At 69.0% G+C, this 56,137-nt stretch carries 52 protein-coding genes and 2 pseudogenes; 29 read left to right on the top strand and 25 right to left on the bottom strand.

Features of this window, described 5'->3' with window-relative positions; genetic code table 11:
- Positions 1 to 292 precede the first annotated feature (292 nt).
- The 8 genes from ACGFY9_RS36725 to ACGFY9_RS36690 all read left to right on the top strand — a co-directional run bounded on the left by ACGFY9_RS36725 (position 293) and on the right by ACGFY9_RS36690 (position 8,865).
- Positions 293 to 775, top strand: coding sequence for a hypothetical protein (locus ACGFY9_RS36725; RefSeq protein ID WP_393761561.1), 483 nt, complete (start codon positions 293 to 295; stop codon positions 773 to 775).
- A 128-nt stretch (positions 776 to 903) separates the two neighbouring features.
- Positions 904 to 3,114 carry a glycoside hydrolase domain-containing protein gene (locus ACGFY9_RS36720; protein ID WP_393761559.1) on the top strand — a complete coding sequence of 737 codons (2,211 nt, stop codon included), beginning with the start codon at positions 904 to 906 and terminating at the stop codon, positions 3,112 to 3,114.
- Entirely contained in the window at positions 3,111 to 3,485 is a 375-nt protein-coding gene (locus ACGFY9_RS36715) for a hypothetical protein (RefSeq protein WP_393761557.1), read from the top strand. The genes ACGFY9_RS36720 and ACGFY9_RS36715 overlap by 4 nt, the downstream gene beginning before the upstream one ends.
- A gap of 22 nt (positions 3,486 to 3,507) precedes the next feature.
- A complete protein-coding gene (locus ACGFY9_RS36710) occupies positions 3,508 to 4,212 on the top strand; it encodes a hypothetical protein (protein ID WP_393761555.1) in 705 nt (234 codons plus the stop codon).
- Positions 4,213 to 4,490: 278 nt separating this feature from the next.
- Positions 4,491 to 6,731: a Tox-REase-5 domain-containing protein gene (locus ACGFY9_RS36705; protein ID WP_393761553.1), complete on the top strand. Its 2,241-nt coding sequence runs from the start codon at positions 4,491 to 4,493 to the stop codon at positions 6,729 to 6,731.
- Between the two features lie 98 nt (positions 6,732 to 6,829).
- Positions 6,830 to 7,528 (top strand): hypothetical protein, encoded by a 699-nt coding sequence (locus ACGFY9_RS36700; RefSeq protein WP_393761551.1) that lies wholly within the window; start codon positions 6,830 to 6,832, stop codon positions 7,526 to 7,528.
- A complete protein-coding gene (locus ACGFY9_RS36695; RefSeq protein ID WP_393761549.1) occupies positions 7,525 to 8,040 on the top strand; it encodes a hypothetical protein in 516 nt (171 codons plus the stop codon). Before ACGFY9_RS36700 ends, ACGFY9_RS36695 begins: the two co-directional genes overlap by 4 nt.
- A 300-nt stretch (positions 8,041 to 8,340) precedes the next feature.
- A complete protein-coding gene (locus ACGFY9_RS36690) occupies positions 8,341 to 8,865 on the top strand; it encodes a hypothetical protein (RefSeq protein ID WP_393761547.1) in 525 nt (174 codons plus the stop codon).
- Here ACGFY9_RS36690 and ACGFY9_RS36685 read toward each other — a convergent pair.
- Positions 8,804 to 9,175 carry a DUF192 domain-containing protein gene (locus ACGFY9_RS36685; RefSeq protein WP_393761545.1) on the bottom strand — a complete coding sequence of 124 codons (372 nt, stop codon included), beginning with the start codon at positions 9,173 to 9,175 and terminating at the stop codon, positions 8,804 to 8,806. The two genes, ACGFY9_RS36690 and ACGFY9_RS36685, sit on opposite strands and share 62 nt — an antisense overlap.
- A 132-nt stretch (positions 9,176 to 9,307) precedes the next feature.
- Between ACGFY9_RS36685 and ACGFY9_RS36680 the strand changes: the two genes are divergently transcribed.
- Genes ACGFY9_RS36680 through ACGFY9_RS36670 form a run of 3 tightly spaced genes read left to right on the top strand, consistent with a single transcriptional unit; the run spans position 9,308 to position 11,631 of the window.
- The gene (locus tag ACGFY9_RS36680; RefSeq protein WP_393761543.1) at positions 9,308 to 10,075 is read left to right on the top strand and encodes a prepilin peptidase; all 768 of its coding nucleotides are present in this window, start codon (positions 9,308 to 9,310) and stop codon (positions 10,073 to 10,075) included.
- Between the two features lie 55 nt (positions 10,076 to 10,130).
- A complete protein-coding gene (locus tag ACGFY9_RS36675) occupies positions 10,131 to 10,718 on the top strand; it encodes a dihydrofolate reductase family protein (protein ID WP_393761541.1) in 588 nt (195 codons plus the stop codon).
- Between the two features lie 40 nt (positions 10,719 to 10,758).
- Positions 10,759 to 11,631: an LLM class flavin-dependent oxidoreductase gene (locus ACGFY9_RS36670; RefSeq protein ID WP_393761539.1), complete on the top strand. Its 873-nt coding sequence runs from the start codon at positions 10,759 to 10,761 to the stop codon at positions 11,629 to 11,631.
- A 45-nt stretch (positions 11,632 to 11,676) separates the two neighbouring features.
- Here the strand turns inward: ACGFY9_RS36670 and ACGFY9_RS36665 are convergent, their stop codons facing one another.
- Entirely contained in the window at positions 11,677 to 12,216 is a 540-nt protein-coding gene (locus ACGFY9_RS36665; protein ID WP_393761537.1) for a DinB family protein, read from the bottom strand.
- A gap of 50 nt (positions 12,217 to 12,266) precedes the next feature.
- On the opposite strand from ACGFY9_RS36665, the gene ACGFY9_RS36660 reads away from it, so the two are divergent.
- From ACGFY9_RS36660 to ACGFY9_RS36640, 5 genes are all read left to right on the top strand, one after another.
- The gene (locus ACGFY9_RS36660; RefSeq protein ID WP_393761535.1) at positions 12,267 to 13,073 is read left to right on the top strand and encodes a class I SAM-dependent methyltransferase; all 807 of its coding nucleotides are present in this window, start codon (positions 12,267 to 12,269) and stop codon (positions 13,071 to 13,073) included.
- Positions 13,074 to 13,826: 753 nt separating this feature from the next.
- Positions 13,827 to 14,600, top strand: coding sequence for an isoprenyl transferase (locus tag ACGFY9_RS36655; protein ID WP_393761533.1), 774 nt, complete (start codon positions 13,827 to 13,829; stop codon positions 14,598 to 14,600).
- Positions 14,601 to 14,972: 372 nt separating this feature from the next.
- Positions 14,973 to 16,298, top strand: a complete 1,326-nt coding sequence (locus ACGFY9_RS36650; protein WP_393761532.1) for a PhoH family protein — start codon at positions 14,973 to 14,975, stop codon at positions 16,296 to 16,298.
- Between the two features lie 381 nt (positions 16,299 to 16,679).
- Positions 16,680 to 17,396: a lytic transglycosylase domain-containing protein gene (locus ACGFY9_RS36645; RefSeq protein WP_393761530.1), complete on the top strand. Its 717-nt coding sequence runs from the start codon at positions 16,680 to 16,682 to the stop codon at positions 17,394 to 17,396.
- A 138-nt stretch (positions 17,397 to 17,534) separates the two neighbouring features.
- Positions 17,535 to 18,833: an AI-2E family transporter gene (locus tag ACGFY9_RS36640; protein WP_393761528.1), complete on the top strand. Its 1,299-nt coding sequence runs from the start codon at positions 17,535 to 17,537 to the stop codon at positions 18,831 to 18,833.
- A 160-nt stretch (positions 18,834 to 18,993) separates the two neighbouring features.
- Here the strand turns inward: ACGFY9_RS36640 and ACGFY9_RS36635 are convergent, their stop codons facing one another.
- A complete protein-coding gene (locus tag ACGFY9_RS36635; protein WP_393761526.1) occupies positions 18,994 to 19,530 on the bottom strand; it encodes an alkyl hydroperoxide reductase in 537 nt (178 codons plus the stop codon).
- Between the two features lie 6 nt (positions 19,531 to 19,536).
- A complete protein-coding gene (locus ACGFY9_RS36630; protein ID WP_393761524.1) occupies positions 19,537 to 20,091 on the bottom strand; it encodes a peroxiredoxin in 555 nt (184 codons plus the stop codon).
- A gap of 134 nt (positions 20,092 to 20,225) precedes the next feature.
- Here ACGFY9_RS36630 and ACGFY9_RS36625 point away from each other — a divergent pair, with 134 nt between their 5' ends.
- The 4 genes from ACGFY9_RS36625 (at position 20,226) to ACGFY9_RS36610 (ending at position 23,160) form a co-directional block, all read left to right on the top strand.
- A complete protein-coding gene (locus ACGFY9_RS36625) occupies positions 20,226 to 21,203 on the top strand; it encodes a LysR substrate-binding domain-containing protein (RefSeq protein ID WP_393761522.1) in 978 nt (325 codons plus the stop codon).
- A gap of 177 nt (positions 21,204 to 21,380) precedes the next feature.
- A complete protein-coding gene (locus tag ACGFY9_RS36620; RefSeq protein WP_393761520.1) occupies positions 21,381 to 22,298 on the top strand; it encodes a MarR family transcriptional regulator in 918 nt (305 codons plus the stop codon).
- 69 nt (positions 22,299 to 22,367) lie between these two features.
- Positions 22,368 to 22,727, top strand: coding sequence for a roadblock/LC7 domain-containing protein (locus tag ACGFY9_RS36615; protein ID WP_393761897.1), 360 nt, complete (start codon positions 22,368 to 22,370; stop codon positions 22,725 to 22,727).
- 4 nt (positions 22,728 to 22,731) lie between these two features.
- Positions 22,732 to 23,160 carry a hypothetical protein gene (locus tag ACGFY9_RS36610; protein WP_026150674.1) on the top strand — a complete coding sequence of 143 codons (429 nt, stop codon included), beginning with the start codon at positions 22,732 to 22,734 and terminating at the stop codon, positions 23,158 to 23,160.
- A 30-nt stretch (positions 23,161 to 23,190) separates the two neighbouring features.
- Here ACGFY9_RS36610 and ACGFY9_RS36605 read toward each other — a convergent pair whose 3' ends face one another.
- The 5 genes from ACGFY9_RS36605 to ACGFY9_RS36585 all read right to left on the bottom strand — a co-directional run bounded on the left by ACGFY9_RS36605 (position 23,191) and on the right by ACGFY9_RS36585 (position 28,093).
- Positions 23,191 to 25,530, bottom strand: coding sequence for an ABC transporter permease (locus tag ACGFY9_RS36605; protein WP_393761518.1), 2,340 nt, complete (start codon positions 25,528 to 25,530; stop codon positions 23,191 to 23,193).
- The gene (locus tag ACGFY9_RS36600; protein WP_393761517.1) at positions 25,527 to 26,219 is read right to left on the bottom strand and encodes an ABC transporter ATP-binding protein; all 693 of its coding nucleotides are present in this window, start codon (positions 26,217 to 26,219) and stop codon (positions 25,527 to 25,529) included. The genes ACGFY9_RS36605 and ACGFY9_RS36600 overlap by 4 nt, the downstream gene beginning before the upstream one ends.
- Complete coding sequence (locus ACGFY9_RS36595) at positions 26,216 to 26,740, bottom strand: PadR family transcriptional regulator (RefSeq protein WP_393761516.1); 525 nt, start codon at positions 26,738 to 26,740, stop codon at positions 26,216 to 26,218. Before ACGFY9_RS36595 ends, ACGFY9_RS36600 begins: the two co-directional genes overlap by 4 nt.
- 172 nt (positions 26,741 to 26,912) lie before the next feature.
- A complete protein-coding gene (locus ACGFY9_RS36590) occupies positions 26,913 to 27,221 on the bottom strand; it encodes a hypothetical protein (RefSeq protein ID WP_393761896.1) in 309 nt (102 codons plus the stop codon).
- A complete protein-coding gene (locus tag ACGFY9_RS36585) occupies positions 27,167 to 28,093 on the bottom strand; it encodes an SPFH domain-containing protein (protein ID WP_393761515.1) in 927 nt (308 codons plus the stop codon). Before ACGFY9_RS36585 ends, ACGFY9_RS36590 begins: the two co-directional genes overlap by 55 nt.
- A gap of 235 nt (positions 28,094 to 28,328) precedes the next feature.
- Between ACGFY9_RS36585 and ACGFY9_RS36580 the strand changes: the two genes are divergently transcribed.
- Positions 28,329 to 30,635, top strand: coding sequence for a transglycosylase domain-containing protein (locus ACGFY9_RS36580; protein ID WP_393761513.1), 2,307 nt, complete (start codon positions 28,329 to 28,331; stop codon positions 30,633 to 30,635).
- Between the two features lie 77 nt (positions 30,636 to 30,712).
- Here ACGFY9_RS36580 and ACGFY9_RS36575 read toward each other — a convergent pair whose 3' ends face one another.
- The 7 genes from ACGFY9_RS36575 to ACGFY9_RS36545 form a co-directional block, all read right to left on the bottom strand.
- The gene (locus tag ACGFY9_RS36575; protein ID WP_393761511.1) at positions 30,713 to 32,170 is read right to left on the bottom strand and encodes a catalase; all 1,458 of its coding nucleotides are present in this window, start codon (positions 32,168 to 32,170) and stop codon (positions 30,713 to 30,715) included.
- 97 nt (positions 32,171 to 32,267) lie between these two features.
- A complete protein-coding gene (locus ACGFY9_RS36570) occupies positions 32,268 to 34,370 on the bottom strand; it encodes a SpoIIE family protein phosphatase (protein ID WP_393761509.1) in 2,103 nt (700 codons plus the stop codon).
- Positions 34,371 to 34,659: 289 nt separating this feature from the next.
- Entirely contained in the window at positions 34,660 to 35,352 is a 693-nt protein-coding gene (locus ACGFY9_RS36565) for a DUF402 domain-containing protein (RefSeq protein ID WP_393761507.1), read from the bottom strand.
- 72 nt (positions 35,353 to 35,424) lie between these two features.
- Positions 35,425 to 36,828: a class II fumarate hydratase gene (locus ACGFY9_RS36560; protein ID WP_393761505.1), complete on the bottom strand. Its 1,404-nt coding sequence runs from the start codon at positions 36,826 to 36,828 to the stop codon at positions 35,425 to 35,427.
- 89 nt (positions 36,829 to 36,917) lie between these two features.
- Positions 36,918 to 37,700, bottom strand: a complete 783-nt coding sequence (locus ACGFY9_RS36555; RefSeq protein WP_393761503.1) for a DUF2690 domain-containing protein — start codon at positions 37,698 to 37,700, stop codon at positions 36,918 to 36,920.
- Positions 37,701 to 37,859: 159 nt separating this feature from the next.
- A complete protein-coding gene (locus tag ACGFY9_RS36550; protein ID WP_393761501.1) occupies positions 37,860 to 38,231 on the bottom strand; it encodes an SH3 domain-containing protein in 372 nt (123 codons plus the stop codon).
- Positions 38,232 to 38,486: 255 nt separating this feature from the next.
- On the bottom strand, positions 38,487 to 40,157 hold the full coding sequence (locus ACGFY9_RS36545; protein WP_393761499.1) for a fumarate hydratase: 1,671 nt from the start codon (positions 40,155 to 40,157) through the stop codon (positions 38,487 to 38,489).
- Between the two features lie 179 nt (positions 40,158 to 40,336).
- Between ACGFY9_RS36545 and ACGFY9_RS36540 the strand changes: the two genes are divergently transcribed.
- Both ACGFY9_RS36540 and ACGFY9_RS36535 read left to right on the top strand, forming a co-directional pair.
- Positions 40,337 to 41,053: a DUF1707 domain-containing protein gene (locus ACGFY9_RS36540; RefSeq protein ID WP_393761497.1), complete on the top strand. Its 717-nt coding sequence runs from the start codon at positions 40,337 to 40,339 to the stop codon at positions 41,051 to 41,053.
- 173 nt (positions 41,054 to 41,226) lie between these two features.
- A complete protein-coding gene (locus ACGFY9_RS36535; protein ID WP_026150672.1) occupies positions 41,227 to 41,601 on the top strand; it encodes a WhiB family transcriptional regulator in 375 nt (124 codons plus the stop codon).
- 169 nt (positions 41,602 to 41,770) lie between these two features.
- Here ACGFY9_RS36535 and glpX read toward each other — a convergent pair whose 3' ends face one another.
- Positions 41,771 to 42,805: a class II fructose-bisphosphatase gene (gene glpX, locus ACGFY9_RS36530; RefSeq protein WP_033286599.1), complete on the bottom strand. Its 1,035-nt coding sequence runs from the start codon at positions 42,803 to 42,805 to the stop codon at positions 41,771 to 41,773.
- A 126-nt stretch (positions 42,806 to 42,931) separates the two neighbouring features.
- Between glpX and ACGFY9_RS36525 the strand changes: the two genes are divergently transcribed.
- Positions 42,932 to 43,453 carry a DUF4245 domain-containing protein gene (locus ACGFY9_RS36525; protein WP_393761494.1) on the top strand — a complete coding sequence of 174 codons (522 nt, stop codon included), beginning with the start codon at positions 42,932 to 42,934 and terminating at the stop codon, positions 43,451 to 43,453.
- A gap of 82 nt (positions 43,454 to 43,535) precedes the next feature.
- Here ACGFY9_RS36525 and ACGFY9_RS36520 read toward each other — a convergent pair whose 3' ends face one another.
- The 4 genes from ACGFY9_RS36520 to ACGFY9_RS36505 form a co-directional block, all read right to left on the bottom strand.
- Entirely contained in the window at positions 43,536 to 44,126 is a 591-nt protein-coding gene (locus ACGFY9_RS36520; protein WP_393761492.1) for a malonic semialdehyde reductase, read from the bottom strand.
- A 1,059-nt stretch (positions 44,127 to 45,185) separates the two neighbouring features.
- The gene (locus ACGFY9_RS36515; RefSeq protein ID WP_393761490.1) at positions 45,186 to 45,434 is read right to left on the bottom strand and encodes an exodeoxyribonuclease VII small subunit; all 249 of its coding nucleotides are present in this window, start codon (positions 45,432 to 45,434) and stop codon (positions 45,186 to 45,188) included.
- Positions 45,435 to 45,478: 44 nt separating this feature from the next.
- Positions 45,479 to 46,687: an exodeoxyribonuclease VII large subunit gene (gene xseA, locus ACGFY9_RS36510; protein ID WP_393761488.1), complete on the bottom strand. Its 1,209-nt coding sequence runs from the start codon at positions 46,685 to 46,687 to the stop codon at positions 45,479 to 45,481.
- A gap of 74 nt (positions 46,688 to 46,761) precedes the next feature.
- Positions 46,762 to 48,144 carry an APC family permease gene (locus tag ACGFY9_RS36505; RefSeq protein ID WP_393761486.1) on the bottom strand — a complete coding sequence of 461 codons (1,383 nt, stop codon included), beginning with the start codon at positions 48,142 to 48,144 and terminating at the stop codon, positions 46,762 to 46,764.
- Positions 48,145 to 48,243: 99 nt separating this feature from the next.
- Between ACGFY9_RS36505 and ACGFY9_RS36500 the strand changes: the two genes are divergently transcribed.
- Positions 48,244 to 49,269, top strand: coding sequence for a 4-hydroxy-3-methylbut-2-enyl diphosphate reductase (locus ACGFY9_RS36500; RefSeq protein WP_393761484.1), 1,026 nt, complete (start codon positions 48,244 to 48,246; stop codon positions 49,267 to 49,269).
- Positions 49,270 to 49,298: 29 nt separating this feature from the next.
- Positions 49,299 to 50,045 (top strand): polyphosphate--glucose phosphotransferase, encoded by a 747-nt coding sequence (gene ppgK, locus ACGFY9_RS36495; RefSeq protein WP_366489570.1) that lies wholly within the window; start codon positions 49,299 to 49,301, stop codon positions 50,043 to 50,045.
- 782 nt (positions 50,046 to 50,827) lie between these two features.
- Here ppgK and ACGFY9_RS36490 read toward each other — a convergent pair.
- Positions 50,828 to 51,403 carry a DUF6542 domain-containing protein gene (locus ACGFY9_RS36490; protein WP_393761482.1) on the bottom strand — a complete coding sequence of 192 codons (576 nt, stop codon included), beginning with the start codon at positions 51,401 to 51,403 and terminating at the stop codon, positions 50,828 to 50,830.
- A 199-nt stretch (positions 51,404 to 51,602) separates the two neighbouring features.
- Between ACGFY9_RS36490 and ychF the strand changes: the two genes are divergently transcribed.
- Together ychF and ACGFY9_RS36480 are read left to right on the top strand one after the other, a co-directional pair.
- Positions 51,603 to 52,691: a redox-regulated ATPase YchF gene (gene ychF, locus ACGFY9_RS36485; protein ID WP_352180828.1), complete on the top strand. Its 1,089-nt coding sequence runs from the start codon at positions 51,603 to 51,605 to the stop codon at positions 52,689 to 52,691.
- A 47-nt stretch (positions 52,692 to 52,738) separates the two neighbouring features.
- The gene (locus ACGFY9_RS36480; RefSeq protein ID WP_393761480.1) at positions 52,739 to 53,755 is read left to right on the top strand and encodes a hypothetical protein; all 1,017 of its coding nucleotides are present in this window, start codon (positions 52,739 to 52,741) and stop codon (positions 53,753 to 53,755) included.
- A 765-nt stretch (positions 53,756 to 54,520) separates the two neighbouring features.
- Here the strand turns inward: ACGFY9_RS36480 and ACGFY9_RS36475 are convergent.
- Both ACGFY9_RS36475 and ACGFY9_RS36470 read right to left on the bottom strand, forming a co-directional pair.
- Positions 54,521 to 54,913 carry a twitching motility protein PilT gene (locus tag ACGFY9_RS36475; RefSeq protein ID WP_393761478.1) on the bottom strand — a complete coding sequence of 131 codons (393 nt, stop codon included), beginning with the start codon at positions 54,911 to 54,913 and terminating at the stop codon, positions 54,521 to 54,523.
- Positions 54,910 to 55,176, bottom strand: coding sequence for a hypothetical protein (locus ACGFY9_RS36470; RefSeq protein WP_393761476.1), 267 nt, complete (start codon positions 55,174 to 55,176; stop codon positions 54,910 to 54,912). The genes ACGFY9_RS36475 and ACGFY9_RS36470 overlap by 4 nt, the downstream gene beginning before the upstream one ends.
- Positions 55,177 to 55,563: 387 nt before the next feature.
- On the opposite strand from ACGFY9_RS36470, the pseudogene ACGFY9_RS36465 reads away from it, so the two are divergent.
- A pseudogene (locus ACGFY9_RS36465) lies at positions 55,564 to 55,752 on the top strand (site-specific integrase); the annotation flags it as partial.
- A 299-nt stretch (positions 55,753 to 56,051) separates the two neighbouring features.
- On the opposite strand, the pseudogene ACGFY9_RS36460 reads toward ACGFY9_RS36465, so the two are convergent.
- A pseudogene (locus tag ACGFY9_RS36460) lies at positions 56,052 to 56,137 on the bottom strand (IS5/IS1182 family transposase); the annotation flags it as partial.

Below are 56,137 nucleotides of genomic sequence, written 5' to 3'. Positions count from 1 at the left end.
CCGCCGACAACGAACCAATCGGGCTGTTTCGTCGTGCACCGGACTTGGTCAATTCCAGGATGGCCATGAGAAGCTCATTCGCTGGTACTTCCACAGGTGACGCGAACATCCCTGAATGCGATATCACCTCAACTGCGGGCATCCCGGCCCAGGTTACCCACCACATAGCCGGGATGCCGCGCAGTGGAACACGACAGGAGTGGAATCTGTGCGTTCCCTGTACGTGATACGGCGATTAGCGGCCGTGTCCTTCGCGGTGCTTGTTCTCCTGGGCCTGACCACTCAGGCTTCGGTGGCCGACAGCCCCGGACCGACGGGTTCCGTCGTCGCGACCCGCAGTGACGGTGTCGCGGTCCGGCTGGCGGCGGGCGCCGACAGCGCCACCGCCGAGGCCGCCGCGTCGAACCCGCAGGCCGTCGCCGCCGCTTCGACGGTGTGCGGCGGGAGTTACAACACCCTGGCCTACATCGACGCCTCCCTGCCCGGCGACACGGGAGCGGTCAGCGGCAGCATGGCCGCCTACGTCGGCGGCGGGTACCTCTGCGTCGTCTTCTACAACCAGACGCCTGGCGGCGCCAACTGGATGTATCTGCAGGCCTGTCCGGGGACCACGTCCAGCTCTGCCTGCGGCTACGACTCCGGCACCTTCAGCTCGTATGCCGGCCCTGTGTACATAACGACCGGCTCCGGTGGCTGCTTCACCGTGGCGTATCTGCTGGAGACCGAGGCCGAAACCGGCTATCTCGTCAACGGCAAGGAAAGCTACAGCTGCTAGCACCAGCCGCACTGACATGAGGCGTAAGGCGATCTCGTTTCAAGCGGTCGAACGGCCACAGTGAACGTGCGGCTCACGCCTCTTCTTTTGTCGCCCACCGCAGAAGCGACCACAGGAGAAGTGGACTCATGGCTGACGAATTAGTGGAGCGCGCGCAGAGATTCGTGAACGAAACGTACGGCAGTGTTATCGGCATGACGGTCGACGAGGACGGCAAGACCGGCTGGAACACGATGTACGCCCTCACCCGGGCGCTCCAGTACGAGCTGGGAATCACCGCACTGTCCGACACCTTCGGTCCCACCACCCTGAGCACGCTCACGTCGAAGTACCCGAAACTGAACGCCTCGACGGTCCCTTCCGCCAACTTCTGCCGGATCATCCAGTCAGGCCTCTACTGCAAGGGCTACGACGGCGGTGAGATCGACGGCACCTACAACTCGCGCGTCGAGGCCGCCGTGACGAACCTGAAATCCGACATGGGTGTGGCCGGCGTCTACACCGGAAGCGACGTGACGCCGAAGGTGTTCAAGGCGTTGCTCAACATGGACCCCTATGTGCTGGTGGACTACGGGGACAGCGCGGGCAGCGCCGGTATCCGTTCGATCCAGCAGTGGCTGAACGGGCGCTACGTCAACCGCGCGGACTTCTTCATCATCCCCTGCGACGGCCACCACTCCCGAGATGTCGCGAAGTCCATGCTGTACGCGATCCAGTACGAGACCGGCCTGGCGGACGGAGTGGCCAACGGGGTCTTCGGCCCGGCGACCCAGGCGGGCATCAAGGCCCACACCCTCACGGTGGGAAGCTCCGGTGCCTGGGTGTCCCTCTATTCGGCCGCCCTGATCCTCAACCAGCGCACCGGCACCGTGTTCTCCAGCTCGTACACCTCCGCGCTGGCGGCGGAGACGACGAGTTTTCAGGCCTACGTCGGACTTCCCCAGACCGCGAACGCCGACTTCCCCACCTGGGCGTCCCTGCTGGTCTCCTACGGTGACCAGTCCCGTCCCGGCACCGCCTGCGACTGCGTCACCACCGTCACCGCGGAGAGGGCGGCGGCCCTCAAAGCGGCCGGCTACAAGTACGTCGGGCGCTATCTGTCCAACGTTCCCAACACCACCCTGGACAAGGTGATCAAGCCCGGCGAACTGGCGACCATCGCCGACGCCGGACTGAGCTGCTTCCCGATCTACCAGACGTGGGGCGGCAGCAACGCGTACTTCAACTACCCCCAGGGGACGTACGACGCCTATGACGCGATCGAGTGGGCCAAGTACCACGGCTTCAAGGACGGAACCCGCATCTACTTCGCCGTCGACTACGACGCGCTCGACGCCGACGTGACCGACTACGTCCTTCCGCACTTCCGTGGGATCTACCGGGTGATCCAGGAGAACTCCCGGTACCTGGTCGGCATCTACGGTCCGCGGAACGTGTGTTCACGGGCCATGGTGGCGGGTTACGCCGACGCCAGCTTCGTCTCGGACATGTCGAGCGGTTTCTCGGGGAACCTGGGATATCCCCTGTCCAACAACTGGGCCTTCGACCAGATCGCCACCGTCGCCGTCGGGTCGGGAACCGGCTCCATCGAGATCGACAAGAACGTCGCGTCCGGCCGGGACGTGGGCCAGAACACCTTCGACCCCGGCTCGTACACCGACGGGCTGGACACCGAGTTCGACGACACCTACCGCGACGCCATGCTGCAGGAAGTGCGCGGTTACCTGGAATCCATCGGGGTCCCCGAAACCGGCGGAGACGGTTGGACCGACAGCGACTGGGCGACCCTGGGCGGAATATCCAACAGCGAGGCGTTCGATCTGGTCGTCGGCGCGGACTGGCTCTTCACCTCGCTCGCCCGCCAGCTCAAACTGCGCAAGGCGCTGATCCAGGCCCCGGTGCTCTGGGAGCTGCGCAAGTTCAACCCGTTGGACCCCGTCGCGGATCTCGCCGTACAGAACGGCCTGAAGGACGACTGCAGCACCGGGTGGGGACAGATCTTCGGCTGGGTCGCCATCGAGGCTCGGAACTACTGCGTTCAGCAGGGAATCATCAACGGCACGCTGCTGGTGCCGGGGACGGCGGGCAACCTGACCGACGTGTGGACCCAACTACACGATGATCCGGTGTACAACGTGAAGACGGCCGCCTACCTGACGATCTACAACGCGTACCAGATCGGCCTCTCCCGGCCCGGCCTGGACACGAGCGACGCCGATTCCCAGGCGATCCTGGCGCGCTACAACGGAACCAACGACGCCGCCCAGGAGTACGGCAGACAGGTCGGCGGCCTTTACCAGGTACTGGAGAAGTACTACAAGATCGTGCGAAATCCATGAACTCCCGCACTGCTCCCGAGACTTCCGCCCGAGCACCTTCGGCCCGCCGGACGTGGACGGCCCCCGTCGTCGTCAATCTCGTACTGGGGATCGTCGCCGTGATCCCCGTCTGGGCCCTCGTGCTGTTCGCGGTGAACTACCCCCTCGCGGGCCTGGGAATCACGCACAGGGAACCCACGGAGAACGACGGCATGCTGCCCTGGCTGCTGGTGCTGGTACCGATGTGGGCGGCGTTCCTGGGGCTGTGGATTCCGGTCAACCTCGCGATGCGCCGAAAGCGGGACGCCCTCAAACGGCGTTACTGGACCGTCAGTTCACTGCTGGTCCTCCTTCCGACGGTGGCGTTGATGTTCTTCATCGAGAACAAGTGAAACGAAAGGGAGATGCAGCGGGATGGCTCACATCACGAGACGCACGGCGGTAAAGAGCACGACAGTTCTGGGCCTGGCCGGTTTCACCGGCGGGCTCCTGACGGCGGCTCCCGCCGCCGCCGAGGAAACCGCCCCTGACGCCGAGGACACCGAGCGACCCACCTCCCTCAACGGATGGGAGCTGATGGAGAAGACCAACGACGTCTCAACGGTGTGGACGCGCCCGGTCCCCGGCACGGGATGTTCCATCGACGTCTGCGTCGGTGACGTGGAAGCGGTCCTGGTCCACGTGATCCGCCGCTTCCACTACGAGGTCGACGAGTTGCGCAAGGGCGACGTCATCGGCTGGCGAGCCCCGAGCGAGGTCAACAAGGAGCTCACCGAGTCCAACCAGGCCTCGGGCACGGCCGTACAGATCCGCCCGGGCTCCTATCCGGCCGGGTCGAGGGGCGGGTTCTTCTCCCCCCAGCTCCTGGTGATCCGCGACATCCTGGCCGAACTCGACGGCGTGGTCCGATGGGGTGGCGACGACAGCCGGCCGGACGAGTCGCTGTTCTCCATCGACGTGAAGCCCGCGGACACAAGGCTCACCGCGGTCGTCGAGAAGATCCGTGTCTGGAAGGACACCCCGGGCAAGGGCGCCGGCACCCCGGTCGACGTCCTGGCTTCCGGGAGGCGGAAGGCCGCGAAGGCACTTGAGAGCCGCCAGCGGGGGACGGCGGCCTGAGCCCGAGCCGACAGGGCCCTCACGAGGCGTCGCTCTCGCCGAGGTGACGAAAGGAAGGGCTCGAAGCCGCACCGCACTCGCTCGTGCGGCTTCGAGCGCCTTCGGCTGCCGACGACATCGTTTCGGTCCGAGCCCACCAGGAGTCTGGGTACCGATCTCGGTACCGATTACTGATCTGGGTACCGATTTGGGTCCACGGGCCCATCTCGGGCGTCGATCCCCTCCCTAACCTCTGGAAGCTCAGGTGGTGTTGAGCGATATCGGGGGACGGAGGAAACATGGCCTCGATCGGGGGAGTCGGTGGGCAAGGTGCGTTGAGCGGGCGTCAGGAGATGCCCGTGCCGCTCGCCACCGCGCTGGTGTTGGTGCACGCCCTCTTTGCCATCACCCTCCTCGGCGGGCTCGGCTTCCTGATGACCGCCGGGGCGTACGACGCGCTCGACGGACAGGTGATCGCCCTCGTCGCGTACGCCGCCGCACCCGGTGTCCTCGGCTGGTGGCTCGCGCGGCGGAGCTGGGAGGGCGGGACCCGCGTCCGGCGTGGACTCGTCGCCGTACAGGGCTGGTTGATCCTCGGCGGGGTAGTCAACCTCGTCTCCGGGTCCGCCCGCGGGGGGCTGCAACTGCTCCTCCCGATCCTCATCCTGTTCTTCCTGTCCCGCCCCGAAAGCCGTCAGTGGTACGGGCTCGCCGAACTGGACCGCGTGGAGCGCCGGCCGTTCTCCCTGTCCCGGCTGATCCGTTGGCGCCGGGACGAGGGGCAGACGGCGGTCGAGTACGCCGGGTTCATCGCCATCGTCGCCGCCATCATCACCGCTCTGCTCGTCAGCGGCCTCGGTACCCAGATCTTCACCGGCATCCAGTCGGAGGTCTGCAAGGTCACCGGCATGGCCTGCCCCGCTTCGACGGGCGGCGACGCGGACACAGCCGGCGGTGACAACAACGGCAACAACAACGGCAATGGCAACGGCGGGACTTCAGGCGGCACCGACATCACAGGAGGCACCGGCACTGGCACCGGCACAACCACCACCACCGCCCCGGACCAGACCGACGACAAGAAGCCCGCCCCCGCCGACGACAAGGACGACAAGAAAGACGACGAGGGCTGCTTCTCAGGCGTCGGCGCCTTCTTCGGCTGCGCCGGCAACCAGGTCAAACAAGTCGGCCAGGGCCTCTTCGTCGACGGCGTCTGGGGCGACCTCACCGGCATCTACGACATGGTCCGCCACCCGATGGACACCCTGAAGGGCATCGGCGACTACGGCAAACAGCTCGGCGACGACTGGTCGAAGAACTCCAAGGACGCCGGCAAGAAGTGGTCCGACGGCGACTACGGCGGCGCCCTGTGGGACTGGGCCGGTGCTTCCGTCAAGACCGGTGGCACGGTTCTCTACGACGTGTTCATCGGCGACGACGTCGCCAAGGACTGGAACAACGGCGACAAGACCCGCGCCGTCACCCATGTCCTCTGGAACGTCGGTTCCCTCTTCATCCCGGGCTACGACGGCGCGAAGATCGTCGAGAAGGTCGGCGACCTCGGCAAGATCGGCAAGCTGGGCAAACTCGGCGAACTCGCGGAGAAGGCGGCCAAGGCCGCGGAGGACGCGAAGAAGGCGGCCAAGGCCGGTGACGTCGAGGGTGCCGAGAAGGCGGCGAAAGAGGCCGACGACGCGGCGGACGAGGCCGAGAAGAAGGCCCGCGACTCCGGCTGCACGATCGGCGCCCCGGCGCGCCGGATCCCGTACGACGGCAGCGGTGGTCCCGCGCTCGGCGGCACCGGTACCGGCACCACGGTCCTTGCCGCGGGCGCGTCCTCCCCGTACGTCTTCCTGGCCGAGGACGGCTGCGACGAGGACGCCAAGAAGGAGGCCGAGGAGGCCCGCAAGCAGGAGCGGGAGGCCTACCTGGCCGAGAAGCGAGCGGAGGAGCCGGGACGCGCGGCGAAGGCCGCGGCGGCCAAGAAGGAGTACCCCGACCCCAAGCACGGCGACACCTCGGATCCGCGCAACTACAACCCGCCGGACTGGGCCGCGGACCTGAAGAACCACCCGCTCGGCTCCGCCGACAACAGCGACGGCTTCTGGGCGAGCCGTGACCGCAACCCCGTGCCCAACTGGAAGAACGAGTCGTGGCTCCGCTACCAGGAGCAGGTCACCGGCACGGTCCGCGGCGAGGAGTACGTGGTCCCGTACCCCAAGAAGGGCGTGCCCGACGTCGAGTTCGACGGCTGGGACGCGGGCAGGCAGACGTATCTGGAGGCCAAGAACGGTTACGAGGGCTACCTCTCCAAGTCCAGCAAGGGGGAGCTGACCCCGTCCGCGAAGGCCGAGTTCGCCACCGAGGCGCGGCGGCAGGTGGCGGCCGCGGGCGGCAAGGCCGTCGAATGGCACTTCTCCAACCCGGACGTGGCCAAGGCGGCCAGGCGGGCGTTCCGGGACGAGGGCCTCGACATCAAGGTCGTCTACGAGAAGCAGAAGCCGGTCGGCGGAACACGGAAGCCGGGGGCGTTCGGCTAGCTCGACTAGGGTGACGGCGGACAGCAGCCGGACCTGCTACGACACCCGCACACGCACGCGCGACCAGGGACTACGTACGACAGAGACGGAGACGGAGAATGCGACGTCTGGTGAGGGGTTTCTGGGGCCCCAGGGAGGAATCGGTCGAGGAACTGGCCGGCCGCTGGAAGGCGACACTCGATCAGGTCACCCGGCTCCTTCCGCACGCCGCTCTCCCCGCGGAGTGGATGGTGGTCTCCACGCCGGCCTCGTCGGTTCCGTCGGACGAGGGCAGCCTGCGCGCCGCCCTCCAGGAGGCCCGGGCCGCGGACGACTGGGCGAAGGGGACCGGCACCGCTCTCAGGCTCACCGCCACGGGCGCGCCTGGCTGGACGGTCGAGGTGAGCGGACTGGCAGGCGGCGACTCCGGGTTCCTGCTCCAGTCACTGGTGATCGGCATCCACTCACCCGAGGACACCGAGCTGCCCGGCACCCAACTCCTCGCCGCCGTCGCCGAGTTCTGGCAGCCCGACTTCGGCGACGTGACCGACGACGACGTACTGGACGCGCTGGAGGACGAGGCGGAGTACGGCGTCGGCGAACCGTGCGTGGGCCGGGCCGGCTATCTCTCCCCGGCCCGTGCCGAGTTGGTGCCGGACGACCTGACCGCGCCCCGAACCGCCGTCCCCGGCGCGGGCGTTGTGCTCGACATCGCGGCGGACGGCGAGGTTGACACCGTGGTGCGCGCCTTCGAACGGCTGCGGGAGACCGGAGCGCTACGGCCCCTGCCGCGCCCCATGGACCGGGCCACGCTGTGACCGCACCCGGCCGGGAACTCCCGGACCTCGACGCGCTGCTCACCGGGCCCGTCCCGGCGACCGGGCCGACCGTGAGCGAGGGCGATCCGGCCACGGGGGAGTGGACCGCGACCCGGGGCGCGGGCTTCGTGATCGCCCCGCTGTGGAAGGGCAGACCGCTCACCGGTGCGTACGCACCCGAGTGGAACGAGGCGGAGGAAGTGGCCGAGACCCGACTGGCCGCCCTCGTCCGCCAGTTGGACGACCGATACGGACCGCACCGCCAAGTCGCCATGCACGTGCCGCTCTTCCGCAAGATCGCGGGAGAGCCGATGCCCGCACTCTTCCAGGCGCTGTGCGACGAGGACCTGCTGGGCGACCTGACGGTCTGGGGACCACTGCCGACCGGCCGCCCGGAAACCCCTGCCCGCCAACTGGCCGTCTCCCTCAGCCAGTCCGACGGCGACGCCCCCATGATCCTGTGCGCCGTCGTCTCCGACCACCCGATCACCGAGCTCGGGGAAGACGGGTGAACCGTCGTGCCGCACAGCGATCCGTGGCACGACCCGACCCCGGACGGGCGCCGGACACGGGAGGCACTGGCCCACACCGAGGCGAACGATGGAGCCGCCCTGGACGCGCCGGCGCGAGCCTCGGCCGACTCGACGCTCGCGGACTCGGCCGCCGGAGCCGCGAGGCCCTCGCCCGGCTGGCGGCGGGCGGGACACTGCCAACATGACCCCCTGGAACCGCGCGGCGGACATCTTGCAGCTGTGCCACGGCGTGCGCCGCCGGAAGCGGGACCACGGACGCCGCCGGAAAGCGGGTGACAGATGAGCATCCTCCTCGCGAACCTCTTCGTCGTGACGGAGCCGCGACCCGCCGAACTCCGCCACGCCTTGGCGGACTTGCTGTGGCTGCCCGACGAGGGCGTCGACGTGGCGCACCAGGACGAGGACCAGGAAGGCCGTGACTGGGAGGCCCCGGTGCTCTGCACCTACTGCCCGCTGCCGCCGGGCAACCTGGCGCTCTCCCTCGACATCAGCGTCACCGAATCCGCCGCCGGCGACCTCACGGAGGCGGACCTCGCTCGCGGTATCGCGGCCAGGACGGGGAGTTCGGTCCTCCATCCCGCGGAGTCCTTCCCACCGAGCGCGTACTGGGCGGCGGTCCCCGACGGACGCGTGGTCAGGTGCAGCATCGAGCCGATCGAGACGGGGTACGGCGCGGACGCGGCCCTCTACCCGTATCGGGTGTACGGGGTGGCGGAACAGGTACCGGACCTGCCCCTTCCCCCTACCCCGTCTCCACCGACACCTCCACCCGAACCCCCGCCTCCACCCCCCACCCCGCCATGACCCCCGCCCCCGCCTCCAGCACATGCCGGGACCGAAGCCGTGGCAGCCCCAGTCGCCCCGGCTTCATCGTGTGGACGGCGACGACCTTCAAGTCCCGGTCCAGGTAAGCCACATCGATCGGGAAGCGCATCCGGAACGTGTGGACGCTGCTCGCCGGTGAGAGCAGCATCGCGCCGTCGATCGTGTCCCGGCCGAGCAGCCCCTTCGTGCGCGCCCGGTACGAGGTCGCCAGCTCCAGCGGGACGGTGACCGTCCCCGCCGCCCCCGGCACGATCAGCTTCCCCCGACCGTCACTCCAGCGTCGTCCCATGCCAGGTCACCTTCCTGCGCCACTTCGGAACCGGTGTCAACCGAGTCAACCGACCGTATCCACCCGGGAGTAGGCCCCACATGGGCCCACGGACCCATGCCCCGACCGCCGCCCACTCGATATCGTCCCCGCGTGCGCCTGATTCTGATCGTCGTGGGTGCCCTGTGGGGCGCGTGGTCGGGCCTCCTGCTGCCCCGCGCCGCCCACCGCCTCTCCGTGGACCCCGAGGAACCCTGGAAGGGGCAGTGCCCCGACGGCCACCCGATCACGGGCCCGTTCGACGGCTGGCTCGGCCGGGCCCACTGCACGCCTGACACCAGCGGCGCGCAGCCCGTCACCACCGCCTGCGGCCCCTACGGCCCCCGCACCCCCGCCGTATCCACCGCGACCGCCCTCATCTGCGCGGCCCTCGCCGCGGCCACCGGCCCCCGCCCCGAACTCGTCGTCTGGCTGCTCGCCGCCCCCGTCGCCGTCCTCCTCGCGCTGGTCGATCTCCGGGTCCACCGCCTCCCCGACATCCTCACCCTCCCGCTCGCCGCGGCCACCCTCGCCCTCCTCGGCATCGCGGCCGCGCTCCCCGCCGACGCCGGTTCCTGGCCCACCGCCCTCTACGGCGGTCTCGCCCTCGGGGCCACCTACGAGGTCCTGTACCTCATCAACCCCTCCGGCATGGGTTTCGGCGACGTGAAACTCGCCCTCGGCCTCGGCACGGCCCTCGGCTGGTACGGCTGGCCGGTGCTCGTCACGGGCGCCTTCGCGGGGGTGCTGTACGGCGCGGTCTACGGCCTCGGCATGGTCGCCCTGCGCCGGGCGGGCCGTAAGACGGCGATCCCGTTGGGGCCGTTCATGCTCGGGGGAGCGTTCACCGGTGTGGTGCTGGGAGCGTTCGCGGTCGCGTGAGACGGTGGTGGACCCGGCGCCGGGCGGGGCCGACCACGAACGAGGCGGTGCACCCATGCGGAAGATCAGCCTGATGATGTCCGTGTCCCTCGACGGCTACATGGAGGGCCCCGACCACGACATCGACTGGCACATGGTCGACGAGGAACTCCACCAGCACATGAACGACACCCTCAAACACATGGGTGCCTTCGTCGACGGCCGTGTCACCCACGAACTGATGGCGGACTACTGGCCCACCGCCGACGCGGACCCCGAAGCCCCCGCCGTCATCGCCGAGTTCGCCCGCATCTGGCGGGACATGCCGAAGATCGTGTACTCGCGGACCCTGCCCAGCGGCCCCGCCGACTGGAACACCACCATCGTGCCCGAGGTCGTCCCCGAGGAGGTGCTGGCCCTCAAGGAACAGCCCGGCGGCGACCTGGGCCTCGGCGGCGCCGACCTCGCCGCGACCTTCCTCCGCCTCGGCCTCGTCGACGAGATCAAGGTGTACGTCAACCCGATCGTCCTCGGCCGCGGCAAGCCGATGTTCCCCGTCTCCGACACCCGCACCCCGCTCCGCCTCACCGAGACCCACGCCTTCGGCAACGGGGTCGTGCTCCTGCGCTACGAGCGCGCCGACCTCAACTCCAGCCACTCGTAAAGCTGTTGCCCGCGGCACTCTCCCCAGGTAGGAAGAACCCATGACCGGACTCGGCGCTGTGTTCCGTCCCCAGCTTCCCCCCGAGCGACTGCGGGCGGTGGTCCAACTGGCCGACGCCTCCGGGCTCGAAGAGCTCTGGCTGTGGGAGGACTGCTTCCGGGAGGGCGGGATTTCGGCCGCCGCCGCCGCGCTCGCGTGGAGCGAGCAAGTGCGCGTCGGCGTCGGCCTGTTGCCGGTGCCGTTGCGGAACGTCGCCATCACCGCGATGGAAGTCGCCACGCTGGACCGGCTGTTCCCGGGGCGCGCGATCCTCGGCGTCGGGCACGGCGTACAGGACTGGATGGGACAGGTCGGCGCCCGCGTCGAGTCCCCGGTGACCCTGCTGCGCGAGCATCTCGACGCGCTGCGCGCCCTGTTGCGCGGGGAGCGCCTCACGACCGACGGGCGGTACGTCAAGCTCGACGACGTCGCCCTCGACTGGCCGCCGGCCGGTCCCGTCGAGATCCTCGCCGGAGCCACCGGACCGCGTACCCTCCGCCTCTCCGGTGCGGCCGCCGACGGCACGATCCTCACCGCGAGCACCCCACCGGACGGTGTACGCCGGGCCCGTCGACTCATCGACGAGGGACGGGAGTCGGCCGGCCGCACCGAGCCGCACAAGGTCGTCGTCTATCTCCTCACCGCCACCGGTCCCGACGCCGCAGCCCGCCTGCGCGCCGAACTCGCCGACGACGGCGTGGAGTCGGTCCCCGACCTCGGTGTCGCCGGGGACGCGGGCACCGTCGCGAAGGCAGTCCAGCGCCTCGCGGAGGCCGGCGCCGACACGGTGATCCTCCAGCCCACCGGCGACGAACCCGACCCGGAGGGCTTCGTACGCTTCGCGGCGGAGGAGGTCAGGGCGCTGGTCCCCTGAACACCGGCCCTCGGCCCCGGAACTACGCCTCCCCGGTCCCCGGAACTACGCCTCCGTCGGCCGATGATCCCCGGCCGCCCCGTCGATCAACTCCCGCACGATGTCCATGTGCCCCGCGTGTCTCGCCGTCTCCTCGATCAGATCGACCAGCACCCAGCGCAGGGACACGGAATGCTTGCGCCACGGCGGCCGGCCGACCGCGTCCAGCGGCAGCTCGGCGATGGTGCGGTCGGCGGCGGCGCGGGCACGGCCGTAGAAGGCGACGATCTGCTCGGTCGTCTCGTCCGGGCCCGCGGCCATGTCGTCGCCCTTGTACGCGTCGAACCACAGCGGCTCCACCTCGCGGCCGTAACTCTCCACGAAATAGCCGTACTCCACCGACGCCAGATGCTTCACCAGCCCGAGCAGACTCGTGCCCGAGGGCGTCATCGGCCGTCTGGCCTGCTCCTCGTCCAGGCCGTCCAGCTTCCACAGCACCGCGTCCCGGACCCGGTCCAGGCTCGCGTGCAGCGTCGCCTTCTCGTCGCCGTGGTACGGCAGTCCCGTATCCCCGTGGTCCGTACCCGCGTCTCCGTCGTTGGCCATGCTTCGAAAATTAGCAGCGCCCACTGACAACGCCCTGCGACCATCGCCCCATGGACAACAGCGGGAGCAGCACGAGCGGTACGGGCAGCTTCGAGGACCTCGTCGCGGAAGGGCTCGCCGTCCCCACCGAGGGCTGGGACTTCTCCTGGTTCGAGGGCCGGGCCACCGAGGCGCGTCCTTCGTGGGAGTACGCGCGTTCCGCCGGTGACCGGCTCTCCCGCGCGACCACCGCCCTGGACGTCCAGACCGGAGGAGGGGAGGTCTTCGACTTCGCGCTGAGCCGGGCCGCCGCCCAGCCCCCGATGCTCGTCGCCGCCACCGAGGGCTGGCCGCCGAACGTGGCCAAGGCCACCGAACTGCTCCGCTCGCGCGGTGTCGTGGTGGTCGCCGCGCCCGAGGACGCCCCGCTGCCCTTCGCCGACGGCGCCTTCGACCTCGTCCTGAGCCGCCACCCGGTCCGCGCCCACTGGCCGGAGATCGCCCGCGTCCTGCGCCCCGGCGGCACGTACTTCGCCCAACACGTCGGCCCCCGCAGTGCCTTCGAACTCGTCGAGCACTTCGTCGGCCCCCAGCCGGAGTCCGTGAGCGGCGCCCGTGACCCCGAACGCGAACGGGCCGGCGCCGAGGCGGCGGGGCTGGAGATCGTCGGTCTGCGCGCCGAGCGGCTGCGCATGGAGTTCTACGACATCGCGGCCGTCGTCCACTTCCTCCGCAAGGTGATCTGGATGGTCCCCGACTTCACGGTCGAGGCCTACGAGCCCCAACTCCGCGCCCTGCACGAGCGGATCGAGGCCGAGGGCCCGTTCGTGGCGCACAGCACCCGCCACCTCTTCGACATCCGCAAGCCGCACGCGTGACCGCCCGGTCTCCCGGCGCCGCGCGCCATTTGGCGAAATCCCGCGTGCCCGTGTGGCCGTAGTCCCGCGGTAGTGGCCGTACGAGTGTCAGCCCCGTCCCGCCCCTCCTCACCATGTGCCGGTCTCGCTCAGCGTGTCCGGGAAGCGGACACCGCCACGCCCGGCCGGGGACCACGTCACCTCACGTTCCCCATACGTACACGGGTTTTCCACATCGTTATCGAGATCGACTCGCATCCCGCCCGCCCCCTCACGTAAGTTCAGACCAAGGTAATTCGCGTGAGCAAAGCCGCGCGGTCGGCACCGTGCGGTGGAGGGGGCCGCGCGGTGCCCTGCCCCGTCAAGTGGGCGTTCGCTGACGGCGTCACCCCTGAGGGCGACATGCCGGGGGGTGGCGGAAAACCTCCACGTTCTCCTTGGAATCCGCTGTGAATCGGCCATGATCAGGGCCGGAATCCGGGGTTCCACACCCCTTGGCGCGTCGTCGGCCGGTTTCGGAGAGTAGTTGTGGCACGCCGATGCACGCAGCATCACTTACGAAGGGTTATGGTGGAAACCCCCCCTCGGGCCGGTCCGTATCCCCCCCACGGACCGGCCCGATTTTTTGTGCCGTGCGGCGACCGTCCTCACATCGGTCGGGTCCGACCTTCGTGCCGAACCGGGATGAGCCCAGACACCCCTTGGGGGAACAGGGCTCCGGCGGGGGTAGGCTTCGACGCCGGGGACTGCCATCCACGGAGGGGCTGACAACACGTGAACGTGCGCGACACCCTGCGCCGCCTGCTGGTCAGGTTCTACGCACGCAGGGTGGGAGGCCATCTCGACCACGCTCAGGTGCCCAAGCATGTCGGCGTCATCATGGACGGCAACCGGCGCTGGGCGAAGGCCGCGGGTTCCACCACCGTCCAGGGCCACCAGGCCGGCGGCGACAAGATCGAGGAGTTCCTCGGCTGGTGCAGCGAGACGGACGTCGAGGTCGTGACGCTCTGGCTGCTGTCGACGGACAACTTCGACCGCCCTCAAGAGGAACTCGGCCCGCTGCTCGGCATCATCGAGAACGTCGTCAGTTCGCTTGCCGCGGACGGCCGTTGGCGTGTGCACCACGTCGGCACCCTCGACCTGCTGCCGCCCGGGATGCAGTCCGTCCTCAAGGAGGCGGAGGAGTCCACCGCGCACGTCGACGGGATACTCGTCAACTGCGCCATCGGCTACGGCGGCCGCCAGGAGATCGCCGACGCGGTCCGCTCGATGATCCTGGACGCCGCCGACAAGGGCACCTCCATGGAGGAACTCGCCGAGCACGTGGACGTCGACCTCATCGGCAAGCACCTCTATACGGGTGCCCAGCCCGACCCCGATCTGGTGATCCGGACGAGCGGCGAACAGCGGCTGTCCGGATTCATGCTCTGGCAGACGGCCCACTCCGAGTACTACTTCTGTGAGGTCTTCTGGCCGGCCTTCCGCAAGGTCGACTTCCTGCGCGCGATGCGTGACTACGCGGCGCGACACCGGCGCTACGGCGGATGAAGACGCCGCTACGGCGCGTGATGGACCGTAGCGGAGAACGATCGGGCCGCTACGGCGAATGACGGACAGAACCCCGGTACCACCCTCCTTGGGACGTAAGTAACAAGGAGTTCACTTGGGCGCCGTCATATGCCGTGGCATGGCGGCGCATGTTCGAGGGCATAAGCCAAGCAGGTCGACGCCCGAACCACGGGTGTCGTATCTCAGCGGACGGCACGGGGCCGTCCGCCCGGGAGGCCCTTTGCACCAGTTCGACCGTGCGGTCAGTACGGGCGAGACGGAGGGCCGGTTCTCGGCCCGCGCATCGCGGCCTGGACCGGTCCAGCTCCTCTCCGTCGCTCCCCGACCTCTTCCGAGGGGGTACGTCCTTCCGTGGTGACCAGCACAAAGCGCCGTTTGCCTGACCGGCGCACTTATGTCATCGACACCAGCGTTCTGCTGGCCGACCCGAACGCGCTGAACCGCTTCGACGAGCACGAAGTCGTGCTGCCGATCGTCGTGGTCACAGAGCTGGAGGCCAAGCGGCACCATCCCGAACTCGGGTACTTCGCCCGGCAGGCCCTGCGCCTGCTGGACGAGTTCCGCGTCCGGCACGGTCGCCTCGACGCCCCCATCCCGATCGGGGAACTCGGCGGCACCGTCAGGGTCGAGCTCAACCACTCGGACCCCAGCGTGCTGCCCAGCGGCTACCGCCTGGGGGACAACGACTCCCGCATCCTCGCGGTCGCCCGCAACCTGCAGGCCGAGGGGTACGACGTCACCGTCGTGTCGAAGGACCTTCCGCTCAGGATCAAGGCATCCTCCGTCGGACTCCTCGCCGAGGAGTACCGCGCGGAACTCGCCATCACGGGCTCCTCCGGCTGGACCGGAATGTCCGAACTGACCCTGCCGGGCGAACAGGTGGACATCCTCTTCGAGGAGGGCCACGTCTACGTCCCGGAAGCGGCCGACTTCCCCGTCCACACCGGTCTCACGATCCAGTCCGAGCGCGGCAAGGCGCTCGGCCGGGTCACGGCCGACGGCAACGTCCGCCTCGTGCGCGGCGACCGGGAGGCGTTCGGCATCAAGGGCCGCAGCGCGGAACAGCGCATCGCGCTGGATCTGCTGCTCGACCCGGACATCGGGATCCTGTCCATGGGAGGCCGGGCCGGCACCGGCAAGTCCGCGCTCGCGCTCTGCGCGGGCCTGGAGGCGGTCCTGGAGCGCCGCCAGCACAAGAAGGTGATGGTCTTCCGGCCGCTGTACGCGGTGGGCGGACAGGAGTTGGGCTATCTGCCCGGCTCCGAGGCCGACAAGATGGGCCCCTGGGCCCAGGCGGTCTTCGACACGCTGTCCGCGGTCACCAGCCGCGAGGTCATCGAGGAGGTCACCGCCCGCGGGATGCTCGAAGTCCTGCCGCTCACCCACATCCGCGGCCGCTCGCTGCACGACGCGTTCGTGATCGTGGACGAGGCGCAGTCCCTGGAGCGGAACGTCCTGCTGACGGTCCTGTCCCGGATCGGCGCCAACTCGCGGGTGGTCCTCACCCACGACGTGGCCCAGCGGGACAACCTCAGGGTCGGCCGCTACGACGGTGTCGTCGCCGTGGTGGAGAAGCTGAAGGGCCACCCGCTCTTCGCGCATGTGACCCTCACGAGGTCCGAGAGGTCCCAGATCGCGGCGCTTGTGACCGAAATGCTGGAGGACGGCCAAATCTGAGGTAATACAGGCCAGTTGGCGCCGTCCCGCCAAGCCGATGAGCTTAGCGGGGCGGCGCTTCGGCGTCTCGCTGTTTCTCCAAATCCCGTGGGGCAAACGGGATGTGAGCTTTCACACGCAACTCAGAATTGCCACCCGGCGTCCGGTTACGGCAGAGTCTCATTCCTGTCAGGCCCCGCATACGACACACGTGTACCCCCAGCGGTACGCACCACAGAGGCATCACAGCTAACTCCACAGCGACGTCGTATGCCGCCCGCTCTTCACGCGGCGCTCCCCGAGCGGGAGTTGCCCATCGGGCCCGTGCCTCCCGTGACCCCGTAGGTGGGAGGCCAGCGTTCAGGGGCACGATTGCGTCCGCCAGGGTCACCGAAGCGGACGATGCTGGAAGGACACCGTGTGAGCCGGATTTCGGTCCGGGGATTCGCAGTGGCTTCGGCCACCGCGGTCACCGCCGTCGGAAGCGTCGTAGGCGTTGCCTCGGGCAGCGTCGCACAGGCGCAGAACAATGACGCCGAGACGACGGCAGCCGACACCACGCTCCTGGCGGACATCCCCACGGGCCAGCAGGCCCAGGTACAGACCGCCTCCTTGACGCAGCAGGCCGACGCCCAGGCGATCCAGGCCGACGCGAGCGCCAAGAAGGACGCCGAGGAGTCGGCCCGCCTGGCCGCCGCCAAGACCGCCGTCGCCAAGAAGGCGGCCGCGGAGAAGGCGGAGAAGCTGGCCAAGGAGAAGGCTGCGGCGAAGGCCGCGGCCGCCAAGGCAAGCAGTTCCTCGTCGAGCTTCCCCGTGCAGAGCTCCTACACGGTCGCGCAGATCCAGTCGATGGCCGCCTCCATGGTGCCCAGCGGCCAGTTCCAGTGCTTCAGCAACATCGTGGACCACGAGTCCAGCTGGAACTACCGCGCGGTCAACGCCTCTTCCGGCGCCTACGGCCTCTTCCAGGCCCTGCCCGGTTCCAAGATGTCCTCGGTCGGTTCGGACTGGCAGACGAACCCGGCCACCCAGATCAAGTGGGGCCTCAACTACATGGACAGCCGCTACGGCAGCCCGTGCGAGGCCTGGTCCTTCTGGCAGGCGAACAGCTGGTACTAGGTCGTACGCCCGTTCCGGGCCGCTCAACCTCACGAGGCCCCTCCCCGTCATAGGGGGAGGGGCCTTCGCCCTGTACGGTCGGACTCGCAGCGACTCCAGGGGGGAGTGGTGGGGCAAGACGGGGGAAGAGGACGCATCATGTCGCGAGTACCAGGATGGCTCGGCAAAGTCGGCGCCGGACTGAGCGAGATGGGGGAGCGGTTGGACGAGCGCCGCGCCGAGGTCGAGAAGGACCACCCCGAGGCCGCGCCCGAACCGCCCGCCGAACACCCCGAGCCCCGGGAACCCGTACCGGTCACCATCGCCCGCGACCGCCCCGACCCCTCACTCGCCGTGCCCTGGGGTGTGCGCGTCGCCGCCGAGGCGGGCTGGCGGCTGCTGATCCTGGCCGGCACGGTCTGGGTCCTGATGCGCGTCATCAGCGCGGTCCAACTGGTCGTCCTGGCCTTCGTGGCGGCCCTCCTCATCACGGCCCTTCTCCAGCCGACGGTCGCCCGCCTGATCCGCTACGGCTTCCCCCGCGGCGTCGCCACCGCGCTCACCGCGATCCTCGGCTTCGTCGTGATGGGGCTGATCGGCTGGTTCGTGACCTGGCAGGTCATGGCGAACATCGACAACCTCTCCGACCAGGTCCAGAACGGCGTCGACGACCTGCGCAACTGGCTGCTCAAGGGCCCGTTCCACGTCACCGAGAAGCAGATCAACCAGATCGCGAAGAACCTCCGCGAGGCCATCGGCGCGAACACCGACCAGATCACCTCGGCGGGCCTGGAGGGCGTCCAGGTCATCGTGGAAGCCCTGACAGGCATCCTCCTGACAGTCTTTTCAACCCTCTTCCTTCTCTACGACGGCCCGCGGATCTGGCAGTGGTCGCTGAAGCTGGTGCCCGCGGCGGCGCGGCCGGCGATGGCGGGCGCGGGTCCCCGCGCGTGGCGCACGCTCACGGCTTACGTCCGCGGCACGGTGATAGTCGCCCTCATCGACGCCGTGTGCATCGGCGTCGGCATCTACTTCCTCGGCGTACCCATGGCCGTACCGCTGGCCGTCTTCATCTTCCTGTTCTCGTTCATCCCGCTGGTCGGCGCGGTGGCCTCCGGCGCGCTGGCGGTCGTCGTCGCGCTGGTCACCCAGGGCGTGTTCACCGCCCTCCTCACCCTGGCCGTGGTCCTCGCGGTCCAGCAGATCGAGGGCCACATCCTCCAGCCCTTCATCCTGGGCCGAGCGGTCCGGGTGCACCCTCTCGCGGTGGTCCTGTCGGTCGCCGCGGGCGGGATGGTCGCGGGGATCGGCGGAGCGGTGGTGGCGGTGCCGCTGGTGGCGGTGTTGAACACGGTGGTGAGTTACCTGAAGTCGTACTCCCAGGAACCGGGGCGGGGGGCTACGGCGGTGTCCTCATTGCCGGCGACCGATCCGGAACCGTCGGACCAGGCGCCGTAAAACCCTGGGGGCTCCGCCCCCAGACCCCCGTTTCCCACCCACCCACCCGTTTACTGGCGTTTGAAGGTGAACCTAAAAGCGCCCGTAAACGGGTGGTGGGTGGGCAAAGGCCCGGGGGCCTGGGGGCGGAGCCCCCAGCGAGACGGACGGTCAGCCGAAGTCACTCAGCGGCCAGAACCGCCTCCGCCTCCAACGTGACCCCGACCGCCTCCACAACAGCCGCGATCTTGAACGCCTCCTGGATCACCTCGCGCTCAACACCCGCCTTGCGCAACACCTGTTCGTGCGAGTCGAGACACATCCCGCACCCGTTGATCGCGGACACGGCGAACGACCACAGCTCGAAGTCGACCTTGTCGACCCCGGGGTTGCCGATGACGTTCATCCGCAGCCCCGCGCGCAGGGTGCCGTACTCGTGGTCGGACAGGAGGTGACGCGTCCGGTAGAAGACGTTGTTCATCGCCATGATCGCGGCGGCGGACCTGGCCGCACTGTACGCCTCCGGCGACAGGTTGGCCTTGGCCTCGGGCGCCAACTCCCGCAGCACCAAAGGAGAACGCGAGGCGATCGCCGTAGCGAGGACCGTCCCCCACAGCTGCTGGGCCGGCAGGTCGGAGTTGCCGATGACCGAACCGAGGTTGAGCTTCAGGTCCTTGGCGTAGTCCGGTATGGCGGACTTCAGGGTGTCCAGTGACATCTCAGGTCACTCCCCGGCGAGCAGCGCGCCCGCGTCGAGCGTGTCGTCGCCCTTGGTCCAGTTGCACGGGCAGAGCTCGTCCGTCTGGAGCGCGTCGAGGACCCGGAGGACCTCCTTCGGGTTACGGCCGACCGAGCCCGCGGTCACCATGGAGAACTGGATCTCGTTGTTCTGGTCCACGATGAACACCGCACGCTTGGCGAAGCCGTCCTCGCCCTCGATGCCGAGGTCGCGCATCAGCTCGTGCCTGGAGTCGGCGAGCATCGGGAACGGCAGGTCGCGCAGGTCGTCGTGGTCCTTGCGCCAGGCGTGGTGGACGAACTCGGAGTCGCCGGAGAAGCCGAGCACCTGGGCGTCACGGTCGGCGAACTCGTCGTTCAGCCTGCCGAAGGCGGCGATCTCGGTGGGGCACACGAAGGTGAAGTCCTTGGGCCATGCGAAGACGATCTTCCACTTGCCCTCGTAGGTCTTGTGGTCGATCTGCTGGAACTCCTGGCCCTTCTCCAGCGAGACACAGGCGGTCAGATCGAACGACGGGAACTTGTCACCGACAGTGAGCACACGCACTCCTTGCAGCGGAGAAACACCCAAGCGGAATGGGTGCTTCTCGTGGTTTGGTCGGCCCGATCCTGGCACAACGTGCATTGATTGTGGAAATAGCTACACTGGGTCGTGTTGATCGGAGGCGGTTATCAGTGACCGTTAGTAATACGAGTAAGAGGCGCCAGCCCAGCCTGGCCCAGCTGCGCGCCTTCTCCGCGGTCGCCGAGCACCTCCACTTCCGGGACGCCGCGGCCGCGATCGGCATGAGTCAGCCCGCCCTCTCCGGTGCCGTCGCCGCGCTGGAGGAGACCCTCGGCGTCACGCTCCTGGAGCGCACCACCCGCAAGGTGCTCCTCTCGCCCGCCGGCGAGCGGCTCGCCGTACGGGCGAAGGCGGTGCTGGAGGAGGTCGTGGCGCTGCTGGAGGAGGCGGAGGCGGTGCGGGCTCCGTTCACCGGGGCGCTGCGGCTCGGGGTCATCCCGACCGTCGCGCCGTATCTGCTGCCGACCGTGCTGCGACTGGTGCACGACCGGTACCCGGACCTCGACCTCCAGGTGCACGAGGAGCAGACCGCGAACCTGTTGGAGGGGCTGACGACCGGACGGCTCGACCTGCTGCTGCTCGCTGTACCGCTGGGGGTGCCGGGCGTGGTCGAACTCCCGTTGTTCGACGAGGACTTCGTGCTCGTCACCCCGCTCGATCATCCCCTCGGCGGGCAGACCGGCATCCCGCGCGAGGCGCTGCGCGAGCTGAACCTGCTGCTGCTCGACGAGGGGCACTGTCTGCGCGACCAGGCGCTCGACATCTGCCGGGAGGCGGGTCGGGAGGACGCCCCCGTCACCACCACCGCGGCCGGGCTGTCCACGCTGGTGCAGCTGGTCGCCGGCGGGCTCGGGGTCACGCTGCTGCCGCGTACCGCCGTGCGCGTCGAGACCACCCGCAGCGACCAACTCCTCACTGGCTACTTCACCGAGCCCGCCCCGACCCGCCGGATCGCCCTCGCGATGCGCACCGGCGCGGCCCGCCGCGCCGAGTACCAGGAGCTGGCCGCCGCCCTGCGCGAGGCGCTGAGGCCGTTGCCGGTACGGGTGTTGGGCGGCGGCGACCGAGCCGCTCCGGCGCGCGACTGACCCGCGCCCGTTCGGTCAAATGAGCGTCGGACAAAGGAAATCGAACGGCGGGAATTCTCAACTTCCGTCACCCGCAGGCAGGTAGGAAGAACCCGTCCGGAATATGCGCGCGGACTGATACACCTTCACCCCTCAGCGCTACACGTCAGTTGCGTGTACGAAAAGCCTAGGGGAGTGATGTCGGGCATTCGGGATTCCCTCGGCCGGGCCGGTCACGACCTGCTCGCGCGGGCTCTGGCGACCTGCGGGCGCGAGGAGTTCACCGGGGGACTGCGGGTGTCCGGCAGACCCGGCGGCACCTTCCATCTGCGCGGCGGACTCGTCGTCGCCGTGGAGAGCCCCGGCGCACCGGGACCCGAGGCGCTGCTGCTGCGCTCCGGCCGGGTCGGCGGCGAGCAATGGGCCGATCTGGTACGGGAGTCGGGCGGCACGCGCTGGCCGCTGGACGGGCTGGTCGCCCACGGGTACGCGGGGGCCGCCGAGTTGCGGATCGTGTGTGTGCTGGCCCTTCACGACGCGGCCTTCGCGGTCGTCGCCGGAGACATCGACGACTGCGAACTCGCCCCGGACGCCCAGCCGTTCGCCCCGGTCTCGCTCGGCGAGCCCTCGTCCCGGCTGCTCCAGGACGCGGTCCGCAAACGCGCCGCGATCTCCGCGCTGCCGTATCCCGTACGTCCCGACCGGGAACGCCCGCGGCCCCCGGCGCACGCCCTCGACGAGGCCGGACTCGGGCTGCTGCAACGGGAGTTGCTCGCCCACGTCGACGGCCGCCGTACCGCACGCGATCTCGCGTTCCGTACCGGCCGCGGGGTCTACCCGGTCACCGCCGAGGTCGCGCGGATGCTCGCCGAGGGACTGCTGGAGTGCGCGGACAGCCCCGTGCCGATCCCGGTGCGGGTGCCGGCCGAGGCGCCCGAGGAGTTTGTCGTGTGCCGTCGTGAGCAACCGGCGCTCCCACCGCCGCAGTTCACCGTGCCCGCCGAGCTGCCCCGGCGTAATCCGGGCGCCAGCGGTATCACCGAGACTCTCGTCCCCGAGAAGAGCGGGGCGGGCTGGAAAGGGTTCTTCCGCCTGCGGAACGGAACCTGGAAATGACCCTGATGAACACATGCGATCAGTTTTAGGGGAGTTGAGTAAGTGGATCACAAAGCCCTGACTTTGGAAATGCGCGAACTGCGGGAAAAGGTGACCGGTATCACCGACACCGCCCTCACGGCGGCCGACGGACTGCTCATCGCGGCCGACACCGCCGACACGATCGACCCGGAGGCCCTCGCCGCGCTGGCCGCGGCCGGCCTGGGCCTGGCCCGGCGCACCGCCGAGGCCACCGGCCGCGGCACGCTGCGCCAGACGGTGACGTACGGCAGTCACGGCTGCGCCGCGACCTACGCCGTCGGCGACACCGCGCTGATGGTGGTGCTCGGCGACGAGGGGATGGACGTCGACCGGCTGCACCTCGCGGCCCGGCCGACGCTCGACCGCATCGAGTCGATCCTCACGGAGAAGGCGTCAGAAGGAGTGTGAAGGGATGGCGACGAAACGTATGACCCCAGGATTCTCCGACCAGGTGATGGGCCTGGTCAAAACCCTCCGCACCGATGCCCCCGACTGTGTGGCCTCAGGTGTGGTCGACATGTCCACCGGCATGCTGCTGTCGTACGAGACCATCGACAACCACCCGCCAGAGGTCCTCGACCTGCTGGCGGGTGCGACCCTCGACCTGTTCCAGGGCCGGACGGTCGCGATGATCGAGGACGTCTTCAAGGAACGCCGCGGGATCACCAGTGACCACCACTATTTCCAGGAGATCCTCGTCAACAGCGAGAACCTCACCCATCTGTTCGTGCGGATGACCGAGCAACAGGACGTCGTCGCCGTGGTCGTCTGCCGCAAGTCCGTGAACGTGGGCATGCTCTTCGCCCAAGTCCGGCGCGTGGTGCGGGAGTACGGACTCTGAAAGCCCTGCGATCGGACGGCTGCGGGCGGACTACTCCGTGCGCAGCCCGTCCGGCCGCATCAGCCGCAGGAGAGGTGGCAGGCTCAGCAGGGTCACCGCCAGGACGATCCCCGCGCCGATGCCGGACATCGCCAGCACGCTCGACCAGTCGATGCGCACCGAGGTGGCGGTCATCTTCAGCAGTACCGCGCCCAGTGTCAGCCCCACCACCGTGGCCAGGGCCAGGCCGAGGCCGATCGGGATCGCCGTCTGCCACAGCACCGACAGGCTCAGCGTGCGCCGCCGGGTGCCGAAGGCGACCAGCGCCGACAGCAGCTTCTTGCGCTCGCGCAACTGCTCCAGCTGCGACACCAGCAGGCTCGCCCCGATGAGAAGCAGCACACAGGTGGCGCCGACGAACAGCCCGGTGCGGATCGAACGGAACTGCGGCGACACGTCGTTGCTCGCCAGGGTGAACATGTCCGCCAGCGGGTCCATCGTCGCGACGGTGTTCCGTACGTAGTCGCTCGCGTCCCGCACCGACTGGTCGAGCGAGACGAACACCTTCTGCTCCAGGCCCTTCACCGCGTTCGCGGGCAGCGCGCCCGAGGTGATCAGCAGCCCGTCGCGGGCGTAGCCGGTCGGGTCCTCGCGGGGGGTCGCCGTCTTCAGCCCGGCCGGTACCTTCCAGGCGGCGGGGGTGGCCGAGGTCTGGTCGTACGACGGGTCGAAGTACACCGTCCTGCCGGCCGTGGACAGCCGCTTCGTCATGGCGGCGGTCCCGCTGTCGCTGCTGGTGATCCGGAAGACGTCGCCGTCCCGGCAGGCCGTCAGGCGGGCCACCGCGCGCAGTTGGGCGCAGCTGCCGACGGCCACTTCCAGCTCGTCGTCCGGGTTCTTCGCCCGGTCGCCGACCGAGGTCTGCGAGATGGCCGACGTACCGCTCACGCCCTTGGTCCCCGCGATCTTCCGGTCGGCCTCGGCCAGCGAGGTGCCGCTGTTGATGGAGATCTCCATCTGGGCCCGGTGCAGGTCGTTGCCGGTCGACTTGGTGTAGTTGCCCTGCACACCGGAGAACAGCATCTGAAGGGCGATCGCCCCGGCCACCGCGACCGCGATGCCGTTGACCATCCGGGCGGCCGTACCACTGCTCAACTGGAGCCTGCGGACGGCGAGTTGCCAGGACACCGAGCCGGAGTTCAGCCGGGCCACGGTGGCCTCGACGACCCAGGGCAGCAGGGCGGTGACGCCGACGAGCAGCAGGACTGTGCCACCGATCACCAGCCACTGGTTGAAGTTGCCGTTGGAGTCGCCCTTGCCGGTCATCGGGTAGAGCATCGCGAGGCCGGCCAGCGGCAGCAGCAGCCGCCACCACAGCCGGCGCCGCGGCGGCTTCGCCTTGCGGACCACACCGAGCGGCTCGATGACGACCCCGCGCAGCGCGAGCAGCGTCACCAGCACGGCCGCGGCCGGTACGGCGACGGCGACGAGCAGGGCGAGCGCGGGCGACGGGTTGAGGTCGCTGGGGTACAGGCTGATGTCCCGCACGTCCAGCAGGGACGCCAACTGCCGCCCGACCAGGAAGAACCCGGTGCCGAAGACGAGCCCGAGGAGCGCCCCCGCGAGCGCCTCGCCGCCCGCGATCCGGCGTGCCATCCGCCCGTCCGCGCCGACCAGACGCAGGGCCGCGAGCCGCCGGTCCCGGCGTTCGCCGCCGAAGCGCACGGCCGCGGCGATGAACACCGCGACCGGCAGCAGCAGCACGACGAACACGATCAGGATCAGCAGGAGCAGCACCGGGTCCAGCTTGTCCGGCGTGCTGCCCGGGGAGGGCCCGTAGTAGTTGATGCGCTCGACGCTGCCGCCGGACTGACGCCCTTCCAGTCCCTTCCCGCCCGAGTAGTAGGCGAGTTCGGCGGGCCCGATGAGCCCGGTCTGCCCGATCGTGCCGGTGATCCGGTAGGGCAGCCGCGCACGCAGCAGCTTCCCGGAGTCCGACTTCAGCAGCTTCTCCAGCGCGGGGGAGACGACCATGTCGCCCACCGCGGGGAACTTCGAGATCCCCGGCGGGAGCGGCGCCTTGGCGCCCTCGGGCTCCAGCAGCCGGCCGCGGACGTCCTTGCTGCGGAACGTGGTGTCCGTGTCGGCGACGACGACCGTGTTGTCCGCCTTCGGCAGCCGCTTCCCGCTGTACGTGAAGTCCATCCGGGCACTGCCGCGCGCGTCCCGCTCGGACAACGCGTTCGGCAGTGCGGTCGTGAGCAGCAGCAGCGCCACCCCGAGCCCGACGCCGACAGCCGTCAGGACGGCCCGCACCCAGCCCTCACGCCCGCCGCCGAAGGCGAACCGCACCCCCATGGCCAGATCGGCCGACCACTGACGCACGTTCATACGACGCGCTCCATGTCCGTGGACTTGCCGTCCCGTACGACGATCTCGCGGTCCGAGTAGGCCGCCACCCGCGCCTCGTGCGTGACCAGCACGACGGCCGCGTTGGTGGACCGGGCCGCCTCGGTCAGCAGCTCCATCACGCGCTCTCCGTTGAGCGAGTCGAGCGCGCCGGTCGGTTCGTCGGCGAACAGCACGCGCGGGCTGGTGACCAGCGAGCGGGCCACGGCGACGCGCTGCCCCTGCCCGCCGGAGACCTCGCCGGGCCGCTTCTTGGCGAGGTCGTCGACCTCCAGCCGCTCCATCCAGGCGAGCGCGGTCCGCTCGGCCTCCTTGCGGTGCGTGCCGTTCAGCCGCAGCGGCAGGGCGACGTTCTCGACGCAGGTCAGCTCCGGCACCAACTGGCCGAACTGGAACACGAACCCGAACTCCGAGCGGCGCAGCGCACTGCGCTGGGCGTCGCTCATGGTCGCCATCTCCTGCTCGTTGTACGTGATCGAGCCCGAGTCGGGCGGCACGATCCCGGCGAGACAGTGCAGCAGCGTCGACTTCCCCGACCCGGAGGGCCCCATCACGGCGACGACCTCACCGGGATGGATGGAGAACTCCGCGCCGTCCAGCGCGGTCGTCGGCCCGTAGGCCTTGCGCAGCTCATGGGCTGCGAGCAGGGAACCAGCGGGATGTGTCGTCACTTGGCCACCACCTCGGCGAGTTTGTCGAGGCGCGCGGCGGTGAGCTCCAGCCACCGCAGGTCGGCCTCCAGATGGAAGAGGGCGTGGTCGCAGATCAACTGGTCCGCGAGATCGCCCTTGCGCTTGCGGTCGGTCAGGATCCGCATGCTGCGCAGATGCTCGGACCGCTGCACGTCGAGGATCTCGGCCGCGTTCCGGTGGGTCAGCAGCGCGAGGACGACCTTGGTGTAGAGGGCCGACTGCAGATAGGGCTCGGGCTTCTCCGGCGTCGCGAGCCACTTCTGTACGTCGGTGACCCCGGCGTCGGTGATCGCGTACCGCTTGCGCTCGGGACCGCCGCCCGCCTCCATCCCGTCGACCTCGACGAGGCCGTTCTTCAGCAGGCGGGACATCGTCGAATAGACCTGGCCGTAGTGCAGCGGCCGGTCGTGACCGAACTTCTCGTCGAAGGCCCGCTTCAGGTCGTAACCGTGACGCGGGCCGGACTCCAGGAGCCCCAGAAGGGTGTGACCGATGGACATGCGGAGCACTCTACACACGGGGTATACGCGGTGTGTATACGCACGGTGTGTAGATCATGGCGGGGGGTGTGGAGGTGCAGGTCGGGGCCGATTGTCACGTTTCTGCTACACGCTGGGATCTCTGTCGAGGCCGCGCATCATCAGCCCGTCCGGCGTTTGAGGACGAGGCCCTTCAGGCCGACGGGGGTCTGGGGGCGGAGCCCCCAGGAGGCCGACCACGACGCGGCAGCGGCCCGGCCTCACCGGGCAACCGACCCGCCTCCGCCAGAGCCCGCCGCAACAGAAACTCGATCTGCGCATTGGCGGACCGCAGTTCATCACCGGCCCACCGGGCAACAGCCTCGTACACCGAAGGGTCCAACCGCAGCAGCACCTGCTTGCGCTGCTGCGGCTGACGCTGGGGGGCTGAACCCCCGGAGGGAACCGTCACTGGTACAGGGTGCCCGTGTTCAGCACGGGCTGCGGTGCCCGGTCCCCGCAGAGCACCACCAGGAGGTTGGAGACCATCGCCGCCTTCCGTTCGTTGTCCAGCTCCACGATGTCCTCCTCGGTGATCCGGGCCAGTGCCGCCTCGACCATGCCCACCGCGCCGTCGACGATCTGCCGCCGGGCCGCGACGACCGCCCCGGCCTGCTGCCGCTGGAGCATCGCCGAGGCGATCTCGGGCGCGTACGCGAGATGCGTGAAGCGGGACTCGATGATCTGGACGCCGGCCGCCTCGACCCGGGCGCTCAGTTCGACGGCGAGCTTCTCGGTGATCTCCTCGGCGTTGCCGCGCAGCGAGAGCCCGCCCTCGTCGTGGGCGTCGTAGGGATACTCGATGGCGATGTGCCGTACGGCCGTCTCGGTCTGGGTGGCGACGAACTCGGTGTAGTCGTCGACCTCGAAGGTGGCCTGCGCGGTGTCGCGGACCTTCCAGACCACGACCGCGGCGAGCTCGATCGGGTTGCCGTAGGCGTCGTTGACCTTGAGGGCCGCGGTCTCGTGGTTGCGGACGCGGGTCGAGATCTTCGTGCGCGAGGTGAACGGGTTCACCCAGCGCAGCCCGTCCCGCCGGATCGTCCCCCGGTACCGCCCGAAGAGCTGCACGACCCGCGCCTCGCCCGGCGCCACCGTGTTCAGCCCGCGCATCGCGATGAACGCGGCGAGCAGGACGAGGATGCCGCCGATGATCAGCGCGGCCTTGGCGCCGCCCGCGTCGACCGCACCGGCTCCGACCAGCAGCCCGGCGGAGACGAGCAGCCCGGCCAGACCGAGGACGAGCGCGAGCCCGCCGCCGATGCTGTGCGCGGCGAACTCCCGCACGCGCGGAGCGGGCATGTCGGGTACGTCTGCGGGTACTTCGGTGGTCATGGTGTTCCCCCGTAGCTCGGTTGAATCAAAGTGATATCACTTTACCCGGGTACGGCAACCCTCAACCCCTCTCGTACGTCGGTTCCATAAGGACGGGTGCTGATTGTCACGTCCGTAATGGACCGGATCGACAGCCCTTTGTCACAACTCCTGGTGTTAGCTTTCTGAGCTGACTTGACGGGCGAACCTGTGTGACACCAGAGCACAAGAGAGCGAAGCGGAGCGAAACGGACTCATGGGACGAGCGGAAGAGAGACGAGCGCGCCAACGCGGTGGCCACCGCGCGGCGCCCAAGACCCGCCGCTCGTCGGGGGCGGACGGCGCGGGCACCAAGGGCTCCAAGGACGGCAAGAGCTTCATACGCAGGCTCTTCACCTGGAAGAAGATCCTCGGTACGTTTCTCGGCTTCTGCCTGCTCGGCATCGGTGCGTTCATCGTGCTCTACATGATGATCAGCATCCCCGCGGGCAACGCCGACGCGAAGCTGCAGAGCAACGTCTACAAGTACAGCGACGGCTCGATCCTGACCCGCAAGGGCGACGTGAACCGTGAGAACGTCGACCTCTCACAGGTTCCCAAGGCCGTCCAGGAGACGTTCGTCGCCGCCGAGAACAAGACGTTCTACAGCGATGCCGGCGTCGACCTCAAGGGCACCGCCCGCGGACTGCTCAACACGCTGTCCGGCAAGGGCGCGCAGGGCGGCTCGACGATCACCCAGCAGTACGTCAAGAACTACTACCTGACGCAGGACCAGACCGTCACGCGCAAGCTGAAGGAAATGGTCATCTCGCTGAAGCTGGACCGCGAGAAGTCCAAGGACTACATCCTCGCCGGTTACATCAACACCAGTTACTACGGCCGCGGCGCCTACGGCATCCAGGCCGCGGCGCAGGCGTACTACCGGGTCGACGCCAAGGACCTCACCGTCCAGCAGGGCGCCTATCTCGCCGCGCTGCTCCAGGCGCCGAACCAGTACGACTGGGCGATCGCGACCGACACCGGCAAGAAGCTGGTGCAGGCGCGCTGGAACTACGTCCTGGACAACATGGTCGGGCAGGACTGGCTCAGTTCCGCCAAGCGTGAGGCCATGACGTTCCCGGTCCCCAAGGCGCCCAAGGCCGAGGCCGGCATGGCGGGCCAGACCGGCTACATGGTGACCGCCGCCAACGAGGCCCTGGAGAAGCAGCTGATCGCCTCGGGGCAGGCCGCCAACGCCAAGGACGCCGAGACGCTGGTCAGCGCGGGCGGCTGGACGATCACGCTCAACATCGACAAGAAGAAGCAGGCCCAGCTGGAGAAGTCGGTCAAGTCCCAGCTGACCAGCAAACTCGACGCCAAGAAGCGCAAGGTCGACGGCAACGTCCAGCCCGGCGCGGTCTCCGTGAACCCGAAGACGGGCGCGGTCGTGGCGATGTACGGCGGCGCGGACTACCTCAAGCACTTCACGAACAACGCGACCCGCAGTGACTACCAGCCCGCCTCCACCTTCAAGCCGGTGATCCTGGCCGCGGCCCTGGCCGACGAGGCCAAGACGCAGTCCGGCAAGACGATCACCACCAACACGCTCTACGACGGCACCAGCAAGCGCCCGGTCGTGGGCAGCGACATCGCGTTCGCGCCGGAGAACGAGGACGACCAGGACTACGGCAAGGTCACCGTCCAGACGGCGATGAACAAGTCCATCAACTCGGTCTTCGCGCAGCTCGGTGTCGACGTCGGCATGGACAAGGTCATGAAGACCGCGGGCGAGCTGGGCATGGACACCGGCGACCTGAAGGCCGTGCCGGCGCAGACCCTGGGCACCATGGGCGCGAGCCCGATGGAGATGGCCGGCGTCTACGCCACCTTCGACAACCACGGCAAGAAGGTCACCCCGGCGATCATCAAGTCGGTCGCGCACAACACGCGCACGGTCACCCTGCCGAACCCGATCGGCGCCCAGGTCATCCCGCGCCAGGCCGCCGACACGGTGTCCTCGGTGCTGACCGGTGTGGTCGACGACGGTACGGCGAAGGTGTCGGTGGCCGAGAACAGCAAGCGCGACGGCCAGCAGGTGGCCGGTAAGACGGGTACGTCCGACAACAACCTGTCGGCCTGGTTCACCGGCTACACGCCCGACCTGGTGACCTCGGTGGGCCTGTTCGGTGAGGACGCCAAGACCCACGCCCAGGTCCCGCTGACCGGTGCGACCGGCCTGATCAGCGCGGGCGGCGGCCGTATCAACGGTGGCGGCTACCCGGCGCAGATCTGGGCGACGTACATGTTCGGAGTGACCAAGGCGAACGGCAAGTTCGACCTGGACACCGACCAGGGCGCGGCCGTCGAGCCGACGTACACGCCCACGCCGACCCCGACCCTGACGGCGACACCGTCCGAGTCGCCGACGACGAAGTCTCCGTCGCCGACCCCGACGACGGAGTCACCCACGCCGACCCCGACTCCTACGCCCACGCCGACACCCACCCCGACGCCGACGACCAGTCCGCCGACGACACCGGGTGACGACAACACGGACAACCCCTTCGACCAGCTCGACCAGTAGGTGCGTCACGCGCCGAGAGGGCGCCCGGCACTTCGCCGGGCGCCCTCTCTCGTACCGCTGGGTGAACTCGCGTACCGCTAGGCGAAGTTCGCGGCGATCCGGTCGCCGAGTTCCTTGTCGACGTTGTGCCAGTACTGCAGGGCACGGTCGAGGACCGAGCGGGACACGTCGGCCTTCAGATGGCCGCTGATGTTCGACACCAGCCGGTCGCGGGCCGCGTCGTCGAGGACCTCGCGGACCATCGTGCCCGCCTGGCCCCAGTCGTCGTCCTCGCGGTGCAACTTCGTTGCCTCGCGCACCAGTTCACCGGCGGTCTGCCAGCTCGCCGGGTCGCCGAACCGCCCGTAGTCGGCAGCCGGTCCGCCGTAGGAGTTCGGTGCGTACGGCCGCGCCGCGTTGGACGCCTCGTACCGCATCGGGCCGTCCTTGGCGTACGAGTTGACCGGGGAGTGCGGCCGATTGGGCGGCAGCTGGGTGTAGTTGGGGCCGATCCGGTACCGATGGGTGTCCGGGTACGAGAACAGCCGGCCCAGCAGCATCTTGTCCGGGGACGGGCCGATGCCGGGCACCAGGTTCGAGGGCTCGAAGGCGGCCTGCTCGATGTGGACGAAGTAGTCCTCGGGGTTCCTGTTGAGGGTCATCCGGCCGACGTCGATCAGCGGGTAGTCCCCGTGCGGCCAGACCTTCGTCAGGTCGAAGGGGTTGAAACGGTAGTCCGCCGCGTCCTCGAACGGCATGATCTGGACCTTGAGGCTCCAGCTCGGCGCGTTCCCGGACTCGATCGACTCGTGCAGGTCACGGCGGTGCTTGTCGCCGTCGGACCCGGCCAGCTCGTCGGCCTCGGCCTGCGTGAGGTACTCGATGCCCTGGTCGGTCTTGAAGTGGTACTTCACCCAGAACCGCTCACCGGCGCCGTTGATCCACATGTAGGTGTGGGAGCTGTAGCCGTTCATGTGGCGGTACGTCTTCGGGATGCCCCGGTCGCCCATCAGCCAGGTCACCTGGTGCGCCGACTCGGGGGAGAGGGTCCAGAAGTCCCACTGCATGTCGTTGCTGCGCAGCCCGGTCACCGGGTGGCGCTTCTGCGAGCGGATGAAGTCCTGGAACTTGATCGTGTCACGGACGAAGAAGACCGGGGTGTTGTTGCCCACCATGTCGTAATTGCCGTGCTCTGTGTAGAACTTGAGCGCGAAGCCGCGGGGGTCGCGCCAGGTGTCGGGCGAGCCCTGCTCACCGGCGACGGTGGAGAACCGCGCCAGCATCTCGGTGCGTTTGCCCGGCTGGAAGAGGTCGGCCCTGGTGAACTGGCTGACGTCGTTGGTGACTTCGAAGAAACCGTACGCACCGGAGCCCTTGGCGTGCACCACCCGCTCGGGGACCCGCTCCCGGTTGAACTGGGCCATCTTCTCGATGAGGTAGTGGTCCTGGAGCAGGATCGGGCCGTCGGGGCCGACGGTGAGCGAGTGTTCGTCGCTCTCCACCGGGATTCCGACGTTGTTCGTGGTGTACGGAGCCTGCTGGGGTGTCTGCGTCACGAGCGCGTCCTCCTGTCAGAGAGAGTAGGTCGCTTCGCCTTCGCGTACCCCAGCAGTCAACTCCGACGCCGGTACGTCGGCAACTTTTGGACGGGGTCTAATTCCGGTTCAGTTCGAACCAGACCACCTTTCCGGTGCTGAGCCGGGTGGCTCCCCACCGACGGGCCAGTCTGTTGACCAGATACAGCCCGCGTCCGCCCTCGTCCGTGGCCCGCGCCTGCCGCAGCCGGGGCAGCTGGGGCACGTCGTCGCCGACCTCGCAGCGCAGCACGTCGGTCCGCAGCAGCCGGAGCGTGACCGGCCGCGACGCGTACCGCACGGCGTTCGTCACGACCTCGCTGACCAGCAGCTCCACGGAGTCGCTCATGTCCTCCATGCCCCAGCGGGCCAGCGCGCGCCGGGCCAGCCGGCGGGCCTGGCCGGGGGCCGAGTCCTCCGGGTCGAGGAACCAGTACGCCACGTCACTCGGCGCGATCCCGTCGAAGCGGGCGGCGAGCAGCGCGATGTCGTCGTCCCGGTCGCCCGGGCCGAGCATGTCGAGCACCTCGTCGCACAGGGCTTCCAGGGGCGGCGGGTGATCGGGTCCGGTGAGCTGCGCGACCGCGGCGAGTTTCTCGCGAAGCTGCTCTATCCCGGTCCAGACGTCCCGCAGCCGCGACTCGACGAGCCCGTCCGTGTAGAGGAGGAGCGTGGCCCCGGCGGGCGCGTCCAGTTCCACGGCCTCGAAGTCGACCCCGCCGACACCGATCGGGGCGCCGGGCGGCACCCGCAGGACCTCGGCCCGGCCGCCCAGGTGCAGCAGCACCGGCGGCGGGTGTCCCGCGTTGGCGATGGTGATGCGGTGCGAGACCGGGTCGTAGACCGCGTAGAGGCAGGTCGCCATGCGGTCGGTGCCCAGCCGCTGGGCCTGTTCGTCGAGGTGGTGCAGGACCTCCTGCGGGGGCAGGTCGAGACCCGCCAACGTCTGCGCTGTGGTGCGGAGTTGGCCCATGATCGCGGCCGACGTCATGGAGTGGCCCATGACGTCGCCGACGACCAGGGCGACCCGGCTGCCGGGCAGCGGGATCGCGTCGTACCAGTCGCCGCCGACGCGCGCCGTCTCGGCGGCGGGCAGATACCGGGACGCCAGCCGGACGCCGGTGGGGCGGGGCAGGGTCTCGGGGAGCATGGTGCGCTGCAGCTCGTCGGCGATGTACGCCTCACGGCCGTAGAGCACCGCCTTGTCGATGCCCAGGGCGCTGTGGGTGGCGAGCTGGGCGGCGACCAGGAGGTCGTCGGCCTCGAACGCCATGCGCTCGGGGCGGCGCAGGAAGAGTGCGGCGCCGATCACCCGGCGCCGGCCGCGTAGCGGCGCGAGGATCGCGCGCTGGCCGGCCGGGACGATCAACTCGCCGCCCTCGCCGAGCAGTTCCGGCAGTGCGGCGCGGGCGGCAGGAGAGTCGGCGAATACGGGACGCACGCCCCGCAGCACCTCGTTGAGCGCGCCGCCGGGCCGTACCTCGCACAACTCGGCGGTGACCGCGGACAGTTCGGAGGGCTGCTCGGGCTGGATCGCGGGCATGAAGCCGTTCTCCGTGTCCCGCTCCTCCGGGATGCGGTCGGTACGGCGCAGGCGCAGCACGACGGGACCCGTGGGCCGCTCGTCGCCCACGGGCAGCGGGTCGCGCAGATAGACCAGGATCGCGTCCGAGAACGTCGGCACGGTCGCCCGGCACAGCCCCATGACGATCTCGTCCAGGTCGATGCCGCGGGCGATCCGCCGGGTCGCGGCACCCACGAAGCGCAGCCGGTCCCCGTCCCGCCGCATCGGCATGGGACCAGCGGGCGGCAGCCCCTGGCCCGTACGGCGCTCCTTGCCGGCGGCGTCGGAGACCTCGGCGCCGCCCGGCTGGACCGGGATGCCGTCGGGCGAGGGACGGGGGCGATGGGTGTCGGGTTCGGCGGCCGAGGGCTGGGAGTGCTCGGAACCGGCTGCGGCGGTATCGGGCTCGGGCTTCACAGGGGTACCTGCCGGGTCCTTCCCCTTGGCGCGGGACGTGCTCGTACCCGGCGCCGAAGGCGGCTCGCCGGTGCGTGCCTGTGCCGGTAAACCGGCACCACCGGACGGCCTGGACGGCGTCGAGGTGTGCAGGAGCGCCCCGCGGGGGTCTGCGGGGTCGGCGCCGCTCGGGCGCTCGAAGGAGGTGGGGTGCTCCGTCACGCGTGTCGAATCCGTCCGTCCGGGACCGCACGCGGTACGTGCGGATCGTCCCGCTGAAATGCCGATACCCGGAATACGTGCCCCAGGAACGGAATTCCCGCGTGGTCAGAGGCTGTTCCTGTGCCACCGGCGGACCGGCGGCCCGCTCCGGTGTCGCCCTGATACCCCTCGCTCACGTCCTGCCGCCCCTCGGTGACGTCTGGTCAGTCCCGGTACATGCCCCGGGAGTTGTGCGGTGCCCTTGCGGAGGACGATCCTACGGTTGCGCACCGGGGGCGCATCAAGGGTCTCATGTGGACATGTGCGCGGGGGTGCGGTCCCAGTCCTCCGGAAGTGAAGGTACAGCCCAGGACGGATCCGGGCGCCAGTGCTGCCATCCGTCCGCGAACGGAGCCCCCCACGCGCGGATCGTCTCGATCGCGGACCAGCCCGCTTCCCTTACCCGCTCGGCCAGTTGGGGATCCATCAGACCGTCCCGCTGCGCCTGCGCGAACTCGTCCTCGTCGAGCCAGCGCCAACTGCGGTCCGGGTGAACGGAGATGTCCAGGAAGTGATCCACGGAGTCGACCCCGCCGTCCCAACGGAGCTGCGGTTCCTCAAGGTTCACGTACCAGTTCTTGAACTGCCATCCGGGCTCCCAGAAAAGCCACACCGACCAGGGCTCACCGGGCCGTGCCAGCTTCAGCACACCGGTCCCGAACCAGTGGTCGCGCCGGACCGTACGCGGCTTCGTGTACCGGGTCTCCAGCGGCTCCCCGTGCACCGACGTGCCGTCCGCGAGCACCGGCCGCACACACTCGGTGCCGGGCGCCATCCAGACGGCGAGCAGCTCCTCGTCGTCCCGGACGACCGTGACGGGGCGGGCGATGTGGAAGCGCGGTCCGGCGTTCTCCCGGTAGCGCCACAGGATCTGATCCCCGGGCGCCCAGAAGGCCGTAGACGTACCCGCTTCCACCGCTCGTACCGCTCCACCGTCTGCCATGAACAGATATTAGGTGCCCCGGGCATACGACGCTGCGGCGCGCGTCACGGTTCACGCCAGGGCGACCATTGGTTACGGACGCGTCATCCGCAGGACATCGAGGGCCTCGTCGAGCTGCGCCTCGGTCAGGTCACCGCGCTCCACATAGCCGTTCTCCAGGACGACCTGGCGGATCGTCTTCCGTTCCGCCAGTGCCTTCTTGGCGACCTTGGCGGCCTCCTCGTACCCGATGTACTTGTTGAGCGGAGTGACCACGGACGGCGAGGACTCGGCGTATTCGCGCGCACGCTCCCGGTGCGCGACGATCCCCTCGACGGTCCGGTCGGCGAGCAGCCGCGAGACGTTCGCGAGCAGCCTGATCGACTCCAGGACGTTCTTGGCGATCACCGGCAGCATCACATTGAGCTCGAAGTTGCCCGCGGCCCCGGCGGTGGCGACGGTCGCGTCATTGCCGACGACCTGCGCGGCGACCATGAGCACGGCTTCCGGAATCACCGGATTGACCTTGCCGGGCATGATCGAGGACCCCGGCTGCAGATCGGGCAGCGAGATCTCCGAGAGCCCGGTCCGCGGCCCGGACGCCATCCACCGCAGATCGTTCGCGATCTTCGTCAGCCCTACGGCGATGGTCCGCAACTGCCCGCTGGTCTCGACGATCCCGTCCCGCGCCCCCTGCGCCTCGAAGTGGTCCCGCGCCTCGGTCAGCGGCAGCCCGGTGACCAGCGCGACCTCGGCGATCACGGCGGCGGAGAACCCGGGCGGGGTGTTGATCCCGGTCCCCACCGCGGTCCCGCCCAGCGGCAGCTCGGCGAGCCGCGGCAGCGAGGCCTCCAGCCGCTCGACGCCGTAACGCACCTGCGCCGCGTACCCGCCGAACTCCTGACCCAGCGTCACCGGCGTGGCGTCCATCAGGTGGGTCCGCCCCGACTTCACCACATCGGCGAACTCGACGGACTTGCGCGACAGCGCCCCCGCGAGATGCTCCAGCGCGGGAATCAGGTCATGGATGACGGCACCGGTGGCCGCGATGTGGATGGAGGACGGGAACACGTCGTTGGACGACTGCGAGGCGTTCACATGGTCGTTGGGATGCACATCGCGTCCGAGCCGCTCGGTCGCGAGGGTGGCGATCACCTCGTTGGTGTTCATGTTGGACGAAGTCCCGGACCCGGTCTGGAACACGTCGATCGGGAAGTGCTCGTCCCACTTGCCGCCGGCGACCTCACGGGCGGCTTCCTGGATCGCCTCCGCGATGTCCTTGTCGAGTACGCCGAGTTCGGCGTTCACCTTCGCGGCGGCACCCTTGATCCGGGCCAGCGCCTCGATGTGGGCGCGCTCGATGCGCTGCCCCGAGATCGGGAAGTTCTCCACCGCCCGCTGGGTCTGCGCCCGCCACTTCGCGTCGACCGGGACCCGCACCTCCCCCATCGAATCGTGCTCGATACGGAACGGACCTACTGTCTGACCGTCGGCCATCGCCGATCACCTCCTGTGGGGGACAGCATCGCGGACACGTCCCGTGTTCCCACCTCAGCGGACGGAAACGGAGTGTCCCGGCCGAGCGCTCAGCGGCCGGGCCCGGTGCACACCGGCTGCCCGCCCACCTCGGCACAGGCCTGCGCCCCGCGCGGGCCGGCGGCGGCCAGCATCGGGCTGCTGTAACCGTCCGAACGGTGGCCCGGGTACTCGGCGGACAGCTCGTCCTGCCCCGCCCTGATGGAGATCTCCCGCGCCCCGCCGACCCGGGTGCGCACCTCGGACCACACGGTCGCGCAGGACGGCGAGTACCGCAGCAGCACGACCTGACCGGCCCGGGCGACGGATCGCTCCGTACGGGCGTCCCGGGCACAGGTCTCCGAGGACGGCAGCGCCCCCTGACAACCGCCGCCCCGGCAGGAGGCGACCGTGTGATCGAGGACGTCGGCGGCACCGGCGGTGACCGCGACGGTCGTGGCCATCGCGGCGAGGGCGACGAGGGCGCGGGCGGGGGCGCGCAGCCGACGGGGGCGGCGGGGTCCTACGGACGGGACCGGGACCGGGGGCTTGGGCGGGGGAGGAGCGGGCCGGGACTGTTCCTGGGCCGCCGCGTCCCACAGGGAGAGGAGTGCCTCAGGTTCGGCGTGCGCGAGCCGGGCGAGGGCCTCGACGGCTGCCCGGGGCGGGAGTTGGCCGCCGTTGAGATAGCGGTGCCAGGTCGACTTGCTGAACGGGGTGACGGAGGCCAGCGCGGCCAGGCTCAGCCCGGTCCGCCGCTTGAGAAGCCGGAGCCGTTCCGTCAGGAGCCGCCCCGCCTCGTCGTAAGGGCCGGACAGAGGCTGCTGCTGCTCGACCGTCACGTGGCTTTCCATCCTGCTCCTCGCCGTACCGGGGTGAACGCCGTGATCCGTTCCCGGGGCCGGCCGCGTGGTACACCCCGACCACCGGAAAATGAAGGGGTGTTGACCTGGCACCACCCGACAGGACGCACGGGGACGTCCCGTCGGGCGGTGCGCTCGGTCAGCTGAGGGTCAGCACCAGCGGACGGCGCTGCGGTTGTGGACGTAGTGGGCCGAGACGTAGCCCTCGTGGTGCGGGAGCTTGTACCAGCGGTGGTTTCCGAAGACGTTCGACCCGTACGTCTTGCAGACGATCGGCAACGTCCGCCCGACCGCCCGCGAGCCGACGACGCGGTAGCCGGTGCCCGGGCCGGAACGGACGTTCAGCCGCTTGAAGTGACGAGTGGTGACCTGCCCCAGGGCGTGCCGCGTCACGTGGTGGTGGACGACGTGGTGCCGGGCGTGGGGAGCCGGGGCGGTGGTGGAGGCGACGGCTGTCACGGGGAAGACGGCGACGGCTGCGATCGCGGCGACGAGACCGTTGCGCAGAGTGCGTCCGATCATGGGGGTTCCTCCGAGTAGACCGAGGACCACGGGCTGTGATCCAGTCAGGTCGGAGCTTTTCCAGCAAACCGGGCGAAGATGCCGTCCCGGGCGTCCCTGGGATGAACTGGGACAGAGTGCGGGACTTTCAGGCATGGCGTAGCCCACCCAGCCCGTCCGGCGTTTGAGGACGAGGCCGTTCAGGCCGACCGGGGGTCCAGGGGGCGGAGCCCCCGGGGGATGGGACGGGTAGGGGCGGCGGGGGCGAGGAAACTCCTACGCCAGCCCGGGCCCCCGCACCGGAATATGCGTGAACGTAGGCTCAGGCGCCGGGTTCTGGAAGAAGTCGTTGCCCTTGTCGTCGACGACGACGAACGCCGGGAAGTCCTCGACCTCGATCTTCCAGACCGCCTCCATGCCGAGCTCCTCGTACTCGACGACCTCGACCTTCTTGATGCAGTCCTGGGCGAGCCGGGCCGCAGGCCCACCGATGGACCCGAGGTAGAAGCCACCGTGCGCGTCACACGCGTCGGTGACCTGTTTGCTCCGGTTCCCCTTGGCGAGCATCACCTTGGACCCACCCGCCGCCTGGAACTGCTCGACGTACGAGTCCATGCGCCCGGCGGTCGTGGGCCCGAAGGACCCGGACGCGTAACCCTCAGGCGTCTTCGCGGGCCCCGCGTAGTACACGGGGTGGTCCTTCAGGTACTGCGGCATCTCCTCACCCGCGTCGAGCCGCTCCTTGATCTTGGCGTGCGCGATGTCACGCGCCACGACGAGCGGCCCGGACAGCGAAAGCCGGGTCTTCACCGGGTACTTGGTCAGCTCGGCGAGGATGTCGTCCATGGGCTGGTTGAGATCGATCCGCACCACGTCTTCCTCTGCGGAGTCGAGATGCTCGTCGGTGGTCTCCGGCAGGAACCGCGCGGGGTCGGTCTCCAACTGCTCCAGGAACACACCCTCGGCGGTGATCTTCGCGACGGCCTGCCGGTCGGCGGAGCAGGACACGGCGATGGCGACGGGACACGAGGCTCCGTGCCGAGGCAGCCGTACGACCCGCACGTCGTGGCAGAAGTACTTGCCGCCGAACTGCGCCCCGATCCCGATCCGCTGCGTCAGCTCGAAGACCTTCTGCTCCAGGTCCTTGTCCCGGAAGCCGTGCCCCAACTCCGAACCCTCGGCCGGGATCTCGTCCAGGTAGTGCGCGGAGGCGTACTTCGCGGTCTTCAGCGCGTACTCGGCGCTCGTGCCGCCGACCACGATCGCCAGGTGGTACGGCGGACAGGCGGCCGTCCCCAGCGAACGGATCTTCTCCTCCAGGAACTTCATCATGGAGCCCTCGTTGAGGACCGCCTTCGTCTCCTGGTAGAGGAACGACTTGTTGGCCGAGCCGCCGCCCTTCGCCATGAACAGGAACTTGTAGGCGCCGCCGTCGGTCGCGTACAGCTCGATCTGGGCCGGCAGGTTCGACCCGGTGTTCTTCTCGTCCCACATGGTCAGCGGGGCCATCTGCGAGTACCGCAGATTGAGGTTGAGGTAGGCGTCGTAGATGCCGCGCGACAGGGCCGACTCGTCCTCACCTTCGGTGAGGACGTTCTGACCGCGCTTGCCCATGACGATCGCCGTACCGGTGTCCTGGCACATGGGCAGCACGCCGGCGGCGGCGATGTTCGCGTTCTTCAGCAGGTCCAGGGCGACGAACTTGTCGTTGTTCGACGCCTCGGGGTCGTCGATGATCCGGCGCAGCTGGGCGAGGTGGGCGGGCCGCAGATAGTGCTGGATGTCGTGGATCGCCTCGGCGGCGAGCTTGCGCAGCGCCTCGGGCTCGACCTTGAGGAACGTCCGCCCGTCGGCCTCGAAGGTGGAGACACCCTCGGAGGTCACCAGCCGGTACGGGGTGGTGTCCTCTCCCATGGGGAGCAGATCGGTGTACGCGAACTCAGGCATCGCAGCCCATTCCTCACTCGACAGACGGCCGCCCGCCGACACTGGCGGGCGCTCACCAGCGTAGAACCTGCCACTGACACCGAGCTTGTGAGGTAAGGCTCAGTTCCGCCGGGCCTTCGCCACGCCAACGTTGTCCACACCCCTAGTCGCGATCTATCGCGTTTCGGTACGCTGCTGCCGTGGACCTTCAGAAGCAGCCCGCATCCGCGCCCACGGCCCCGCAGCCCGCGCCCGCCGCACCGGCGCTGCGCGCCTCGGACGCCGACCGTGACCGCATCGCCGACATCCTGCGCGAGGCTTTGGCCGAGGGGCGCCTGGACGCGGACGAGCACGCCGAGCGGGTCGAGGGGGTGCTGAGCGCCAAGACGGTCGGCGAGCTGGAGGTCTTCATCCAGGATCTGCCGGCCGCCCACGGCCGCCGGGCGACGACCCCGTCGTACAGCCCCGCTCCGAACCGCCCGACGGAGGGCGCGATCCCGGCCGAGGCCGACGAGCATGTGGTGGCGGTGTTCAGCGCGGCGATGCGCAAGGGCCGCTGGCGCGCGGGCCGTCGTATGCACGCGTACGCCGTGTTCGGCAGTGTCGAGATCGACCTCAGCGAGGCGATCTTCGAGTACCAGCAGGTCGTCATCAAGGCGATCTCGGTCTTCGGCAACGTCGAGATCCGCGTCCCGGAGAACGTGTCGCTGCGCGGCACCGGCGGCGGTGTCCTCGGCAACTTCGAGGTGGACACGCTGGATTCCGTCGAACCGGACGCGCCCGTGGTCTTCGTCGACGGGTGGGCCGTCCTCGGAAACATCGAGGCAAAACCCAAGCGGGGCAAGCTCGTTGCGGACATTCTCGATCGGGTTCAGCGCAAGGTCGACAAGAATTTGCGCAAACACCTGGACCGTTGACGGTTGTGAATCGGGACACATGTGGAGCTGATCGGTCCACGCCCGCCCGGCCCTGACAACGCACAGAAGTGCCCGGAAACCAGCGGTTCGGAACTCAGTGCATAGGCGCGCGCACAGCGGGTAGGCCTTGCTGCATCGTCTCTCGCTCGCGAAGCCGTCGTCAGGAGTAGACCGTGCTGCAACCGCCGCATTCGTCCCTGCAGGTAGCTGCTGTTCCGGCTCAGCGGGTGCCTGCGCGAGACAGGGACCAAGACGCTCCCTGGCACACCGAAGCGGTGTGCCGGCGCGACGAGGCAGGCCTGTTCTTCGCACCCTCCAAGGAACCCACCGCCGCCCGACTCTCCCGCGAGGACGCCGCCAAGCGCGTCTGCGCCCGCTGTCCGGTCATGGTCGAGTGCCGGGAGCACGCACTCCTGCAACCCGAGCCCTACGGCGTCTGGGGCGGCCTCACCGCCGCCGAACGCCGCGTGGTCCTGGCCAGGCGCCGCCGCCGCGACCTGGAACTCCAGAAGGCCCGAGCGGCAGGCCGCATAGCAGCGGCAGGCTGACCGACGTAGAAGAGGCGCCCCCACCGCACCGGGGGCGCCTCTTTCACACTGGGAGGGGTGCCTTCTCATCACCGACCAGGGCACTCCCTAAGGGGCGCGGGGAACTGCGCGACCAGCCACGACGGATCCGCACTCACCGATGGTCCGCAGAACCCCACTCTTAGGCGCGTTACTTGGCCCGATCAAAGTCAATCGCGCTGTACGCCCGCAACTTGCTCAACCGGTGCTCCGAGTCGATCCGCCGCACCGTCCCGGACTTCGACCGCATCACGATCGAGTCGGTCGTAGCGGTCTCCGCCCGGTACCGAACACCCCGCAGCAACTCCCCGTCGGTGATCCCGGTAGCGACGAAGAACACGTTCTCCCCCGACACCAGGTCATCGGTGGTGAGCACCCGGTCCAGATCGTGCCCCGCGTCCAGCGCCCGCTGCCGCTCGGCGTCGTCCTTGGGCCACAACTTGCCCTGGATCACACCTCCGAGGCACTTCACGGCACAGGCCGAGATGATGCCCTCGGGCGTGCCACCGATGCCGAGGAGCAGATCGACGCCGGTACCTTCGCGCAGCGCCAGGATCGAGCCCGCGACATCGCCGTCGGAGATCAGCTTGATCCGCGCACCGGTCTCCCGGATCTCCTTGATGATGCCGTCGTGCCGCGGCCGGTCCAGGACGACGACGGTGACGTCCTCGGGCGTGACCCGCTTGGCCTTGGCGACCCGGCGGACGTTCACCGAGATCGGGGCCTCGATGTCGACGAACTCGGCGGCCTCGGGCCCGGCGACGAGCTTGTCCATGTAGAACACGGCGGACGGGTCGAACATCGAACCCCGGTCCGCGGCGGCCAGCACGGCGATCGCGTTCGGCATGCCCTTGGCGTTGAGCGTGGTCCCGTCGATCGGGTCGACGGCGATGTCGCACTCGGGCCCGGTCCCGTCACCGACGCGCTCGCCGTTGAAGAGCATCGGCGCCTCGTCCTTCTCGCCCTCACCGATGACGACGACGCCGTTCATCGAGACGGTGGAGACGAGGGTCCGCATGGCGCGCACGGCGGCACCGTCGGCGCCGTTCTTGTCACCGCGCCCGACCCAGCGGCCCGCGGCCATCGCGGCGGCTTCGGTCACCCGGACGAGTTCCAGGGCGAGGTTGCGGTCGGGGGCCTCGGAGGGGACTTCGAGTTCGGACGGCAGATGATGATGCTCGGTCATCGGAGCGCACCTTTCTGATACGACGACGGCCGGATGAGGGTATGGCCCCGACTCTATCGCCAGGCAGACAAAATGAGCAGGGGGGCCCACGGATGAGCGGACCAGGGCACCTGCGACGATAGGGACGTGGCAGGTTCGAACGGCAAGCAGAAGACGGTCCGGGACATGATCCTCTCCCTGGGCCTGATCGGGATCGCGGCGGCGATCGTCTACATCTTCATCCCGCACAGCGACCACGCTCCCGACATCAAGCGGGTCGACTACCGCGTGGAGCTGCTCACGGCACGCCGCGCGGCGCCGTACCCGGTGGCGGCCCCGGAGGGCCTGTCTACGACCTGGAAGGCGACCTCGGTCAGTTACGACGGCGCCGCGTTCAACGCCTGGCACCTCGGATTCAGTGCCCCCGGCGGACAGTACGTGCAGATAGAACAGTCGACTCAGAAGCCGGCCGACTTCATCGACACCGCCAGCCAGGGCGGCGCCGCGACGAAGACCACCCAGGACATCGGCGGCCACACGTGGACCCGCTACACCGGCGGCCGCTACGACGCCCTCGTGCTCGCGGACAAGGGCTCGACGACGGTCGTCGCGGGCACGGGGTCGTTCGCGCAGCTGACGGAGATGGCGAAGGCGCTGCAGACGAAGTAAGCAGTCGTACGGCTGCGACGAAGGCCCCCGGCACAGCTTCGCTGCCGGGGGCCTTCGTCATGTCATCGGGGGGTCATCCGTCTCAGACGGTGGTGACGACCTCGTCGTACGCCAGACGCGGGGAGCGCGGGAACCAGGCGTCCGGGCCCGGCTTGCCGATGTTGATGACGACGAACGGGGTGTGGTCGTCGTCCAGGAACTCCTTCTGGACGCCCGCGAAGTCGAGACCGGTCATCGGGCCGGCGGCGAGACCGGCGGCGCGGATGCCGATGATGAAGTACGCGGCCTGGAGGGCGGCGTTCAGCGCGGCGTTGCCCTCACGGACCGAGCGCTCGCCGAAGACGGCGTCCTTGGCCTGCGGGAAGTGCGGGAACAGGTTCGGGAGCTCCTCGTGGAACTCGTTGTCCGCGGAGAGGATCGCGACCAGCGGGGCGGCGGCGGTCTTCTTCTGGTTGCCCTCGGCGAGGTGCTGCACGAGGCGCTCGCGGGCCTCGGGGGAGCGGACCAGGGTGATGCGCAGCGGCGACTGGTTCATGGAGGTCGGGCCGTACTTGACCAGGTCGTAGATCGCCTGCACCTGCTCGTCCGTCACCGGCTCGTCGGTGAACGTGTTCGCGGTACGGGCCTCGCGGAACAGCAGGTCCTGGGCGGCGGGGTCAAGAACGAGAGACATACGAGAACTTCCTCGGGGTGGCCGGAAACCGGAACCGGACCGTGGTCCGGATAGGCTGACGACACCGACCGTACGCGACACGAGGTTCAACATTCAACCAAAACCGGAGCAGGGTGATCCGCATCACAGGGAAACACCGTCGGGGCGCCTTGCCAGGGGGGCGGCTCTTGCCGACGAGCGGTCGACGTTGCCGACAGCGAGCGGCGGGTATCGGCTGGCCGCCGTCACTGACGGATGCCTGCCGGGACGCGGCGCGCTGTTCGCCGCCGACTGCCGTAACTCGCCGTCCGCTGCCACTAGTTGCCGACCGACCGCTGTCGCTACGCGGGCCGTCGGCCGCCGCGGCTTGCTGTCCGCTGTCAGCGGGCGCTAGTGCCGTCGGCTGCTGGTCGTCGGCTGTCGCCACTCGCCTCGGCTGCCAGCCGTGGCCAACTGTTCGCCGACGCTGACCGCTGTCAGCTGCTGTGACTCGCTGTCCGCTGCCGGTCGTCGGTTGCTGGCCGTTCGGCGTCGCTGTCAGCTGGCGGCCGCCGCTACAGGCTGTTGGCTGCAGGCGGGGTGCTGGTTGCCGGCTGTTGTTGCCCGCCACCCGCCATCCGCTGCCAGTCCTCAGCTGCTGGTCGCTGCTGGCTCCGCGCTGGTGCTGCCAATGGGCGTCCGCTGAGGTTTGCCGTCTGCCGCCAGCGGGCGCTAGGTGCGGTCCGTCGCTGATTGTCGGCTGCTGTGACTCGCCGTCGGCTGCCAGTCCTTGGCCGTTGGCCCGCTGCTGGCGCGGTGCCGTCGCTGACAGCTGGTGGCTGCTGCTACTCGCTGTCAGTCGGCGCTACTCGTCGTCTGCCGCTGGTTGTTGGCGGTTGCTTTCGTCATCCGCTGACGGCCGTCGGCTGTTGGCCGTTGCCAGCCGTTCGCCGTCGCTGCGCCGGCTGGTGGCCGCTGCGGTTTGCCGTCCGCCGCCAGCTGTCGCTACCTGCGATCCGCTGCCCGCCAGCCGCCAGCCGCCAGCCGCCAGCCGCCAGCCGCCAGCCGCCAGCCGCCAGCCGCGCGAGGCGCCCACTCTCGCTACTCGCCGTCGCCACCCGCTTCTACGGCCGAGCCCTCGTCCTCTTCCTCCGCCAGCGCCGCGTCCAGCCGGGCCCGGGCCCCGTCCAGCCAGCGGCGGCAGACCTTGGCCAGTTCCTCGCCGCGTTCCCAGAGTGCGAGGGACTCCTCCAGGGTCGTACCGCCCGCCTCCAGGCGCCGTACGACCTCGATCAGTTCGTCGCGTGCCTGCTCGTAACCGAGCGACTCTTCCGTCACCTTGCTGGTCATTCGCCCACCCTATGCATCAACAGGAACTACGCCTCGAACAGGAACTACGCCTCGACCCGGACCGTGAACTCGCCCTCGGCGACCCGCGCGCGGAGCACCTCGTCCGCGCTCACCTCGTCCGGGTCCCGCACCACGTGCCCGTCGGCCCGCTGCAGCACCGCGTACCCCCGCTTCAGGGTGGCCGCGGGGGAGAGGGCCACCACGCGTGCGTGCGTGTGGGTCAGTTCCGAGTCGGCGCGGTCCAGGAGGTGGCCGAGGGTGCGCCGGCCGCGGTCGAGGAGGGCGGCGACGTGATCCGCGCGCTCGTCGATCATCCGGTGCGGATCCTGTATCGACGGCCGCGACAACGCCTGCGCCAGCCCCCGCTCCTCCCGGTCCACGAACGCCACGACACACCGCCGCGCCCGGTCGCGCAGCTGCCGTACGCGCTCGTACTCCTCGCCGACGTCCGGTACGACCTTCTTCGCGGCGTCGGTGGGGGTGGAGGCGCGCAGGTCGGCGACGTAGTCCAGGAGCGGGTTGTCGGGCTCGTGCCCGATCGCGGACACCACGGGCGTACGACAGACCGACACGGCCCGTACGAGCTGCTCGTCGGAGAACGGCAGCAGGTCCTCCACGCTGCCGCCACCCCGCGCCACGATGATCACGTCCACGCCGTCGAGCGCGTCCAGCTCCTTCACGGCCTGAACGACCTGCGGCACGGCGTGCACGCCCTGCACGGGCACGTTGCGCACCTCGAAACGGACCGCGGGCCAGCGATGCCGCGCGTTCTCCAGTACGTCCCGCTCGGCCGCCGAGGCCCGCCCGCAGACCAGCCCGATCAGCTGCGGCAGGAAGGGCAACGGCTTCTTCCGATCGGCCGCGAACAACCCCTCCGCGGCCAGCGACTTCTTCAACTGCTCAAGGCGCGCGAGGAGTTCACCCACCCCCACCGGCCTTATCTCGGTGGCCCGCAACGACAACTGCCCCCGCGGCGCGTACCACTCCGGCTTCGCGAGTACGACCACCCGCGCGCCCTCGCTGACGACATCGGCGACCTCGTCGAACACCTGCCGGAAGCACGTCACGCTCACCGAGATGTCGTACGACGGGTCACGCAGCGTCAGAAACACCACACCGGCACCGGGCCGCCGCGACAACTGGGTGATCTGCCCCTCGACCCACACCGCACCGAGCCGATCGATCCACCCGCCGATGAGCCGGGAGACCTCACCGACGGGGAGCGGCGCGTCCGGAGCCGTGTTGAGAGCCATGCGCCCGAGAGTAACGGCCACCTGTGACAACGGGGTCGACGTGCGGGGTGGGGCGGGACATGGGGGGCGGGTATCTACTCCCGGATCGCCGTGCGTGACTGCACCGCCAGCACCACCACCCCCACCGCCAACCAGATCGCCCCCACCACCTGGGCGGTCCCGGACGCCTCCACGATCACGGCGATGGTGATCGCCGCCCCCAGCACCGGCACCAGCACGTGCCGCCACCACACCACCGGCCCACCCCGGCGTCGTACCGCGAACCACCCCACCACGCTCGCGTGCAGCAACGTGAACGCGGTCAGCGCGCCGATGTCCACGACCGAGACCAGGTGGTCGAGGCCGTCGTCGCGGCGGGCCGCCCAGACCGCGGCGATCAGGGTGATGACCGCCGCCGACAACAGGGCGACCCTGGGTACCCCGGAGTCGGTCTTCGACAGGGCGCGGGGGAGGCGCCGGTCGCGGGCCATCGCGAACACCAGGCGGCCCGCCGCCGCCTGCCCGGCCAGCGCCGCGAACGCCGCGCCGATCGCCTTGCTGACGGCGACCAGGTTGTGCAGCCAGTCGCCGACCGAGACGTCGACCGCGTCGTAGAACGCCGATCCCTGTTTGCCCGGGTCGGCGGCCAGCTGTGCGGAGGTCGTCGGCTCCAGGAGGGCGACCAGGTACGTCTGGGCGATGAACAGCACACCGGCCAGGGCGAGGCAGAACAGCAGCGCCCTGGCGACCTTCTCGGAGCCGCCGGTGACCTCCTCCGCGAAGGTGGCGACCGCGTCGAAGCCCAGGTAGGACAGGACGGCCACCGAGACCGCGCCGATCACCGCCGACAGCGCGAACGCGCCCTGCGTGCCGTCCCCGGACAGCGGCGACAGCCAGCCCCGTTCGGCTCCGGCGCGCGCGAGGACGACGATCGCCGACACGACGAAGATGATGAGGACGACGATCTCCATCGCGAGGACGAGGAAGCCCACACGGGCCGCCGCGCGCACACCCCAGAGGTTGAGGCAGGTCGTGACGACGACCGCCAGCGCGGTCCACACCCACCGGGAGACGTCCGGGACCAGCGCGTTCATGGCGATCCCGGAGAAGAGGTAGGCGACGGCGGGGATCAGGACGTAGTCCAGCATCGCCATCCAGCCGGCGATGAACCCGGCCTCCCTGCCGAGCCCCACGCGCGCGTAGGCGAACACCGAGCCCGCCTGAGGGACGACCCGCACCATCTGCGCGTAGCTGAACGCCGTGAACGCCATCGCGACCGTGGCCACGACGTAGACCAGCGCGACGGCGCCGTGCGACTTGGCGTCCAGGGTGCCGAACACGCCGACCGGTGCCATGGGGGCGATGAACAGCAGCCCGTAGACGACGAGATCGCGGAAACCGAGGCTGCGCCGCAGCTGGGGCCCGTCGCCTGCCGCGGTCTCCGTATCCGTGGCCGTACCGCTGTCCCTGTCCGCCATCTCGCGTCTCCCGTACGTCGTGCCCGGCCCCCACCCCTCCCACTCCACGGCCAGTCTCCCCAAGGACGCGATCTTTGACCCGTCGAGCGCGGCCTTACGATGGGACGCATGACTGCTTCGTCTGGCCGCCGTGTCCTGCTCGCCGCCCCCCGGGGCTACTGCGCGGGTGTGGACCGCGCCGTGATCGCCGTCGAGAAAGCCCTTGAGCAGTACGGGGCTCCGATCTATGTCCGGCACGAGATCGTGCACAACAAGTACGTCGTCCAGACCCTGGAGAAGAAGGGCGCCATCTTCGTCGAGCGGACCGAGGAGGTCCCCGAGGGGAACATCGTGATGTTCTCCGCGCACGGCGTCGCGCCCGTCGTCCACGACGAGGCCAAGCAGGGCCGTCTCGCCACGATCGACGCGACCTGCCCCCTGGTGACCAAGGTCCACAAGGAAGCCGTCCGTTTCGCCGACGAGGACTTCGACATCCTGCTGATCGGCCACGAGGGCCACGAGGAGGTCATCGGCACCTCCGGAGAGGCCCCCGACCACATCACCCTGGTCGACGGCCCGTCCGACGTCGCCAAGGTCGAGGTGCGGGACCCGTCCAGGGTCGTATGGCTGTCCCAGACCACCCTCTCGGTCGACGAGACCATGGAGACGGTCGACGCCCTGAAGGAGAAGTTCCCGCAGCTCATCTCGCCGCCCAGCGACGACATCTGCTACGCCACGCAGAACCGCCAGCTCGCCGTGAAGCAGATGGGCGAGGAAGCCGACCTGGTGATCGTGGTCGGCTCGAAGAACTCCTCCAACTCCGTACGGCTCGTCGAGGTCGCCAAGCTGGCCGGCGCCCGCGCCGCCTACCTGGTGGACTTCGCCGACGAGATCGAGGAGGCCTGGCTGGAGGGCGTGACCACGGTCGGCGTCACCTCGGGAGCCTCCGTACCGGAGGTCCTGGTCGAACAGGTGTTGGAGTGGCTGTCCGGCCGCGGCTTCGAGGACGTCGAGCTGGTCAAGGCGGCCGAGGAGTCCATCACGTTCTCGCTGCCCAAGGAACTCCGCCGTGACCTGCGCGAAGAGGCGGCCGCGCTGGTCGCCGAGCGCACCGGTTCCGACCGTACGGCACCCTCCGGGCAGTGACTGTCAGTCGTTCGTCGTAGCGTGGATCCATGCAGATCTTCGGCGTGGACATCGGTGGATCCGGGATCAAGGGCGCCCCTGTGGACCTGGACAAGGGCGAATTGACGGAAGAGCGGTACAAGGTGCTGACCCCGCACCCGGCGACGCCGGACGGAGTGGCCGACGGCGTGAAGGAAGTCGTCGACCACTTCGGCTGGACGGGACCGGTCGGGTTCACGTTTCCGGGCGTGGTCACCGGCGGTGCCACGATCCGTACGGCGGCGAACGTCGACAAGAGCTGGATAGACCGGGACGCGGGCGCGCTGTTCAGCGAGCGACTGGGCGGCCTCCCGGTGACGGTCGTCAACGACGCGGACGCGGCGGGCGTCGCCGAGATGCACTTCGGCGCCGGCCAGGGCCGCAAGGGCACGGTGATCCTGCTGACCTTCGGCACGGGCATCGGCAGCGCCCTCTTCGTCAACGGCGTCCTGGTCCCCAACACGGAGCTGGGCCACCTCGAACTGAACGGCCACGACGCCGAGAAGAAGGCCTCCAGCAAGGCCAAGGAGGACGGCGAGCTGACGTGGGAGCACTGGGCGCATCGCGTCCAGAAGTACCTCGCCCACGTCGAGATGCTGTTCTCGCCCGAGCTCTTCATCATCGGCGGCGGAGTCAGCCGCAAGGCCGACAAGTTCCTGCACTTCATCGAGGACATCAAGGCCGAGATCGTCCCGGCGCAGCTGCAGAACAACGCGGGGATCGTGGGGGCGGCGATGCATGCGGCGGGGGACGACTAGACGACTAGGGGTGGCTATCGGTCAGTGGGGCCGGTTGTCGGCGGTGCGGGTCGGCCGGCTCCGGCGGAGCTGGTGGCGGGGGCTCGGCGGGGCGTGATCGGTGCGGGTGCGGGTGCGCGGGTCTCGGTGGCCGGAGTCAGGTGGGCGTCGGCCGCGAGGTGGGGGGCCTGTGACAGGTGACTACGGGTGACTACGGAGGAAGTCCGGCGCGGTCTGGCGACGAGGCAGCGGCACTGGTCGCTGGGCGCGGGGCTTCGGGCGGGCTTGCACGGGCCCCGGAGGACGGCTCGGTCTACGCGGAATGCTCCGAGGCTGAGTCTCCGGCCCCGGAACCGACCCTGCGACCGGCCCCAGGATCGGTGGCCTCAGAACTGGTCCTGGGACGACCCTGACTCCGGTCCCGGCCTCGACCCTGACTCCGACCCCGACTCTGGTCCAGGTCCCGACCTCGGGCCTCGACCTGGTCCCGGCCCCCTACCCTGGTCCCGACGTCGACCGGAGTCCGACTCCGGCCCTGGTCCCGACATCGACCGGACTCCGACTCCGGCCCCGGTCCCGACATCGACCCGGACTCCGACTCCGGTCCCGATCCCGGCCTCGACCCCGATCCTGGTCCCGGCCCCGACATCGACCCGGACTCCGGCCCCGGTCCCGGCCTCGACCCGGGCCCCGACTCCGGCCCCGACCTTGACCCGGACCCCGGCCCGGCCCGGCCCCGGAGCTGGCCCCTGGGACGGGCCTCCGAATCGACGCGGGGTCAGTCTTGCGGCGGCCCCGGGGAGTCACGCTCGCCGGCGACGCCTCAGCAGCCGGACCCTGCGGACCGTCGCGATGAGCCCCGCGACGAGCGTCCCCCCGTACAGCCAGCCGGCCTGCGTGGCGAGTCCGGTGAAGAGGCCCATCAGGCGGTTGCCGAGGCCGCCGCTGCCGTCGGCCACCGGGAAGAGGCCGACGGCGAAGGCGATCGGTACGACGACCGGTGCGGTCAGCAGGTCGCCGCGCCGGATCCAGACCGCGGTGAGCACACACACCGGCACGAACAGCACGCCGTAGACAGTCAGTGACGCCCCGAACAGGAACTGGTCGATACACCCGAGCACGAACATCACGGCCGCGCAGAACAGCCCGCCACCGAGCCCGGTGAGCCGGGGGTTCGGCAGCTGACGCACCGTCTCGGCCGCCGTAGGGCTCGGGCGTCGTACGGTCGCCGGACGGCGCTGTGCCGTGCCGCGTGGCTGCGGGCCCGGGCGGGTCGTGCGGGCCGGGCCCCCGTTCGGGCCCCGGCCGGCCTGCGGGGGCAGGGGCGGGGCCCCGCGTCTTGTGCCGGGCTGTGGGGGTCGTGTCCTGTGTTGCTCCACTGCACCAACTTAGGTCGGTTTATGTGCCGAATAGGTCCTCAGACACGCCGATGGGCAGAGCTTGGCCACGTGTTCGACGCGGAGCCGGGAGGGCGCGGCTCACGCCGTAGACTGGTGGATCGGCCCCGGGCCCAGTCTCCGCAGCCCCAGCCGGTCCCCTCCACTGCTCTCACGCCACTCACGTACGGGAAGTCGCAACGTGTCGCTCACGATCGGAATCGTCGGTCTGCCGAATGTCGGCAAGTCGACCCTGTTCAACGCCCTGACCAAGAACGACGTGCTGGCGGCCAACTACCCGTTCGCCACGATCGAGCCGAACGTCGGCGTGGTCGGCGTCCCCGACCCGCGCCTGACGAAACTGGCCGAGATCTTCTCCTCGCAGAAGATCCTCCCGGCGACGGTCGACTTCGTCGACATCGCGGGCATCGTGAAGGGCGCGTCGGAGGGCGAGGGCCTGGGCAACAAGTTCCTCGCGAACATCCGTGAGTCCGACGCGATCTGCCAGGTCATCCGCGCCTTCAAGGACGAGAACGTCGTCCACGTCGACGGCAAGGTCTCGCCGAAGGACGACATCGAGACGATCAACACCGAGCTGATCCTCGCCGACCTGCAGACCATCGAGAAGGTCCTGCCGCGCCTCCAGCGGGAGTCGCGCATCAAGAAGGACATCGGTCCGAAGGTCGCGGCGGTCGAGGCGGCGCAGGAGATCCTGGAGAAGGGCGACACCCTCTTCTCGCAGGGCATCGTCCAGGGCTCCGGCAACGAGGAACTTCTCCACGACCTGCACCTGCTGACGACCAAGCCCTTCCTCTACGTCTTCAACGTCGACGAGGACGAGCTGGTGGACGAGGACTTCAAGACCGAACAGCGCGCCCTGGTCGCCCCCGCGGAGGCGATCTTCCTCAACGCCAAGCTGGAGGCGGACCTCGCCGAGCTCGACGAGGAGGAAGCGATGGAGCTCCTGGAGTCGGTCGGCGTCGAGGAGCCCGGCATGACGACCCTGGCCCGCGTCGGCTTCGACACCCTCGGCCTGCAGACCTATCTCACGGCAGGCCCCAAGGAATCCCGCGCCTGGACCATCAAGAAGGGCGCCACCGCCCCCGAGGCCGCGGGCGTCATCCACACCGACTTCCAGAAGGGCTTCATCAAGGCGGAGGTCATCTCCTTCGCCGACCTGGTGGAGACGGGGTCGGTGGCCGAGGCGCGCGCCAAGGGGAAGGCTCGTATGGAGGGCAAGGACTATGTGATGCAGGACGGGGACGTGGTGGAGTTCCGGTTCAATGTGTAGCTGAGTTCCGGTCTAACCTCTGGTGCGAAGAATTCGAGGGTCGCTGAATGGCTGAAGTCACCTTTCTGAGCCAGGCTGAACCGGTCGATGAGTATGGCCGTGCTCTTTACGCGGTGTCGCGATCAATTCTGCGGGCTCACTTCGATGAGTTGTCGCAAGCAGATCTCGAAGACCTCAATTGCGATCGGGTGGACGTCACGTTTCGGCAACTCGCCAAGCTCGCTCGCCTCCACCGCGACAAGGGATCGCGCGGAGATGGGTTTGAGTGGGCCGTTCATGAGGCGATTGTCGGCGGCGAACCACGCGTTATTGATCTGGTCGGGGAAGCGCTCAAAAAGGTGAGTCCTAGGTCATTCGCCGACTTGGACAGGCCGACGTCCCTGATGTTCGGGCATGAGCGTGCACGTCACCTCGGATTCACTGATGCCGTTGTTAACAACGCGAGTGGTGATGCGGTGTTGTTGCCGGACGGCTCAGGCCACCCATTCGCATTTGGATCCTGGGTGCCGGTAGCTGCTCGCGGTGTCGCTGGCGAGCCTCAGCTTCGGGAGCGGATCAAGAAGGTATGGAAGACCGACCTGTTCCTGAGTAGTGCCCAGAAGACGCGGTTTGCCGCCGCGACTATCAAGAGTAATTGGCATCAACTCGAAGACGGTAACGGACTCCGAGTGGCGATTGTTCCCCAGGCGGTAGACCTTTCGGCGGGATATCGGAGGTGGCACAGTCTCCACCTGATCGCGCTACCAGACCCGGACGGCTTCATGGGCTTGTTCAACGACGCGTATGAGGCAGTTGCCGAAGCGGTTCTGACGGTTGGCCGGCACGATCGTGCGCCTTATTACTACAAGCCGAGTGCTAAGGCGCAGAAGATCCAGGAGCAACTGGAGAAGTACGGGAAGGTGAAGGTGGTCGACATTCTTGGCGCCCTGAACGAAGCGGCGCAGCAGAACCTAATTGCTATCGACCGAAAGCTCATGTCGGTGGAAGCGCCTACGTGGCTAAATATCAACGAAGAGCGCACGCCCATCATCGCACCGAGACCGTCGTTCGAGAAGCTCGACTGATCTCTCAGGTGACAACACCATCGTCCGGTTAGCCTCGTTTGACCTGACGGGGGTGACCGTGAACGTCGATGGCCCGCGCGACCAACGCGGCCGAGCCCGTTTCCTCGTTGAGGACAAGGGGCGCTCTATGCGCTGTGCGCGAAGAAGCACCAGGCCGGTCTCTGCGAGCGGCTGCACACGCTGCGCTGGAGGGAAGTGACCGCGAAGTTCTACGACCGCACCGAGGGACACGGCCGCAAGGAGACCTCTGTGGTGCAGCAGGTCCTGATCGGTCGATGCCCTCGACTTCCCGCATGCCGCGCAGGCTGCCCGGGCTGTTACGCCACCGCTCCTGTCTGAAGGCCGGCGGGCGCAGCCGTGAGACGGTTTGCGTGATCACCGATCTGACCAGCCGGGAAGCCCCCGTAGCGGCTTGCGAAGATCATTCGTTCGCAGTGGGTCATCGAAGACCGGCTTCACGTCGTCTGCGACACGGCTTTCCGCGAGGACGGCTCCAAGGTCCACACTGAGCACGGCCCGGAGAACATGGCCACCTTGCGCAGCTTCGCGATCAACGGCCTCCGCGTCGCTGGCCTCCGCAACATTGCCGCTGGACTCTGGGAGATGTCCTTCGAGCCGTTCAGTGGTCCCCTGGCTCTACTCGGACTCCGCTGACCAGCGCAGCCCCCGCGGACAGCCGGACTTTGAAATCACCCTGACAACCCAACTCGGGACACTCCGGGGACTCCATGGAACGGGGTTCAGTGCGTCGGAGGTTAGCGGTCGCTAGACGGTGCGAATGACAGAGGCAGGTTTGATGTCCTGGGCGTCGATGAGGGTGCGGATGTCGTCCGGGTCCGAGGTCCAGATGATGGCGCCGAGGCTGGCTGCCATGGTCACGACGGTGGCGTCGACGATGTCGGAGGTGCCGGCCTTGCCGCAGAGGATGCCTGCGGTTTTGGCGGTTTCGAGGCCGACGGGTACGACGTGGCACCCGGCGAGGAACTTGCCGAGTCTGACCTGGCGGCGTGAGTCCCGCCATGCCTGGCTGACGACGACGGACGGGACGTGGATGTCGCGGCCGTCTTCGAGGGCCAGGCTGTGGCGGGCCCACATGCATCGGTCGTTGTTGTCGATGGCGATGAGTACCCCGGCGTCGTACAGGTAGGGGATGTTCACGCGGCCGAGGCTCCCGAGCTGCTGAGGTACTCGGCGTCGGCGGCGGCCAGGTCTGCGCGGGCGGCGGCGAGCTCTTCCGGGGTGAAGGTGCCGTGTTCGGCCTGCCACTCCTGGATGACGGCGCGGCCGGCCCGCAGGCGCAGCTCGCGTTCGGCTGCTCCGGCGACGAGGCGGGAGAGGGGGATGCCTTCTTCTTCGGCGGCTCCGGCCAGGGCTTCGACCAGGGTTTCGTCGAGAGTGATAGTCACCTTCTTGGTAGCCATACATCAACCATAGCGTGGTATGGCCTTCGGTGTGGATACGCGGATCGCGGTGGGGAGCGTGGAGGGCGTAAGCGCATCCAGCGAGGAGGGACTCACCGACTCGATGACCCGCGGGGCTGCGAGTGAGGCTGGGCCCACATTCGCCGGAAAGGGCGGATTGCTGATGAATGTCTTGCTCGGCCGTGAGGTGACGGTGCACGGTTTCGAGCACGGGTCAGGCAAAAGATCGGGGCTTGGGTGGCGAGCGTTTTCCAGAGGTGCAAGAGGGATGTCCGGGACCGGAACTTCCCCTGTGATCGTCCGCGGTGTCGGCATGGGTGGACGGTGCGGTATCGGGAACCGGGCGGTAGGCGCGGGCGACAGAGGGAGAGGTAGTTTCCCCGTCGGGTGGGCTCGGATGGTGCGGACGCTTTCGCCGACAAGGTCGAGAACGACAAGAAGTCGGACGTCCGCTTCGATCCTGTGCGTGGGCTTGTGCCGTTGCGGGTCCGGGCTCGGGAGTGGCTGGAGCGGCGGGTTATCGGCGAGTCGACGCGCCGCAACTACGAAGGGTTCATCCGTAACCATCTTCTGCCGAGTCTGGGGCGGAAGGTGCTGGCCGGGCTGGCGCGGCGCGACTTCGAGGAGTTCGCCAAGGATGTGCATGCCTCCGGTGCGGGGTTGGCGGTCTCTACGGTCAATGACCGGATGGTGATGGTGGCCGCCATGCTGGAGGCGGCTGTTATCGACAAGCGCATCCTTGACAATCCCGCACGGGGCGTCCGGATATCCAGAGTGGGCCCGCTTGGGGTGGACGAGGACGAGATCCCCACGCCGGGCGAGGTCGATCTGATCGCCCAGCACATTGCCCCGCAGTACCGGCTCACTGAGCTTCTTCAGCGTTGTCTCTCCAGCGTGAGGATGGCCTTGGCGATTGACGTCATTCGATTCGGGCTGCACCGGGACCTGCGGAAGATGCGCC

The organism is Streptomyces sp. NPDC048504 (assembly GCF_043200035.1).
In the GTDB taxonomy this organism is placed as follows: domain Bacteria; phylum Actinomycetota; class Actinomycetes; order Streptomycetales; family Streptomycetaceae; genus Streptomyces.
The sequence above is the reverse complement of the archived record's forward strand: the minus strand, read 5'-3'. Positions and strand labels throughout refer to the sequence as shown.

Excerpts from the sequence above, each read along its gene's own strand:
- ACGFY9_RS36720 (WP_393761559.1), top strand. The coding sequence starts at position 904 with ATGGCTGACGAATTAGTGGAGCGCGCGCAGAGATTCGTGAACGAAACG.
- ACGFY9_RS36715 (WP_393761557.1), top strand. The coding sequence starts at position 3,111 with ATGAACTCCCGCACTGCTCCCGAGACTTCCGCCCGAGCACCTTCGGCC.
- ACGFY9_RS36710 (WP_393761555.1), top strand. The coding sequence starts at position 3,508 with ATGGCTCACATCACGAGACGCACGGCGGTAAAGAGCACGACAGTTCTG.
- ACGFY9_RS36705 (WP_393761553.1), top strand. The coding sequence starts at position 4,491 with ATGGCCTCGATCGGGGGAGTCGGTGGGCAAGGTGCGTTGAGCGGGCGT.
- ACGFY9_RS36700 (WP_393761551.1), top strand. The coding sequence starts at position 6,830 with ATGCGACGTCTGGTGAGGGGTTTCTGGGGCCCCAGGGAGGAATCGGTC.
- ACGFY9_RS36690 (WP_393761547.1), top strand. The coding sequence starts at position 8,341 with ATGAGCATCCTCCTCGCGAACCTCTTCGTCGTGACGGAGCCGCGACCC.
- ACGFY9_RS36685 (WP_393761545.1), bottom strand. The coding sequence starts at position 9,175 with ATGGGACGACGCTGGAGTGACGGTCGGGGGAAGCTGATCGTGCCGGGG.
- ACGFY9_RS36675 (WP_393761541.1), top strand. The coding sequence starts at position 10,131 with ATGCGGAAGATCAGCCTGATGATGTCCGTGTCCCTCGACGGCTACATG.
- ACGFY9_RS36670 (WP_393761539.1), top strand. The coding sequence starts at position 10,759 with ATGACCGGACTCGGCGCTGTGTTCCGTCCCCAGCTTCCCCCCGAGCGA.
- ACGFY9_RS36665 (WP_393761537.1), bottom strand. The coding sequence starts at position 12,216 with ATGGCCAACGACGGAGACGCGGGTACGGACCACGGGGATACGGGACTG.
- ACGFY9_RS36660 (WP_393761535.1), top strand. The coding sequence starts at position 12,267 with ATGGACAACAGCGGGAGCAGCACGAGCGGTACGGGCAGCTTCGAGGAC.
- ACGFY9_RS36645 (WP_393761530.1), top strand. The coding sequence starts at position 16,680 with ATGCTGGAAGGACACCGTGTGAGCCGGATTTCGGTCCGGGGATTCGCA.
- ACGFY9_RS36640 (WP_393761528.1), top strand. The coding sequence starts at position 17,535 with ATGTCGCGAGTACCAGGATGGCTCGGCAAAGTCGGCGCCGGACTGAGC.
- ACGFY9_RS36635 (WP_393761526.1), bottom strand. The coding sequence starts at position 19,530 with ATGTCACTGGACACCCTGAAGTCCGCCATACCGGACTACGCCAAGGAC.
- ACGFY9_RS36620 (WP_393761520.1), top strand. The coding sequence starts at position 21,381 with ATGTCGGGCATTCGGGATTCCCTCGGCCGGGCCGGTCACGACCTGCTC.
- ACGFY9_RS36615 (WP_393761897.1), top strand. The coding sequence starts at position 22,368 with ATGCGCGAACTGCGGGAAAAGGTGACCGGTATCACCGACACCGCCCTC.
- ACGFY9_RS36610 (WP_026150674.1), top strand. The coding sequence starts at position 22,732 with ATGGCGACGAAACGTATGACCCCAGGATTCTCCGACCAGGTGATGGGC.
- ACGFY9_RS36605 (WP_393761518.1), bottom strand. The coding sequence starts at position 25,530 with ATGAACGTGCGTCAGTGGTCGGCCGATCTGGCCATGGGGGTGCGGTTC.
- ACGFY9_RS36595 (WP_393761516.1), bottom strand. The coding sequence starts at position 26,740 with ATGTCCATCGGTCACACCCTTCTGGGGCTCCTGGAGTCCGGCCCGCGT.
- ACGFY9_RS36585 (WP_393761515.1), bottom strand. The coding sequence starts at position 28,093 with ATGACCACCGAAGTACCCGCAGACGTACCCGACATGCCCGCTCCGCGC.
- ACGFY9_RS36580 (WP_393761513.1), top strand. The coding sequence starts at position 28,329 with ATGGGACGAGCGGAAGAGAGACGAGCGCGCCAACGCGGTGGCCACCGC.
- ACGFY9_RS36565 (WP_393761507.1), bottom strand. The coding sequence starts at position 35,352 with ATGGCAGACGGTGGAGCGGTACGAGCGGTGGAAGCGGGTACGTCTACG.
- ACGFY9_RS36560 (WP_393761505.1), bottom strand. The coding sequence starts at position 36,828 with ATGGCCGACGGTCAGACAGTAGGTCCGTTCCGTATCGAGCACGATTCG.
- ACGFY9_RS36555 (WP_393761503.1), bottom strand. The coding sequence starts at position 37,700 with ATGGAAAGCCACGTGACGGTCGAGCAGCAGCAGCCTCTGTCCGGCCCT.
- ACGFY9_RS36550 (WP_393761501.1), bottom strand. The coding sequence starts at position 38,231 with ATGATCGGACGCACTCTGCGCAACGGTCTCGTCGCCGCGATCGCAGCC.
- ACGFY9_RS36545 (WP_393761499.1), bottom strand. The coding sequence starts at position 40,157 with ATGCCTGAGTTCGCGTACACCGATCTGCTCCCCATGGGAGAGGACACC.
- glpX (WP_033286599.1), bottom strand. The coding sequence starts at position 42,805 with ATGACCGAGCATCATCATCTGCCGTCCGAACTCGAAGTCCCCTCCGAG.
- ACGFY9_RS36520 (WP_393761492.1), bottom strand. The coding sequence starts at position 44,126 with ATGTCTCTCGTTCTTGACCCCGCCGCCCAGGACCTGCTGTTCCGCGAG.
- ACGFY9_RS36515 (WP_393761490.1), bottom strand. The coding sequence starts at position 45,434 with ATGACCAGCAAGGTGACGGAAGAGTCGCTCGGTTACGAGCAGGCACGC.
- xseA (WP_393761488.1), bottom strand. The coding sequence starts at position 46,687 with ATGGCTCTCAACACGGCTCCGGACGCGCCGCTCCCCGTCGGTGAGGTC.
- ACGFY9_RS36505 (WP_393761486.1), bottom strand. The coding sequence starts at position 48,144 with ATGGCGGACAGGGACAGCGGTACGGCCACGGATACGGAGACCGCGGCA.
- ACGFY9_RS36500 (WP_393761484.1), top strand. The coding sequence starts at position 48,244 with ATGGGACGCATGACTGCTTCGTCTGGCCGCCGTGTCCTGCTCGCCGCC.
- ppgK (WP_366489570.1), top strand. The coding sequence starts at position 49,299 with ATGCAGATCTTCGGCGTGGACATCGGTGGATCCGGGATCAAGGGCGCC.
- ACGFY9_RS36480 (WP_393761480.1), top strand. The coding sequence starts at position 52,739 with ATGGCTGAAGTCACCTTTCTGAGCCAGGCTGAACCGGTCGATGAGTAT.
- ACGFY9_RS36470 (WP_393761476.1), bottom strand. The coding sequence starts at position 55,176 with ATGGCTACCAAGAAGGTGACTATCACTCTCGACGAAACCCTGGTCGAA.